Source organism: Streptomyces melanosporofaciens, assembly GCF_900105695.1.
Classification (GTDB): Bacteria; Actinomycetota; Actinomycetes; order Streptomycetales; family Streptomycetaceae; genus Streptomyces; species Streptomyces antimycoticus.
In genome coordinates this window covers 5,944,966-6,001,850 of sequence record NZ_FNST01000002.1, presented here as the reverse complement: position 1 = coordinate 6,001,850, position 56,885 = coordinate 5,944,966, and the positions used below count along the sequence as shown (strand labels likewise).

Genomic DNA, 56,885 nt, shown 5'->3' with positions numbered 1-56,885 from the left:
CCGCGCGCCGCGGCGGCCCAGCCACGCCTGTCCAGCCAGTGCCGGTGGGCGCGCAGCCCCTCGTACGGGTCGGCGTGGCCCGGCGAGACGAGGACGGCGGGGGTGCGGTACCAGCCGTCCACCTCGGTGTGCCCTTCGTAGTCAAGTCCGAGGTGGAAGCCGCCATCGGACGGCACGTAGTGCATCTGGGTGAAGGTCAGGTCCGCCACCGGGGCGCCGGCCGACACGGTCCACCAGGACAGCGTGCCACGGGCGCGCGCCGGGTCGGTGGCGTCGGGGAAGCGGTCCTGCGTGAGTGCCAGGCAGAGCGGCGCGGGCGTGAAGAACCAGTGTCCCCGCCCGGGGCGGGCATCCCCCACCACGCCGATGACCGCGCTCTCCCCCGCGCCGCGCAGCAGGCGTGCGGGCGCGCCGGGATTGGGGCTGAACAGGGTGTGCCACGCGTGGCCGCTGGGACGCAGCCCTCCCCCACGGCCACCGAACGCGGCACGTACGGCGAGAGGCAGCACATCGCGCAGCGCGCCCCGGCCCCGCACCTCCCATGTCAGCTCGGGTCCCTCATCGGTACACAGCACCCGGGTGAACGCTTCCTGCCAGACGGTGCTGCGGCGCGGCAGCACCAGTGCCGGGCGGCCGTCCTCGGTGTGCCATTCGGCGGGTCCGGCGTCCAGCGTCTCGTCCACGGCGTCGGTACGGTCGAGCACACCGGCCAGTTGCAGCTCGACCGGGTGGCCGCCGTCGGACGCGTGCAGCAGCGCCGTCAGCCCGTCGGCCGCCACGGTCATCCGCCAGCGGGCGGCACGGACCTCGCTGGTGCCGTCCCGGTGGTGTGCGACCTCGGGACGGACGGCCGCGGTCCGGTGACCCGTCGTACTGGTCATCGCACACTCACCAGCGCCTCCGCCTGCTGTCCGAGAGCCACCTGACCCACCGTCATGTCAACTGCGAGGCGCTGCCTGCGGACAGGCTGTTCATCAGGGGGTATCCGTATGCCGAACGTCTCCGTCACCGTCTCGCCGGCGCCCACCTTCACCTCGCGCACCGCGGGCTCGGCGCTCCAGCCCGGCGGCAGCACGGGGAGGAGACGGACGACTTCCGCCCGAGGCAGCGGATTTCCCGCCTCCACGGTCACTCGCAGCGTGTCGCCCGGCGCCAGGACGGAGCGGTAGGGCGAGAGACGGGCGCTGAATCCCTCCGCACCGGCGTCGAAGCCCGACGGCAGGATCTCCCGGTGCAGCCGTGCCAGGCGGTCGCCCTCGACCGCCAGCATGTCCAGGTAGGCGTCGGTGACCTCGTAGGGCGGCCAGTGGCCGCTGATCATGACGTCCGGTCTCAACCTCCGGTACAGCTCGGCGCTCCGTGCGAAGTCGTCGATGCGAAAGCGGTTGCGGTACTGGTAGTTGAGGATCTCCGGCTCGCCGCGCGCCGGGTCCCACGCGGTGTTCTGCTGATCGCCGGTCGCCACGACGCGGCGTCCGTCGACAGCGAAGGAGTACGCGGCGGCGTAGAGGGTGTGCCCGGGGAGGTCGTGGACGCCGATCTCGTACTCACGCCAGCGGAACGTGCCTTCCCCGGGCAGTACACGGTCCACCGGGATGGGCTCGTACCACAGGCAGGGCAGGTCCCAGCGGACGGGCGCGGCCAGGACGTCGGCGATGTGACCGGGCGACCACACCTCGGTGCCGTGCACCTCGCGCAGCAGGTTGAACCCGGCGACGTGATCGTCGTGGTAGTGCGTGGGCAGCGCCACCTCGACCCGGTCCACACCGTGCAGACGGCGCAGCGCCTCGATCGAGGCGAGCAGGGGGCGCCGCGCGGAGCGGTCGTGCCCGCCGGGGAGCCCGGTGGTGAGGTCGTAGCCGAAGTCCAGCAGGAGCGCCACGCCCTGTTCGGAGATCAGGGCGTAGGACTGGGCCACGCTCGTGGTGTTGCGCAGCAGATGAGGCGTGACGTGCTGCCAGGGCCGCTCCAGCATCGCGTCCGGATCCCACGGGGTGCGCCGCCGGGAGTCGAGCAGCTCGCGCAGCAAGGGCGTGAGACGGGCCACGGCAGCCTCCGGGTCGGCGACCGGCTCTCCGTGCGAGGGCAGGAGGATGTCGGGCCGCTCCCGCAGCAGCAGGCGGCAGGACAGGACCGTCGCGGCGACCCCCTCGAGCCCGGCGTTCGGGTGGAATCCCGTGTAGGCCCACTGGGTGGCGGCCAGGGACCAGACCCGTCCCTCGCCATGGATCAGGTCACCGGTGAACGCGAGCCTTTGGCCGTGGAGTTCGACGAGATAGCCGACCGAGCCGGGAGTGTGCCCCGGAAGCGGCAGCGTGCACACGTCGAAGGCGCCGAAACGCCGGGTGCGGTACTCCGGCACGGTTCCAGTGACGGGGACCTGCCACAGCAAGGAGAACCGGTCCTGCCGGACGTCGTAGTCGTTGTCCAGGGGACGGGTACGCCAGTGCTCGTCGACGTCGTCGATCAGATGGCGTTCGACGGGCGGTACCCAGATGCGGATGCCCCGGGCCGCCGCCCGTGACAGGCCCTGTACCTGATCGCGGTGGTGGTGGGTCACCAGGATGTCGGTAATCCGGTCCACCCCGAGTTCGGACAGGTGGTCCAGCGCCTCCCCGGAGCCGAAGTCGATCAGCACCCCCTCGTCCGCGCACCGCAGGAGGTAGACGTGACAGGTGTCTGCCCAGCGGTAGACGTCTTGACCGACCTGGATCCAGCGCACGTCTGTGACTCCCTTTCACCCACGGCAGATCGCGGCATTATGGGAACGATGCCATGTGGGAACGATGCCAGCGCGGGTCGGCATCGTCAACGGCCCGCGCGGAAAAGGGGCGCCGTGGGCCGTGGCGCTCGGGTGGGTCGCGAGAAGGCGCTGCGATCGCAATGGGGACACCGTGGACGCCCGGTGGCAGTGATGCCCCCGGGACACCCACGGTCATCAAGAGACGAGGAAGGAGCTGTCCGCTGCCATGCCGCAGCCGCCAACCCGTCCTGGCCGAACACGACGCCGCTTGTCGAACAGCGGCCATGTCCTTGCGTCTGGGCGGGTACGTACCGGGGGCCGCGGCTGACGGCTAGTCCGTGAAGCGTTCCCCCCGCTCCGCCTTCTCCACCAGCAGCGCGGTCGGGGCGAACCGCTCCCCGTACGCCGCCTCCAGCTCCCGGGCACGGGCTACGAAACCGGCCACGCCGCCCTCGTAGCCGTTGATGTACTGCAGCACTCCGCCCGTCCAGCCGGGGAAGCCGATACCGAGGATGGAGCCGATGTTGGCGTCGGCCACGGAGGTCAGCACGCCCTCCTCCAGCAGCCGCACCGTGTCGATGGCCTCGCAGAAGAGCATCCGCTCCATCATGTCCTCGATGGGGATGCGGTTGCCCTCACCACCGGAACCACCGGGCCCACCGGAACCGCCAGACCCACCGGACCCACCGGACCCACCGGCACCCCCGGACCCACCCCGCCCGAAGTGCTCCCGCAGCCCCGGCCACAGCCGGATCCGCTTGCCGGTCGACTCGTCGTAGTCGTAGAAGCCCGCGCCGCCGCCGCGGCCGGGGCGCCCGAACTCCTCCACCATCCGGTCGATCACCGCGTCGGCCGGATGCGGCCGCCACGCGCCGCCCGCCTCCTCGGTCGCCCGGCGCGTCTCCTCGCGGATCTTGCGCGGCAGGGTCAGGGTCAGCTCGTCCATCAGGGAGAGCACCTTGGCCGGATATCCGGCCTGGGCCGCGGCCTGTTCCACGGAGGCCGGGTCGACGCCCTCCCCCACCATCGCCACGCCCTCGTTGAGGAAGTGGCCGATGACGCGGGAGGTGAAGAAGCCGCGGGAGTCATTGACCACGATCGGGGTCTTGTTGATCTGCCGCACCAGATCGAAGGCGCGGGCCAGCGCCTTGTCGCCGGTGCGCTCGCCCTTGATGATCTCGACCAGCGGCATCTTGTCGACGGGCGAGAAGAAGTGCAGTCCGATGAAGTCGTCGGCGCGCTGCACCCCCTCGGCGAGCAGGGTGATGGGGAGGGTGGAGGTGTTGGAGCACAGCAGCGAGTCCGGGGCGACGACGCCCTCGATCTCCTGGAACACCTTGTGCTTGAGCGCCGGGTCCTCGAAGACCGCCTCGATGACCGCGTCACACCCCTCGAGGTCGCTCAGATCGCCGGTCGGGGTGATCCGGGCCAGCAGCTCGTCCCGCTTGGCCTCGGTGGTCCGGCCCTTGGTGAGCGCCTTGGCCAGCAGTCCCTCGGCATACGCCTTGCCCTTGGCGGCGGCCTCCACGGACACGTCCTTGAGGACGACCTCGATGCCCGCCTTGGCGCATGCGTACGCGATGCCCGCGCCCATCATCCCGGCGCCCAGCACCGCGACCTTACGGACCTGACCGGGCTCGATCCCCTGGGGCCGGTTGGCCCCGGAGTTGACCGCCTGCAGATCGAAGAAGAACGCCTGGATCATGTTCTTGGCGGTCTGGCCGACGACCAGCTCGGTGAAGTACCGGGCCTCGATGGTCTGCGCGGTCTCGAAGTCCACCTGGGACCCCTCGACGGCGGCGGCCAGGATATTGCGCTGCGCCGGATAGGGCGCGCCGCCCAGCTGCTTGCGCAGATTGGCGGGGAAGGCGGGCAGATTGACGGCGAACTTCGGCTGCGCCGGGGTGCCGCCCGGGATCCGGTAGTCCTTGTCCTCCCAGGGCTGTGCCGACTCGGGGTGGGCGTCGATGAAGGCTCGCGCCTGGGCCAGCATCTCCTCAGGGGTGGCCACGACCTCGTGCACCAGCCCCGCCTCCTGGGCGCGCCGGGGGCTGTACCGGGCCCCCTGGAGCAGCCACTTGAGCAGCGCGTCGGTGACGCCGAGCAGCCGTACGGTACGGACGACGCCTCCGCTGCCCGGGAGCAGGCCCAGGGTGACCTCGGGGAAGCCGATGCGGGAGCCGGGGGCGTCGAGGGCGATGCGGTGGTGGCAGGAGAGCGCGATCTCCAGCCCGCCGCCGAGCGCCGCGCCGTTGATCGCGGCGACCACGGGCTTGCCGAGGGTCTCGATCCGGCGCAGCCCACGCTTGATGCGGAGGTTCTTCTCGTAGATCTCCTGGGCCTGGTCGGGCCCGACCCGAAGGAGGTCGTTGAGGTCGCCGCCGGCGAAGAAGGTCTTCTTGGCGGAGGTGACGATGATGCCGCGAATGGTGTCCCGCTCGGCCTCGACCCGGTCGGCGATCGCGTCGAGGGAGTCGATGAACGCGGCGTTCATGGTGTTGGCGGACTGGCCGGGGTCGTCGAGCACCAGGGTGACGACGCCCGCGTCGTCCTGCTCCCAGCGGATGGTCGAGGCGGTGGTGGGGTGGCTCATCTGAGGTCTCCAGGGCGAAGGGGAAGGGCGCGGCGAGGGGGCGGGAAGGAGGGGGAACGGCGGCGTGCCGGGAGCCGCTCGGCTCTACGGGGGCGTCCGGCGGATCTCAGGACCCCGGGGCCCGGGGCGCGGAGCCCCGCACGCGGCTGAGCCGCATATCGTCAGGTGTCGGGAAGGGGCGGGAGGGGAGCAGCCCGCCACGGGCGTCACGATCCGTCGGTCACCCCCTAGAGCCGCTCGACCACCGTCGCGATGCCCATCCCGCCTCCCACGCACAGCGTCACCAGCCCGAACCGCCCGTCGCGCCGCTCCAGCTCGTCGATCACCGTGCCGAGGATCATCGCGCCGGTCGCGCCCAGCGGATGGCCCATCGCGATCGCGCCGCCGTTGACGTTGACCTTGTCCAGGCTCAGCCCCATGTCGTCCACGAAGCGCAGCACCACCGCCGCGAACGCCTCGTTGATCTCGACCAGATCGATGTCGTCGATGGTCAGCCCGGCCTTGGTGAGCGCCTTACGGGTGGCGGGAGCCGGACCGGTGAGCATGATGGTGGGGTCGGCGCCGGAGACGGCGGCGGAGACGATCCGGGCGCGCGGGGTCAGCCCGAAGCGCTCGCCGACCTCGCGGTTGCCGATGGCGACCAGGGCGGCGCCGTCCACCATGCCCGAGGAGTTGCCGGCGTGGTGCACATGGTCGATCGCCTCGATCCAGTGGTACTTCTGCAGCGCCACCGCGTCGAAGCCGCCCGCCTCACCGATGGTGGCGAACGACGGCTTCAGGCCCGCCAGGGTCTCGGCGGTGGTGCCGGGGCGGATGTGCTCGTCCCGGTCGAGGACGGTCAGCCCGCTGCGGTCGCGGACCGGGACCACGGAGCGGTCGAAGTACCCCTCCTTCCAGGCCCGCGCGGCCCGCTCCTGGGAGAGCGCGGCGAAGCTGTCCACGTCATGGCGGCTGTAGCCGCCGGTGGTGGCGATGAGGTCGGCCCCGATGCCCTGCGGTACGAAACCGGTCTCGTAGTTGGTCATCGGGTCGGCGAACCAGGCGCCGCCGTCGGAGCCCATCTTCACCCGCGACATCGACTCGACACCGCCCGCGAGCACCAGGTCCTCCCAGCCGGAACGGATCTTGGCCGCGGCCAGGTTGACGGCCTCCAGGCCCGAGGCACAGAAGCGGTTCTCCTGGACGCCCGCGACCGTGTCCGGGAGCCCGGCCGCGATGGCCGCGATCTTGGCGATGTCCGAGCCCTGGTCGCCGAGCGGGCTGACGACGCCGAGGACCACGTCGTCGATGGCCGCCGGGTCCAGCTCCGGGAACCGCCGCCGCATCTCATGGATCAAGCCGACCACCAGGTCGACGGGCTTGGTGCCGTGCAGGGCACCGTCGGCCTTACCGCGCCCGCGCGGGGTGCGGATGGCGTCGTACACATACGCTTCGGTGCTCACGTCAGCGGCCTTTCAGGGGAGGGGTCGGGCGGGGACGGCTCAGGGGGCCGCCGGGAAGCGGACGGGGGTTCATGACACTCATGACGTTCCTGACGGGTTTCCCTCGACGAGTGAGGTGACTCCCCAGTCGCGGGCCACCTCGGCGGTGTCCGCCCCGGGCCGGACGGGCGCGCGGCGCACCGCGCCCGGGGTGGCGGAGAAGCGCGGGGCGGGCGCGGGCTGGGTGATCCCGCCGTGGTCGACGAAGGTGGAACGGGCGGCGAGGTGCGGATGGGCCGGGGCCTCCCGCAGCGACAGCACGGGGGCGACGCAGGCGTCCGAGGCGCTGAAGACGGCGGTCCACTCCTCGCGGCCGCGCTGCTTGAAGCGGTCCGCGATGGCGGCGCGCAGCGCGGCCCAGCTGTCGAAGTCGTCGCGGGCCGGGGCCTGGTCGGCGATGCCCAGCAGCTCGATGAACTCCGCGTAGAACTTCCGCTCCAGGGGCCCGACCGCCATATAGCCGCCATCGGCGGTCTCATAGGTGCCGTAGAAGGGGCAGCCGCCGTCGAGGAGATTGGTGCCGCGCTGGTCGCGCCAGCCCCCGGCGGCCATCATGCCGTGGATGGCGGAGGTCAGATGCGCGGTGCCGTCGACGATCGCGGCGTCCACGACCTGGCCGGGGCCGCCCGCGCGGGCGTGCTGCAGGGCGGCCAGGACGCCGATGACGAGATAGAGCGAGCCGCCCGCGTAGTCCCCCAGGAGGTTGGCGGGGGCGATGGGCGGGCCGTCCGCGGCGCCGATCATGCTGAGGGCGCCGGTAACGGCGATATAGCCGATGTCATGGCCTGCGGTCCGGGCGAGCGGGCCCTCCTGCCCCCAGCCGGTCATACGGCCGTAGACCAGCCGGGGGTTACGCGCCAGGCAGTCCTCCGGGCCGAGGCCCAGCTTCTCGGTGACCCCCGGGCGGTAGCCCTCGATGAGGATGTCGGCGCGCTCCACGAGATCGAGCACGGCGGCCACGCTCCCCTCGGCCTTCAGGTCGAGGAGCACCGAGCGCTTGTTGCGGTTGGCGAGGTCGTAGTCCGGATCGATCCGCAGGCCGGCGCCTCCGGGCCGGTCGACGCGGACGACATCGGCGCCGAGGTCGGCGAGGACCATGGCGGCGAACGGGCCCGGCCCGATCCCGGCGAGCTCCACCACCCGCACCCCGGCCAGCGGACCGGCCGCCGTCGCCCCGTCCTCCGCCGCCACCGTCATGCCGTCCCCCAATCGTGTGACACCACTGCTGTAACACCGCCGATGCTAAGAACGCGTCCCGCATTCCACAAGCCCTCTCCTGGGCCTGTGGACAACCAAGCCCCTTGCCCGGCAAGCGGGTTTGGTCCCTGCGGCAGCACGGCGGGCCGGGTGTGGCGCCGACCGGCCTTGCGGGTCAGGTCTTCTCCATGTCCGGCCCCGTCATCGACAGCGGCTGTTCGGGCACGAGATGGTCCTCGTCGCCCGCCGGATCGGTGAGCCGGCCCAGCCGGCGCGGCAGATCGGAGCCGACGAGCACGATCACCACCAGCGTCAGCCCGAAGGTGAGCACCGCCAGCGCCCGCCCGAGGGACATGCCCTCGGCCAGATGGGCGCCGAGCACCGGCGCCACCGCGCCGCCGAGCGCCCCGGTGTTGTAGACGAAGCCGAGCGAGGCCGCCCGCGTCTGAGTGGGGAAGTGACCCGCGATGTACTTCGGCAGGATGCCGGAGATCCCCTGGCTCAGCGCGAGCAGGAAGAACAGCAGCACGCCGAGCCCGACCAGGGTGTCCTGCACCGCGAACACCGGGAAGACGAAGGCCAGCGAGGCGAGCAGGGTGTAGACGTAGGCACGCCGGGTGCCGAGCCAGTCGCCCGCGAACCCCGCCAGCCAGCAGCCGGCCATCGTCCCGAACCCGGCGTAGAACATCACATCGGTGACCTCGGACGGGGTGTACCCGAGCTGCTCCTTCAGATAGGTGGGCAGCAGCGCCTGGATCGGCCAGCTGTAGAGGAAGGCGCAGAAGACCGTGCAGGTCAGGGCCACATACAGCGGCCAGCGGCGCCGACCGCCGAGCTGGGCCGCGAAGGCGATCAGGCATCCCGCCGCCAGGAGCGACAGCGGCCGGCGCCAGCCCGCGCCCAGCGGGGTGAAGACCAGGAACAGCGCGACGCTCGCGGCCACGGCCAGCGCCGTGTTGACGCTCGCGCGGGAGCGTCCGGCGAACAGCGGCCCGAAGGGGTTCGGCCGCGCCTTCGCCGTCGCCACCTCCTCGTGCCAGTCCCCGGCCTCCGGAAGCGCGCGCCGCACCCACAGCGCGACCAGCACCGGCAGCACGCCGATCCAGAACATCCAGCGCCAGCCCCAGTGGGGCACCACCCACTTGTAGAGCTCGGAGGCGAGGATGGTGCCGCCCGAGTAGCCCGAGATGAGGAAGCCGGAGGCGCGGTTGCGCAGCCGCGCGGGCCAGCTCTCCAGGACATAGGTGGCGCTGGCGCTGTACTCACCAGCCATGCCCATGCCAATCACTAGGCGAGCCGTGAACATGCTGATGTAGTTCCAGGCGAACCCACAGGCGAAAGTGCCGAGCGAGTAGAGCAGAATGCTGACGATCATGGCGGCCTTACGGCCGTAGCGGTCCCCCAGCGCCCCCAGCACCGCCCCGCCGAGCCAGCGGGTGATGAAGGCGCCCGAGACCAAACTCGCCGCCGACGCCGTGCTCAGATCGAATTCGTCGGCTATCTCGGTCAGGACGAGCGTGATCAGTACGAAGTCGAAACCATCGAGCAGATACCCGATCCAGGCGGCGAACATGGACTTCCACTGACCCCGCGAGACCTCTCGGTACCAGGGCACCGTGGTGGCTTCGGTCACGGCAACAGCCCTCCCTCCTCCAGGAGTTGACGTACGGTCTTGACGGCCGCCTCGCCCAGCGGCACCTGGGGCGCGGCGGTGTCCGCGCACTCGATCACGCCCAGCAGCCGCAGCGCGGCCTTGAAACCGCCCAGCCCCGCCGAACTGCCGCCCATCAGCGCCGGGTCCCCGGCGTCGGTGATGGCGAAGAGGGCGGCCAGCCGGTCCTGTTCGGCGGCCGCCTGCTCCCACCGCCCCGCCCGCGCGTGCTCGTACAGCCGGACGAACCCGGCCGGGTCGACGTTGGCCAGCCCCGGGACAACGCCATGGGCTCCCGCCAGCAGGGCGCCGTCCACCGACAGTTCGGAGCCGGTGAGCACGGTGAAGGAGTCGTTGAGGCCGCGACGGCGGACCTCGACGAGGACCCGCCGCAGCGCCCCGTCGTCCCCGCTGCTGTCCTTGATCCCCGCCAGGGTGGCGTCGGCGGCCAGCGGAAGCAGGATCGAGGGCGTCAGCTTGGAGTGGACGGAGACCGGGATGTCGTACGCGAACAGCGGCACGTCCACACCGTCGCGCAGCCGCCGGAAGTGGTCGGCGATCTCCAGGGGATGGGTGCGGGTGTAGAAGGGCGCGGTGGCCACGACGGCGTCCGCGCCGAGCTCGGCCGCCGTACGGGCGTGATCGAGGACCCGCGCGGTCGTCATGTCGATCGCCCCCGCGAGGACGGGCACCCGGCCGTCCACGGTCTCGATGACCGTCTTAAGGGCCGTGACGCGGCTTCGGTCGCTCAGATAGGCGGCCTCGCCGCTGGAGCCGAGCGCGAACAGCGCGCTCACCCCCGCGTCGATCAGCCGCTCGGCGAGCGCGGCGAGGGAAGAGGTATCGACCTCGCCCGCGGGCGTGAGCGGGGTGCACAGGGGCGGAACGACACCGGTAAGGGGAGCCGGAAGACTCATCGACACCCAGCCTTCTGGATAGCGGGACAATTAGGACGTGGGACGTCCTATGTTCGGGGCCGAATCTGACGGAGTGCCATCGCGCTGTCAAGTACATTCCCCCCTCAGCGCCTCGTCCGAATCCCGCCAGCGCTCCGGCAGCCCACCGGCCAATCTGGAATACATGAGCGAGAACTACGAGATGCGGGCCATCGCGCCCGAGGTGCTGAAGCAGTTGCGGATCACGGACGACGCGGGAAACCCGCCGCGCGTGGTGGTGGAGGACGAGGAGGGCGGCAACCCGATGCGCTGCTGCCTGGGCCGGAGTCGGCCGCACGAGACCGTCCTGCTCGTCTCCTACGCCCCGCTGCACCGCTGGGCACAGGAGACGGGAGCCACGCCCGGCCCGTACGACGAGGTCGGCCCGGTCTTCATCCACCCCGAGGAGTGCGACGGCTGGACCGGCCCCGGGATCGCGGAAGGCATCCGGGGCGAGCGGCGGGTGCTGCGGGCGTACTCCGCCGAGGGCAGCATCCTCGGCGGCCGGCTGCTGAACGGCGGCGAACCGACGATCGAGGAGGGGCTGGCCGAGCTGTACGCGGACCCGCGGGTGGCGGCGGTGCATGTGCGCGCCGTCGAGTTCGGCTGCTTCCTGGCCGAGACGCGACGGGTCTGAGGCATCCGGCACCCCGAGGGCCAGGCGACGCCGGGGGGTACAGGGGTTCGCCCGGCGCCTCGCTCGGAGTACCGCGTGCACCGCCGCCACGTTCGGACGTCGGGCTCACCACACCGCGTTCAGAGCGTGGCGGCTTTCAGGGCCCGGCGGCACAGCGCGTCCGCGCGCCGTGTCGTCTCGGGCTGCCGGAAGCCGCGGGCCAGATGCAGGGTGTACGCGCAGGCGTCCGCGATGGTCACCCGGTGGCCGACGGAGACGAAGAGCGGCTTCACACCGTCGCGGGTGCGCAGCGCCCGGCCGACCTCCTCGTCCCCGTCGAGCAGCGGGGACCAGTCGCCGCGGCGCGGCCCCGGGTCGGCGTGGCGGAAGCCGAAGGGGCTCTTGGCGACGCCGATAGTGGGCAGCCCGGTCAGCACCCCGAGATGGCTGGCCAGCCCGAACCGGCGGGGGTGGGCGAGGCCGTAGCCGTCGCACACCACCAGGTCGGGGCGGCGGCCGAGCCGCCGGTCGAGGTCGCCGAGCGCGTCGAGGACGGCCGGGATCTCACGGAACGCCAGCAGCCCGGGGACGTACGGGAAGGTGACCCGGCCGACCGCGGTCGCCTCCGCGACGACGGCGAGGCCACGGGCGTCCAGGGCCACGGCGGCGGCCGCGACCAGGTCGCGCTCGTCGTCGTACGCCACGTCCACCCCGACGAGCGCGCCGGTGCCGGTGCCCGGCTCGGGCAGCTCCCCGCCGACGACCACGGACGCCCGCGTCCGCTCCTGGACGGCGATGGCCTCGGCCTCGGTCGTGGGCCAGTCGCGGGGCAGTTCATATCGTGGATCGACGGCGCTGGTCATCGTGTGGCTCACGTTACTAGCCTGCACATCATGTTCGTACTGGAGATCACCTACACCGCCTCGGCCGACCGCGTCGAGGCCGCCCTCCCCGAACACCTCGTCTGGGTGGACGACCACTTCGCGAACGGCACCTTCCTCGCCTCCGGCCCCAAGAACCCCCGCGACGGCGGGGTCATCCTGGCGCTCGGCGACGACCGGGCCAGGATCGAGGAGATGGTGGCGAGTGACCCCTTCGTGGTCGCGGGCGTCGGCGACTACACCATCACCGAGTTTCTGGCCACGCGTACGGCCCCCGCGCTCGCCGATTACCGCCAGCAGCGGCCGTAAGGAGCCCGTTTCGGCTTATGCCTTGAGGGAGGCTATGAACGCGGCCCACGATCCGGCGGGGAACAGGAGGGCGGGGCCGTCGGGGTCCTTGGAGTCACGGACCGGGACGAGGCCCGGAAGGTTGTCGGCGATCTCGACGCATTCGCCGCCGTCACCATTGCTGTAACTGCTCTTGCGCCACGCGGCAGTGCTCAGGTCCGGGGTTGTGGGCATGAGTTCAGTCCATCTTGAGGCTTGCAACGAAAGTGGCCCAGGATCGGGCGGCGAATATGAGGGCGGGACCATCGGGGCACTTGGAGTCACGGACCGGGACGAGGCCCGGAAGGTTGTCGGCGACCTCGACGCAATCGCCGCCGTCGCCGTTGCTGTAGCTGCTCTTGCGCCAGACCGCTGCACTTATGTCCTTGGTCGTGGGCATGGGGTGTAGTCCTCCATCGCGGCTTGGATCATTGCCTCGGAGTCACGAGGCGAGAGGGCCATGGCCCTGAGCAGATCGTAGTTCTCCCGACGTAATGCGACTCCCACTTGGTCTTCGACGAGGATTCCTGATCGGCTGCCCTCTTCGTAGGCAACCGGGGGTTCGCCGGGCACGGTGTAGAGCTTCAGCACACCGCCCAGCATCTCCGGGTGCTCGCCCACCGCGAAGGGAAGCACCTGAATGGTCACGTGCGACCCGGTCCCGTGCTTGAGCAGGGACGCCAATTGATCGCGCGTGACGTCCGGTCCGCCGATGGGACGGTGCAGCACGGCCTCGTCCAGGATGAACCAGCAGCGCGGCGGCTTGGGTTCGATCAGCCGGGCTTGCCGGTCGATGCGCGCTTTAACCATGGCCTCGATCTCCGCGTTCGGCGCGTGCGGATGGACACTGCGCATCAACGCCTCCGCATACTGCGGTGTCTGGAGCAGTCCGGGAGCGCCCATGCTCACGTACTGCTCGATAACGGCAGCGCGCTTCTCGATCTCGATCATTCGCCGGTACTTCCCCGGAAACGGCTCGTTCTTCGCCAGCGCATACACCCGCGCGAACATCCCATCCGTGCCGAAGCACGCGTCCAGCTTCGCCGGTAGGTCGTCGTACGGAAGCGATTCGGCCCCCTCGATGCGCGCTAAGTGCGACTTGCTGTAGTTCAGCACCTCGGACAGCCGCCGCAGCGACATGTCCGCCTTCTCGCGATGGCGGCGGATCTCCGCGCCGAACAGGTCGCGCGCGGAGCGGTCGGGGAAGAGTTCGCGTGGCTGGAACGTCATTGGTCCATCCCTCCTGGTCCCCCTGTCCGGCTGGGACCGCTGGCTTGTTTTGAGCTTACGCTCCGGAGGGCAACACACTTGACACGTTCCGTAATTGAGCCCCGGCGACCGCACGCGCTACGGGGTGTCCGGCGGACCACGCGGCAGAGCCGCATGTCTATGCTGCGGGGCGGGGCGAAGTCGCGGTCCGGGGCCTGGGGCGGAGCCCCAGTTGCGGGAAGGGGCGGGGAGGGGAGCAGCCCGCCGCAGGCGCCAAGACCCGGCGGGCACCCCCCAGCGGGCCTAACGGGAGACGCAGAGCCGGACCACCAGCGAGACGCAGCCCCGGGAGTCGCCGGAGCCGGACTCGGAGCCGTGGTCGTTCGGCCCGGCCGTGGGCCGCTGCGTCGGCTCGTCGGTGGGCTGCTGCGTCGGCTCATCCGTGGGCTGCCCGCTCGGGGTGCCCTCCGGGCCCTCGGTCCCGCCGTCCGTGGGCTTCCCGGTCGGTTCGTCCGTCGGCTGGTGCGACGGGCTGCCCGAAGGGGAGGACGAACCGGAGGAAGAGGGCGAGCCGGGCGAAGACGGCCGGGACGAGGGCGAAGCGGAAGAAGAGGACGACGGCGCCTTCCGCGAGGGCGAGACGGCGCTGGACGGCACATCCGCCGGGGAGTGCCCCGTGGGCACGCCCGACGTGGACGGCCGGTTCCGGGACGCCTCCCCCGGAGCCCCCGTCCGCGACCCGTCCGAGTGCCGCGAGGCCCCGGACGTGGCGGACGTACCCGAAGCCGACGAGGAGCCGGACGAAGCGGAAGAGTCAGACGGATCAGAGGAGTCGGACGTGTCCGATATGGACGGCGCCGACGCCCCGGCCGGTTGCTGGGCCTCCGCCGAGCCGCCGTCCGTCAGCGCGAGCCCCGTCATGACCGCCGCACCCGCGACCAGCAGCACCCCGCCCGCGGCCGCCGCGACCGCCACCGGCCCCGCCTGGCGCACCTGCCCGCGGACGAGGTGGCGCATGGAGCGTCGGGAGGAGACCAGCGGGCCGTTCGACGGGGCCGCGTGCGCACCGCCGGCCGCCAGGGTGCCCACTCCGGCCGCCCCTACGGCACCCACCGCGGCCGCGGCCGCCAGGGGCGCCAGGAAGCGCGCCATGCCCCGGTCGTACAGCGCCAGCAGCGCCGGGCCGATCAGCGCGGGCAGCCGGTCGTCGGCCGCCACGAGCTGCTCCATCCGGCCCCGGCAGTCCCGGCAGCCGTCGATGTGCACGGCGATCCGCTCGGCCTGATGCGGGGAGTCCGTGCCCTGCACATGGCCGGGCAGCCGCTCCCAGTGCTCACCGCACGCGGCGCTCGCCGGATAGCCGGGCTGGGCGCGCAGGAACTCCTGGCGCACACTCCCCCGGACGCGCTCCACCAGGGCCGCCGCGCCGTCCGCGTTCACCCCGGCCCGCCACGCCACCTCCTCCGGCGGCAGCCCGTCCACTTCGGCGAGCCAGAGCACCTTCACCCAGCGCTGCGGCAGCTCATGGAGGACCTGCACGAGCGGTTCGAGGTACGACGCCTGCTGTTCCGGGCCCCAGCCCCCCGCCCCGGCCGAGAGCCCCCTCACGGCGCTCGTCAGCTCGGCGGGGACGGCGTCGGCACCGAGCGGGTGCCCGGCGCGCAGTCGGCGCCACACGCTGTAGTGCGCCTCGGCCACCAGGTCCCCGGCAACCCAGGGGTTACCGGTAAGAGTTCGGGCATATCCGCACAGACGCGAATATTCGGCTTCGTAGATACGGGTGTAGGCGGCCGCGTCGAGCGGTGCGTGACCTTCGGTCATGGTGGAACAACCCCTGGGGTGGGTGCCTCGTCACTGCCGCGGTTCTGTAACAGCTCCGCACGGCGCCCCGAGACCTTGCATGGTTTGGCAAGCCTAAATGCCCTATGTCCCCTCGAAAAAACACTCGTGACGCACGTCACGTCGAAAGCGGGTGCACTGCCCTGATCGCCCAAACGTCTTAACCCTCGAAAGGGCGACGCGCCCCGCACCTATCGCAAGGGAGCCGACGTGACCACTGTCATCGATCAAGCCGTCCAGGCACAGCTCATCGCGTCGACGCCCGAGTCACGCGCGATTCCGGCGTGCCTGCGCTATGAGCGGGACGACCCGTTCGCCGTCCGTGTCTCCTTCCCGCCCTCCGCGTCCCTCGACGGCTCCGCGGTGGAGTGGACGTTCGGGCGGGAGCTGCTCTCGGCCGGGCTGCGCGGCCCGGCGGGGAGCGGGGATGTGCAGATGTGGCCGTGCGGACCGCGGCGGACGGTCCTGGAGTTCCATGCCCCCGAGGGCATGGCCATGGTCCAGTTCGACACCGCGGATCTCCGCAGATTCCTCGGCCGCTCGTTCGCCATCGTCCCCGAGGGCAGCGAGGCCGGGGAGCTCGACCTGGACCAGGGGCTGGCGTCGCTGCTGAGAGACGCCTGAGCCGGTACGGACACCTGTCCTGTCAGCCCGCCCGTACGGACGAGTGAGCCTGTCCGTACGGACACCCGTGACACCGCCCGTACGGACACCTGGAGCCCGCCCGTACGGACACCTGTGAGCCCGCCGCCCTTACGGACAACCCGCGAGCCCGTACGGCGGACACCCGTCAGCGCGTACAGGGCCTTGAGCCCGCCCTTACGGTGAGGGGGTCAGGTGGCGGTCGCGGTCGTGGTCGCCGCCAGCATGGCCGTGGCGACGGCGGCGGCGAGCGCCGTCCGCACCTGGGCGATCACCTTCTCCAGCACCGGCCCCATGCCCCCGCAGCGCTCCCCCAGTTCGAGGATCCGGTGCTTGCGGACCTTGGCATCCGTGGCCGTGACCACGGCCCTCAGCTCGCCCGCCGCCGCCAGGGTGACCAACGCCGCGTCCCGTTCGGACACTTCGGCCACCGGCTCCTCGCCGTGCAGCACGCGCACCGCGTCATCCCGCATTCCGGCCACCTGATCGGGCCGTTCCAGCGTGTACTCCTTGGCCGGGAACAGCCCCAGCACCCGCCTCCCCTTCGCCCGCACATACCCGGCCGCCACCATCTGGTCGCGGACCGCGTGCTCGGTCAGCCGTGGCTGGTGTCCCACCCAGATCTGCCAGCTGCGCGGCCGCGATTCGCCGATCAGCTCCAGCAGCCCGTCGAGCGCCCGGTCTCCCGTGGCGGCGTCGGCCACCGGGCATGGGCTGCCGTCGGTGTCGGTGAGCATGCCCCGCTGAACGAGCTCGGTAAGGGCGGCGGCGCGGACGAGGAGGGCGGTGTGAGAGCCGGTGGGCAGGCCGGTCTCGGGATCGTAGGAGAGCAGGTAGAGGGAGGCGGCGAGGGAGAGCGAGCCGTTCGGCATGGGAACCTCCGACGGTCGGGCGTCCGGTGGGGCGGCGTACCTCGACCATATCGGCCACGTGCCCCCATGATCGACCCTCCGCCACGAGGTTCCGGCGGGGCCGGGCATGTCGTCTTCCCTGGGGCTCGGCCGCCCCGGGCCCGTCGCCTTCGTCCGGGCTACGGCAGGCCCGGCCCTGGGTCCCGGGCTGCTACGGGGCCCATCGCTTCCGTACGGGATGTGGCAGGCCATGGGTCCCGGCCGTCCCGGGGCCCGTTGCCCCCGTACGGACACGGCAGGGCCCGGATCCCGGCCGTCCCAGGGCCGTTGCCCCCCGTACGGGACGTGGCAGGGGCCCGGGCACGCGGAGATGGCGGCCACGCGTACCCCCGTGTGTACGCGTAACCGCCACCGGTCCCATTCCCCCGTCGGCCTCGCTCGGGCCTGTCACCCCCGTTGGCCCGTCGGGCCCATGTGACCCCCTGTCGGCCCTCCTGGAGCCGAGTCCTTCGTCGGCCCTCTCGGGCCGCCTCCTGCGTCGGCCCCCTCGGCCGTCCCACTCCCCGTCAGCCGCCTCAGGCTGCGTCCCCCGTCGGCCCTCGTCTGGCCGGGTCCCCCGTCGGCCCCCTTTGGCGGGTAACCCCCGTCGCCCTCAGGCCGCGTCGCCCCCGTTCGCTCCCTCGGGCCGTCACCCCCGTCAGCCCGCCGGCCCCTCGGCCCCCGCGCCGCCCCCGTCAGGTCCCATCAGGACCCGTCACCGTCCAGGACCCGTCAGGACCCGTCAGGACCCGCTCACGGGTGGTACAGCTTCACCACCGCGGTCGTGGTGGTCCGCTTGAAGTCGGCGACCGGCGCCTGGTCGAAGCCGCCCATCTCGCCCCACGACACGACGGTGACGGTCCGGCCGTCGCGCCCCACCCCGAAGAGGTGGATGCCGGGCTCCGAGTCCGGGTACGAGGTGTGGACGCCGTAGACATGGGCGCCGTCCTCGGCCGTCAGCGCGCCGTAGTCCCGCCCTGAGGCGGTGCCCTCCGGATAGTCGCGCACCCAGTCCGCGGCGCAGTTCCGGATCTTCTTCTCGGCCGCGGCGGCGAGCTTGCGGGCCGCCTCCACCGTGCCGGTCCTGACCACGATCTGGGTGGCGCTGGTGTCGTATTCGGTCCAGAACGTGCGATGGGTCGCCCCGGCCGACGGCAGGGTCTTCTCCACGCAGAACGGAGGGGTCTCGGGCAGGCCCCGAGTGACATCACTCGCGTACCAATCCGAACTCGGATGCGGCGGGAGTTCCCTCGGCACCAGGTGGCCGGGGGTGCCCTGGGGTACGGCCGCCTGCGCCTCCGCCCGGGCCGATGGTGCCTGGGCCTGGGCCGGCCCGGTCCCGGCCACGGCCACGACGGCGGCCGCGGCCACGACGCCGAGCGCGGCGCCGCGGAATGAGTGCGTGGGCTTGTGCATGAGGTGTTTCCCCGTCTCTTCCCGAACTCAGGATTTCTTCATGTCTGCCGTCGTACCGGCAGGTCGCGGCGGCAGGACAAGCGTGTGCGCCACCTGGCCGTGGCCGCTACGACCGGCGGGGCATGCGGGACGCTGGAATGCCTGCACGTACGCTGACTTGGGGCTATGACAACACCCTGGAACGCGCCCGTGGAACGCCCACGGGACGAAGGTCGCGGGCCGGGGACGATATGGGGGGTGGTGGGCGTGGGGAACGCCAAAGAGGTTGACGACTTCGCCGAGAGACTGCGGGCGCTGAAGGAGCGCTCGGGCCGCAGCTACGGCTCGCTGGCCACACGACTGCACGTCAGCACGTCCACGCTGCACCGCTACTGCAACGGCGACGCGGTCCCGGCGGAGTACGCCTCCGTCGAGCGCTTCGCCCGGCTGTGCGGCGCCACCCCGGAGGAACTGCTCGCCCTCCACCGCCGCTGGATCCTCGCGGACGCCTCCAGACACCGCGCACGCGAGGCCGACCGCCGGGCCGCGGACGGCACCGCGCCCGAACCCCAGGCGGACGCGCGGCGCGGTGACGGTGAGCCGCGCCTGTCAGCCGACGCACGAGAAGGCGACGACGACCCGTCGGACACCTCTGGGACCGCCGCCGCCACGCCCGGCGCCCGCCCGGGCGCCGACCGCCACCGGGGGCACGTGGCCGCCTCCGTCCCGGGCCCGGTGACAGACACTCCCCGGGGCGCGGCGGCTCCGACCGGCCCGGCCGGAGACGGCACCGGGCCGGAAGCGGGTGGGCGCTCCCGCGACGCTCAGCCGTACGCGGCAGCCGATGCGCGCCAAGACACCGCCGATGAACGGCAGAGCACCGCCGATGAACGACAGAGCACCGCCACCCCGGCCGACGCTTCGAGGACTACGCCGACGTCCGGCGTCCCGGCCGCACACCGTGGCGGGGCCGCGCACCAGGACGGAGACCCGAGGCACCCGCACCAACGCGGCGACACCGGGGACACCGCGGACACCACCGAGCGCGGCGACAGTGCCCTGGCGCCGTCCGCGGCCCCCGGGCAGGCCCAGCCCCACGCCGCGCCCTCGGACAAGACCGTGCCCAGGGGCAACACCAGATCCGTCGCCACCGCGCGGAGGCGGTTGCGGGCCGTGTCGGGGAGCGACGACGGCACCGCCGTCGTGTCACGGGCGCGGCGGCCGTGGGCGTTATTGGCCGGGGCCGCCGCCGTCGTCGTGCTCGCCGTCACCGCGGTCGAGGTACGGCCGCCCGGCGACGGCGACCGTAAGGACGCGGCGGCCTCACCACCCTCCGCCGCCCCCTCGTCCACGCCGCACGCCGGGCCGACCGCCCGCGGACATCTGGACCGTCAGAAGACGGACGGTGACGACGCGTCCGGCGCACCGCGCAACGACGACAGGGACGGTAAGGGCGAGCGCGGCAAGGGGCAGAGAGCCAATGGGGGCGCCTCCGGCTCTCCCGCGCCCGGCTCCTCCAAGGACCCGGACGGCGGCGGCTCCACCCAGGTCCCGCTCACCCTCTCCACCCGTTCCCATGTCTGGGAGAACGGCTGCGGCCACCGCTATCTCATCGACCGGTCCCCGTCCCAGGTCGCCCCGCCGCCCACCGAGCAGGACGCCCCGACCTGGGCCGCCGCCCATGGCGCGGTGCACGGCGGGACCACCAATGTCGAGGTCACGGTGCAGGGCCGCGCCTCGTCGGCCGTTGTCCTCCAGGCCCTGCACGTACGGGTCGTGGGCCGCCGCACCCCGCTCGCGTGGTCGTCGTTCGCCATGGACAACGGCTGCGGGGGCTCCCTCACCCCGCGCGCCTTCTCGGTGAATCTGGACGCCGCCCGTCCGCTGGCCCGCCCCACCGAGGGCAACGACGCGGGCAAGCCGATCCCCGCCGTCCACTTCCCCTACCGCGTCTCGGCCTCCGACCCGGAGGTGCTGCTCGTCAACGCCCGGACGGCCGGTTGCGACTGCAGCTGGTACCTGGAGCTGGACTGGTCGAGCGGCGGCCGCTCGGGGACACTGCGGATCGACGACCACGGCTCGCCGTTCCGTACCAGCAGCATCAAGGGACGCCCCCAATACGCCTACGACTACACCGACGGCTCCTGGCACACGAGCGAGTGAGCACTGGCAGCGCCGCCGCCCCACCCACTGGCTCCACCGGCGACGCCATGTCACTCCACCGTCGTCGTCAGCCGCAGCGCCGCGTCCCGGACATCCGCGTGCGGATGTCCGCGCAGCGAGCGCACCCGCTCCCGCCAGGGCTCCGCCCATTCCGTACGCGCCCCGCCCACCTCGGTGAGGGTCGCGGCGAACAGCCCGGAGGCGTGGCCTCCGTCCTCGTCGAGCTGTCCCGCGGCGCGCAGCAGACCGGCGTCGGAGCCCGGCCGCAGCGCGGTGTTCAGCCGTCGGCGCAGGGCGTCGGCGGTATGGACGGCGAGCGCGGGGCGGGTGGTGTGCAGCCGGGCGAGCCGGGCCAGCCCGGCGGACAGCGGGCCGGGGCGGGCGTCCAGGTCGAGGGCGTTCACCAGCACATGCGCGGCCTCCTGGACGAACGTCTCGTATCCGGCGAGGAGTTCACCGGCGGCCCGCGCGGTGCGCCGGGTCACCCGGGGCCGCATCCGGGCCCGGGTGGCGAGCCCGTCGACGAGATGCCGGATGCGGCGCCGGGCGGGGCGGTCCCGGTCCGGTTCGGCGTCGGGGCCGCCGGGCCGGGCGTCGGCGGTGACGAGCGCGGCGAGCGCCCAGGCCAGCGGGTTGTCGCCGGGCGACCCGTCGGGGGCCGCGGCCATCAGGTCCAGCAGGGCGTCGGCGGCGGGCCGCCAGCTCGCCCGGTTGCCCAGGTCGGTGACGGCCGCGACCAGCACGGCCGCCGCGTCCGGGGCCCACGGTGACCACCCGGCCAGCGCCCCGTATCCGGCCGCCGCCACCTCGGGGTCGTCGGTGTCGCAGACGACGCGTATGAGCTGGGCGTAGCGGCCGCGGTGCGCCTCGGGGAGGTCCAGCGGGCGGGTGCGCAGCACGGCGTGGCGCAGTTCGCGCCGTCCGCTCGCGGCGGCGGTCAGCAGCTCCCAGGAGCGTTCGGCGTCGAGCGGCCCGGTGGCGAAGGCGACGCAGGCGGCCTGCACATCGGGGTGCTGGCCGGGCAGTGCGAAGGCGTCGGCGAGCAGCGCGGCGGCGTCGGTCACCGGGAGCAGGGTGGCGGCGAGCCGGACGGCCTCCTTACGGCTGGTGACCTTCGCCGGCACGGGCGGTACGGCCGTGGCGACTCCGTCCGGCGCGAGCACCCCGCGCACCAGCCGCCCCAGCCGTGACGGCTCGGCGTATCGGGCCGCTCTGGTGGCCGCGTACACCGCCACCCGGGCCCGGTCGCCGCCCGCGTGGGCGAGCAGGGCGGGCAGGGCGTCCGCGGGGCGGTCGGTCCGGGCGAGGGCGGCGAGCGCGGCCTCGGCCAGGACCACATCCGAGGCATCGGCCAGGACCACATCCGGGGCGTCGGCCCAAATCCGGACGGTGGCCGCGCCGGTGCCGGGGATCAGCGCGGCGTCGGCGACGGCGGCCGCCCGCTGCTGCGGCCGCAGGGAGGTGTCGGCGGCGGCGCGGTCCAGGAGGCGGGCTGCTGCGGCCTGTTGGCGGGGCAGCCAGCGGCCGGTGTCCCGGCCGGTGGGCGGGGTCCAGTGGGTGCCGGACGTCAGAAAGCGGCCGTACGGCGGGGTGTCGTCGAGGACGAGGTCGAGCAGATCGGTGCGACGGCGGGTCAGCACGGCCAGGACGGGCGGCAGCACGGCCGCCGAGGGCTCGTGGGTCAGCAGCTCGGCCACGCGGTCGTCCCGCTCCGCCGGTGGCTCCAGCCACAGCCCGATGGCGGTGCGGACCGTCGCATCGCTGCCGAACGAGATGGCCTGCCACAGGAGTTCCTGCAGCTCAGGGAGGGCGTGAGCGCGTCGGCCGAGGGATCGGGCGAGGGCGAAGGTCAGCTCGTGGTCGACCCGTTCGGCGCCCGCCTCCAGCCAGGGCCGCAGCGCCTCGAACACCGCCTGCTCCTGGCCGCGCCGCAACTGGTGGTCGAGGCGGCCCAGATCTGCGGCGCCGACGCTGCCCGCGAGCCGGGTGAGGGTGCGCAGCGCCCAGCCCAGGAGCTGCCGCCGCCCGGTGACGGCGTGTTCGCGCAGCAGCGCCACGGCGAGGTGGCGCAGCGCCTGGCGGGTGGCGGAGGACGAGTCGCGGACGGAGATCGCCTCGGCGGCGATGCGGTCCAGGTGCTCGGCGGCGTCGTCGGTGAACAGCGCGGGATGGGTGCGGGTGAGCGCGCCGAGCGCGGCGGAGCGGACCGGGTCCTGTTCGTTGCGCAGCCGCTCCAGCAGCTGCAGCAGGTCGGTGAGGGCATCCGGGTCGCCGGAACGGGCGACGCACTGGATCAGCAGCGGATAGGCCAGGGCGCGCTCCTCGGCCGAGGAGCGGCGCACGGCGGCCAGCAGCTCCTCGCGCGCCTCCTCGACCGGCAGATGGGCCACCGACTCCAGCACGGTGGTCCAGGACGCGCCGCGCTCGCGCGCCTGGGCGGCCATCCGGCGGGCCTCGGCCTGGCGGCGGGGGCGCGGCAGGACTTCGAGTACGGCGGGTTCGACGACGGCGTGGGCGGGGTCGCCTCCGTCGGTGGCCGCGTCGTAGAACGCGGCGCGGCGGGCGGGCGGCAGCGCGGCCAGCAGCCGGGCGAGGGCGTCGGCGTCGTGCCGCAGGGCCCGGCCCAGTTCGGCGAGCTCGGGCGGGTCGGCGCGGACGATGCGGCGCAGCACGGCCCGGTCCAGCCGGCGCCGGGTGCCGCTGTGCTCGGGGGCGAGCAGCAGCCGCAGCGTGGCGCCGGGCTCGGCGGCCACCAGCGCGGACAGCCGGGCCCGTACGGAGGCGGGCAGCGGGCCGTGGCAGTGGTCCTCCAGCAGTTCCAGCACCCGCTGCGGCTCTACGGGCGCGGCGAGCGCGACACAGGGCGAGTAACGGGTCCACCAGTCGGTGCGCAGCGGTGCGGGCAGCGCGGTGAGTTGGCGCGCCGCCTCGTCCAGGACGGCGACCGGATGGCGGGAGACGAGGGGCCGCCAGGCGCGGACGGCGTGGAACAGCCCGGGCAGCAGCCGCGCCACGGTCTCCGCGCCGCATCCGGGGAGCAGGCGGGCGGCCTCGCCGTCGCCCCAGCGCTCCCGGTACGGCTCGATCAGCCGGTCCGCGAGCGCGGTGCGCCGCCCGGCCACGACGGTGCGCGCCAGTTCGCGCCGTACGGTGGCGGGCGCGTCCTCGAAGGCCGCCTCCAGCGCGTCGTCCGCGATGGCGCCGGGTCCGCCGCGGCGGGCGGTGTCGAGGGCGCGGTGCCGCACTACGGGGTCCGGGTCCGCGAGCCGCGCCGCGAGATGGCCGGTCCGGCCACCGGCGGCCGCGGCCACGGCCGCCAGCCGCCGCTCGTACGTCCCGCGCCGCTCCAGCTCCTCGATCAGCGCACCCAACCGCCCCTCGGCACTGGCCGCCCTCGCCCGCCCGGCCAGCTCCCGCATCCGCCGCGGAAAGGGCAACGGATCGAGGACGGCGAGCAGCTCGTCGGCGAGGGCTCCGGGGGATTCGGGGCCGCGGTGGGCTTCCGGGCCACGGTGGGCTTCGGAGCCCACCTGGGCTTCGGGACCACGGTGGGGCTCGGGGCCGAGGTGGGCTTCGGGCCCACGGTCGGCTTCGGGGCCGCGGTGGGCTTCGGACGCGTTGACCATGCCAGGGATTGTGCCGCTCACACGTCCGATCACACGTCTCGCCGAAAAATGGTTTCCCGGAGCACCCGTCACGCCGGCCCCCGCGCCCGGCCGCGGTCGCTCGCGTCTCGCCCGCGCGTGCTGCAGTCCGGGCCGCGATGCACACGGCCTCTGCGACCCGCAGCCCGGCGCAGACCCCGGGCGCGCCCCGGTCGACCTCGCCGGGACCACCGGAACCACCCGGACCACCCGAACCACCCGAACCACCCAGACCACCCAGACCACCCAGACCACCCAGACCACCCAGACCACCGGAACCACCGAGGCACCCGCTCACCTCCCCGCCGCGCCCCCGGGCCTCCCCCACGCCGTGCGAGCGTGACCCGTGCCACTTACGCTCAGTGTGTGGGCCGGCCGGGTGCGTCGACGGATCCACCTCGGGACCGGCCACTTCGTCCGAGCCCGGAGGAGCCCATGCCGGAGCTGTTCATCGGCGGCCACTGGACGACCGCCCTCGACGGACACAGCCGCGAGATCCGCTGTCCGGCGGACGGCTCGCTGGTCGCCGTGGTCGACGAGGCGGGGCCGGGCGACGCCGCCGCCGCGGTGGCGGCCGCCCGGGACGCCTTCGACCGCGGATCGTGGCCGGGCACCCCGGCCGCCGACCGGGGCGGGCTGCTGCTGCGGGTGGCCGATCTGTTGGAGCGCGAGAAGACGACACTCGCCCGCGCCGAGTCCCTGGATACCGGGAAACGGATGGTCGAGAGCGAGTACGACCTCGACGACATCGCGAACTGCTTCCGCTACTTCGGCAACCTCGCCTCCTCTGCCGGCGCCGGCCGCGTGGTGGAGGTGGGCAGCCCGGAGATCGACAGCAGGGTGGTGCACGAACCGGTCGGGGTCTGTGTGCTGATCACGCCGTGGAACTACCCACTGCTGCAGACGGCTTGGAAGGTGGCGCCCGCGCTGGCCGCCGGGAACACCTTCGTCCTCAAGCCCAGCGAGCTGACCCCGCACACCGCGATCCATCTGATGCGGCTGCTGACGGAGGCCGGGCTGCCCGGTGGCGCCGGCAATCTGATCCTGGGTTCGGGGGCCACCGCGGGCGCGCCGCTGGTCACGGACGAACGGGTGGACATGGTGTCCTTCACCGGCGGGGTGGCCACCGGGCGCTGGATCATGTCGGCCGTCGCGCCGACCGTGAAGAAGCTGGCCCTGGAGCTGGGCGGCAAGAACCCCAATATCGTCTTCACCGACTGCGATTTCGACACCGCGGTCGACTACGCGCTCACGGCGGTGTTCCTGCACTCCGGGCAGGTCTGTTCGGCCGGTGCCCGGCTGCTGGTCCAGGAGCAGTTGCATGACGCGTTCGTCGACGAGATCGTCCACCGCGCCCGGAACATCCGGCTGGGCGGGCCGTTCGACGAGAACGCCCGCACCGGGCCGCTGATCTCCGCCGGGCACCGCCAGAAGATCATCGACTATGTGGCGGCGGGGATCGACGAGGGCGCGGTGCTGCGCTGCGGCGGGGCCCCGCCCGACGATCCGGACCTGGAGAAGGGCTACTACTTCCTGCCGACCGTCCTGGACGACTGCACCCCGGACATGTCCGTGGTGCAGGAGGAGTCCTTCGGCCCGGTGCTCACCGTGGAGCGGTTCCGGGACGAGGACGAGGCGGTGGCGCTCGGCAATGACACGGTGTACGGCCTGGCGGGCGGGGTGTGGACGCAGGACGCGGAGAAGGCGCAGCGGGTGGCGTCCCGACTGCGGGCCGGGACCGTATGGATCAACGACTTCCATCCGTATGTCCCACAGGCCGAGTGGGGCGGGATGAAACAGTCCGGTATCGGCCGTGAGCTGGGCCCGTCGGGGCTGCACGAGTACCAGGAGCTCAAGCACGTCTGGCGCAACACCGCGCCCCGTCCGCAGCGGTGGTTCGAATGACGGCGAGCGAGTCGGCAGGACCGCCGTCGAAGCCCAAGCCGGAGGGTTCGCACGACGACGACTCGCTCGCCGAACTCGGCTACCGCCCGGAGCTCAAGCGCACCCTGGGCAACTTCCACACGTTCGCCGCCGGGATCAGCTACATCTCCATCCTGACCGGCACCTTCCAGCTCTTCTACTTCGGTGTCGCGCACGGCGGCCCGGCGTACTGGTGGTCATGGCCGATGGTGTTCAGCGGGCAGCTGATGGTGGCGCTGAGCTTCGCCGAGCTGGCCGGCCGCTATCCGGTGGCCGGTTCGGTCTACAACTGGTCCAAGCTGCTGGGCGGTCCGCATGTGGGCTGGCTGGGCGGCTGGATGATGACGACGGCCTCGATGGTGTCGCTGGCGGCCGTGGCGCTCGCGTATCAGGTGACGCTGCCGCAGATCTCCTCGCTGTTCCAGTTCATCGGCGACGGCTCCACCGGGACCGAGCGCGCGGCCAACGCGGTGCTGCTCGGCAGTGTGCTGATCCTGTTCACCATGATGGTCAACGGCTTCGGGGTGAAGCTGATGGCCCGTATCAACTCCGCGGGCGTGGCCATCGAGCTGATCGCCACGGTCGTGCTGATCCTGCTGCTGGCCGCGAACATCGCCCGCGGCCCGTCCGTGGCGCTGGACACCTTCGGCCATGGCCAGGGTCAATCGCTGGGCTATCTGGGCGCGTTCCTCACCGCCTCGCTCGCCTCGGCGTATGTGATGTACGGCTTCGACACGGCGTCCTCGCTGGGCGAGGAGTCCGTGGACCCGGGCCGTAACGCGCCGCGCGCCATCCTGCGGGCACTGGTGGCGTCGTTCGCCCTCGGCGGGCTCATCCTGCTCTTCGCGCTCATGGCGGTGCCCGATCCGCGCGACAAACGGCTGGCGGCGGACGGTCTGCAGTTCGTGGTGCTCTCCGCGCTCGGCCACGGCGTGGGCCTGATGGTGCTGTGGTGCGTGGTCATCGCGATCACCGTATGCGCGCTGGCCGTGCACACCGCCGCCATCCGGCTGATGTTCGCCATGGCCCGGGACAACAACCTGCCCGGCGGCTCCCGGCTGGCCCGGGTCCATCCGCGGTTCCAGACCCCGCTGTTGCCGGCGGTCCTGATCGGGCTGGTGGCCATCGCGATCCTGGTCCTCAACATCAACCAGCCGCAGATCTTCTCCGTGGTCACCAGCATCGCGATCATCATGATCTATTTCGCGTATCTGATGGTCACCCTGCCCATGCTGGTACGGCGGCTGAGGGGCCAATGGCGCCCGGCCGAGGGCCGCTTCTCGCTGGGGCGGCTGGGGCTGCCGGTCAATGTGCTGGCCGTGCTGTGGGGCACCGCGATGACCGTCAACCTCGCCTGGCCCCGGGCCCAGGTCTACAACGCCACCGGACCGCAGCACTGGTATCTGCGCTGGGGGGCGGTCCTGTTCGTCGGCCTGGTCGCACTGGGCGGCTTCACCTACTACTGGTTCGTCCAGCGGACCCGTACGGGTGTGATCGCCGAACACGCGGCCGCCACCACCCCGTGAGGAGAGGCCCGTGGACCAGTTCGACTACGTGGTGGTCGGCGGCGGTACGGCCGGATCGGTGGTCGCGTCGCGGCTGTCCGAGGACCCCTCGGTGAGCGTCTGCCTGCTGGAGGCGGGCCCGTCCGACGTCGGGGACGACAACATCCTGCGGCTGAACCGCTGGATGGGGCTGCTGGGCTCCGGCTACGACTGGGACTACCCGGTCGAACCGCAGGAGAAGGGCAACAGCTTTCTGCGCCACGCCCGCGCCAAGGTGCTCGGCGGCTGCTCCTCGCACAACTCCTGCATCGCCTTCTGGGCCCCCGCCGAGGATCTCGACGAATGGGCCGCCATGGGCCTGGACGGCTGGTCGGCCGCCGACTGCTTCCCGCTCTACCGGCGCCTGGAGGACAACGACGCGCCCGGCGACCACCACGGCCGCGGCGGCCCGGTCCGGATCCGCACCGTGCCGCCCGAGGACCCGTGCGGCCGGGCGGCGCTGGCGGCCTGCGAGGAGGCGGGCATCCCGATCGCCCCGTTCAACACCGGGACGACGGTGGTGTGCGGCGCCAACTGGTTCCAGATCAACGCCCGCGAGGACGGCACCCGCTGCTCCGCCTCGGTCGCCTATCTCCACCCCGTCATGGACTCCCGGCCCCATCTGGACGTGCGCACCGGACTGCAGGCCAAGCGGCTGGTCCTGGACGAGAACCTGCGCTGTACCGGCGTCGAGTACCTCTCCCCCGATCTGATCCACACCCTGCGGGTGCACGCCCGGCGCGAGGTCATCGTCTCCTGCGGCGCCATCGACACCCCGAAGCTGCTGATGCTCTCCGGTATCGGCCCCGCCGCACATCTGCGGGAGACGGGGGTGGAGGTGCTCGTGGACTCCCCCGGGGTCGGTGGCAACCTTCAGGACCACCCCGAGGGCGTCATCATGTGGAACGCCGAGCAACCCATGATCAACACCTCCACCCAGTGGTGGGAGATCGGCATCTTCGCCGCCACCGAGCCCGATCTGGACCGCCCGGACCTGATGTTCCACTACGGCGCGACGCCCTTCGACCTGAACACCTACCGGCGTGGCTACCCCACCTCGGAGAACGCCTTCTGCCTCACCCCGAACGTCACCCGCGCCCGCTCCCGGGGCACCGTACGGCTGGCCACCCGCGACTTCCGCGACAAGGCGCGCGTCGACCCCCGCTACTTCACCGACCCCTACGACATCGACATGATGACCCGCGGTCTGCTGCTCGCCCGCAAGATCGCCGCCCGGCCCGCGCTGGCCCTGTGGGCGGGCGCCGAACTGGCCCCCGGGCCCGATGTGCACAGCAGCGACGAGCTGGCCGCCTACATCCGCGAGACCCACAACACCGTCTACCACCCGGCGTGCACCGTGCCGATGGGCGCACCCGACGACCCGGACGCCCCGCTCGATCCGCGGCTGAGGGTCAAGGGTGTGACGGGGCTGCGGGTCGCGGACGGCTCGGTGATGCCGTATCTCACCGCCGTCAATCCGTGCATCACGACGATGATGATCGGCGAGAAGTGCGCGGACATGATCAAGCGAGGGCATCCCTGACCAGCGGTGTTCTGTTCGGGTAGGGGCAGGTCGCAGCCTGCGGGCGTGCGATGGGGCCGTCGTCGGGGGCGGGCGGCGGGGCGGGGCGGGTCAGGCCACCGGGTTCTCCAGCAGGGTGACCCGGTTGCCATCAGGGTCCTCCAGGGCTGCGATCCGGGTGCGCTGACCGCCGGTCCGCACCGGTCCCGCGGTCAGGCCATGCTCAGCGAGCTCGGCCAGGGCCCGGTCCAGATCAGGCACCTCCAGATTGAGCAGCGTCGAACCGGCGTGCTCCGCATCTTCGAAAACCTGAAGCCAACCGCCCTCAGTGAGATGCCAGTCGGCCAGCGACGGCATGGGCCGGGTGTCCGCCGGGCGCCCCAGCAGCCGTTCGTACCAAGCCACCGCGATGTCGATGTCCCGTACGGGAGCGACCATCAGGACCCGCGCGACGTGCATGGGGATCACCTGCTTCCAGAGTGCGATGTCCGTGCTTCCTCCTCTACAGACGGCAGACGAACCCGGAACTCATCGCAACACGTTCTCCATCACGCTCCGAGGGGGCGGTGCGGGAGCTCCGTCGCGCTGCGGAATCTCCCCGGCCGCGGGATCCCCCGGCTACGAGGATCTCTCCCGGCTACGGGCGCCACTGCGGGCCCGTGCCGGCCCCCTCGGCACGACCGCCTCGATCTTCGCCCGGATCTCCCGCATCACCTCGACGATCCGCTCCTCCCGCCCCTCCGTCAGCCGGGCCGTCGGCACGGAGCAGCTGATCGCGTCCACCGCCGGAACGTCGTACCGCAGGGCGAAGCCGAAGCCCACGATGCCCAGGACCCCCTCCTCCCGGTCGACCGCGTGGCCCCGCTCCCGTACCCGCGCCAGATCGGCGACGAGCGCGGCGCGGGTGCGGTGGGTGTTGGGCGTCATCGGCGCCAACTCCTCACCCCACAGCGGGAGTTCGCCGTCGATCCGCTCGGCGAGCAGCGCCTTCCCCAGCGCCCCCACATGCGCCGGGAGCCGCCGCCCGACACGGCTGAACGGGCGCAGGTACTCATGCGACTCACGCGTGGCGAGATAGACGACATCGCCGCCGTCCAGCCGGGCGAGGTGAATGGTCTCGCCCAGCGCGTCGGACGCCTCGTCCAGATACGGCCGCGCCGCCCGCACCCGTGGATCGCTGTCCAGATAGCTGGTGCCGGTGAGCAGCGCGCGGATGCCGATCCCGTACAGCGAGCCGGTGACGTCGGTACGCACCCAGCCGCGGTCGATCAGGGTCTTGAGGAGGGCGTACATACTGCTGCGCGGGACGCCGAGCTCCTCGGCGAGCTCACGCAGCCTGGCCGGCTGGTCGCCGCGCGCGGCGAGCAGCTCCAGCAGTTCCACGGTGCGGCCTGCGGACTTCACCTCGCGCACCCCACCGGTTTCCGCCATGGCGCACATCGTAACCGTGGCCGCACACCTTGACGTTGAACCGATTCAACGCTTCCATCGTGAGGCGACCAAGCCTGGGAGCGCTCCCAGGTCACCCCCCGCACCCTCCCCCGAGAGGACCCCCATGCCCTCGATTGCGCACGTCTTACGCAGACTTTTACTGATTGTCATGACCGCGTCGCTTTGTGCGGTGGGGCTGAGCATCGGCGCCACCGCACGGGCAGCGGCCCTGGGGAACGGCTCGGTGACCGACCCCAACATCGTCTACACCGGCCGCTGGGACCTCGGATCCGCCACCGCCGCCGTCCCCAACTGGACCGGTGGCTACCTCCAGACGGCGTTCACCGGTACCACGGTGAAGATCAAGGCCCGGGAGGCGGTGAACTTCTACGCCAGCGTCGACGGGGGCCCGGACGTCTTCTACGCGGGCGTCAGGGGCACCGTCAATCTCACCCCGACCCCACTCCCCCAGGGCAATCACATCCTCCGTGTCTCCTACCGCTCCGGTGACACCGTCTTCCAGGGCCTGGTCCTCGACTCGGGCGCGGGCACGGTGGCCCCCCGCGTCCCATCCGGGCTCATCGAGTTCGTGGGCGACTCCATCACCGCGGGCGCCCTCACCGACCGGCTCGCGCTGGACTCGTACGGCTGGAAGACCGGCGAACGGCTCGGCATGCGGCACACCCAGATCGCCCGCTCCGGCTACTGCCTGGTCGGCAAGGGCGGCTGCGTGGGCCTCGCCGCCCAGTTCTTCAAGACGGCCTCCACCGGCGACCAGAACTGGGACTTCTCCCGCTACCAGGCGAGCGCGGTGGTCATCAACCTGGGCACCAACGACATCGGGCACGGCGTCACCGGCGCCGAGTTCCAGTCGGCGTACACCGCCCTCCTGCGCGACATCCGCGCGAAATACCCGAACGCCGCCCTCTTCGCCGTCCAGACCCTCAAGAAGCGCTATGTGGCGGAGACCAAGGCGGCCGTGAGCGCGCGCAACGGCGCGGGGGACGCGAAGGTGTCCTACGTCGACACCAGCGGCTGGCTCACCGACGGCACGGACTACGAGGACGGCAACGGCCACCCCAACGAGGCGGGCCACACCAAGTTCGCGAACCGCCTGGCCCCGGTCATCGCCGCGAAACTGGGCTCCGCACCCCTCAAGGCCGCCGCGCCCGGACGGCCGGGCGACCCCCACATCACCTTCAGCGGCCGCTGGGACACCAAGACCTCCGCCACCGCCTACACCCCCTACTGGGCGGGCGCCTACTTCCGCACCGGCTTCACCGGCCGCACGGTCAAGCTCGAACAGCGGGGCGCGATCGACCTGTGGGCCGCCATCGACGGCGGCCCGGCGACGTTCTACGACGAGGCCAAGGGCACGGTGAACCTCACCCCCACCCCGCTCGCCGCCGGAAACCACACACTTCAGGTCAACTACCAGGTGATAGCGGGCAGTTATCACGGTGACGCGGTCTTCCAGGGCCTGACCCTCGACAGCGGCGCCACCACCTTCACCCCGCCCACCCCGAAGAAGCTGATCGAATTCGTCGGCGACTCCATCACCGTCGGCACCACCACCTCGCAGAACGCCCGCACCGCCTACGGCTGGCTCATCGGCGAACGGCTCGGCGCCGACCACACCCAGATCGCCCAGGGCGGCGCCGCCCTCGTCGACACCGCCGACGACCGGATGAGCCTGGAGCAGCAGTTCACCAAGCTCAACCCGAACGCCGCCACGCCCGACTGGGACTTCTCCCGCTACCAGGCGCAGGCCGTCGTCATCAACCTCGGCACCAACGACGTGGGGCGCGGGGTGAGCTCGGCGCAGTTCCAGGCCTCGTACACCAGCCTCCTCCGTAAGGTCCGCACCGCCTACCCGAACGCCTGGATCTTCGCCCTGCGCACCTTCAGCGGCCGCTTCGGCACCGAGACCAAGGCCGCCGTGACCGCCTCCGGCGACGCGAGGTCGTCCTACATCGACACCACCGGCTGGCTCGCCCCCGACGATCTCTCGGACTCGGTCCACCCCAACGACAAGGGCCACCGCACCATCACCGACCGCCTGGCGCCGGTCATCTCTGCCAAGCTCCAGGCATGACCACGCCCCATTGCGTCGACCATGACCTCATCCAGGCCGCGACCCGGGTGGCGGCCGCGCGCAGCCGCGGCGACAACCACACCGTGGCGGCGGCGGCCCGCGACCGGGACGGGCGCGTCATCACCGCGATGAACGCGTACCACTTCACCGGCGGCCCCTGCGCCGAGCTCGTCGTCATCGGCGCGGCGGCCGCCCAGGGCGCGTACGACCTGGTGACCATGGTCGCCGTGGGCGACCGCGGCCGCGGGGTGATCCCTCCCTGCGGCCGCTGTCGCCAGGTGATGCTCGACTACTTCCCGGACCTGTGCGTCATCGTCGGCGCGGGCGGGCGCCCGCGCGCCGTGCCCGTCGCCGAGCTGCTCCCCGAGAGCTACCGCTGGCAGGACCACCAGGAGGACGACGGCCGGCAGGAGGACGACGGCCGGACCACCACGCCGTGACCGCGTCCCGCGTCTACCGCACGTGAGCCGCCACGACCCACGGTGACCAGCCGCTTGTCTCGTTTGGACGCCGGAGGGGGCGGTACTCGGGAGCCATGGTTCGATGGGGATACACGATGATGACCGAGCAGGCCGGACCACGTCAGCTCGTCGACGACGTGGTCCGGGCCGAGCAGGTCGGGTTCGACTTCTCGGTGACCTCCGACCACTACTTCCCGTGGCTGGACTCGCAGGGGCACGCCCCGTACGCCTGGAGCGTGCTTGGCGCCGCCGCGCAGGCCACGTCCTCGATCCCGCTGACGACGTATGTCACCTGCCCCACCGTGCGCTATCACCCGGCGGTGGTCGCGCAGAAGGCGGCGACGCTCCAGTTGCTGTCCGAGGGGCGGTTCCGGCTGGGGCTCGGGTCCGGTGAGAACCTGAACGAGCACGTGATCGGGCAGGGCTGGCCGTCGGCCGATGTGCGGCACGAGATGCTGGAAGAGGCGATCGAGATCATCCGGGCGCTGTTCGGCGGTGGCTATGTCACCCACCACGGCACCCACTACGACGTCGATTCGGCCAAGCTGTGGGATCTGCCGGACCAGCCGCCGCCCATCGGAGTGGCCGTCTCCGGGCCGCAGTCGTGCCGGCTGGCCGGGCGGCTGGCCGACATCCTGATCGCCACGGAGCCCAAGCCCGAGCTGGTGGGGGACTTCGAGCGCAACGGCGGTGGCGGGAAGCCCCGGATCGGCCAGATCCCGGTCTGTTACGACCCCGACCGGGACGCGGCGATCGCGCGCGCCCATGACCAGTTCCGCTGGTTCGGGAGCGGCTGGAAGGTCAACTCGGAGCTGCCGGGGCCCGCCTCCTTCGCGGGCGCGACCCAGTTCGTCCGGCCCGACGACGTGGCCGCCTCCATTCCGTGCGGCGATGACGTCGAGGAGTTCACGGAGCTGATCCGGCCGTTCGTCGACGCGGGCTTCACGGATGTCGCCCTCGTCCAGATCGGCGGTGACCACCAGCGGCCGTTCCTGGACTGGGCCGAGAAGCGGCTGCTGCCCGCGCTCAGGGAGCTGTAGGGGTCCCCGCGCGCCGTATGAAGAGCTGATGCAGATCGCGTACGGCGCGCGGGACGGAGCCCGAGCGGCGACGCTGGATCACCAGCAGCACCTCGGTGTCCTCGCCGTCCGCGAGCGGCCGGTGGGTGATCGCGCCACCGCGCTCCAGGGGGTCGCCGATGACGCTGAAGTCGGGGAGCACGGTGACGCCGAGCCCCTCGGCCACCATCAGCTTGCCCATCTCGGCGCCGTCGGTGGAGTACGAGAAGGACGGGGTGCGCCCGGCCAGCAGCCGGTGGATGAAGCGGTGCATGAGATAGCCGGAGCGCATCACGATCAGCGGCTCGCGCCCGTCCACCAGATCCGCCGCGCGCACCGTCGGGCGGGCGGCCAGCGGGCTGTCGGGGCGCAGGCAGACCACCGGGCGGCCGCGCAGCAACTCGGTGGTCTCGAGGTCCGGCGGGACGTCGTCCCCCCGGAGGTAGTTGACCAGGCCCAGGTCGACGCTGCCCTCCAGCAGCGCCCGGTGGATCTCGGTCTGCTGCGCGCCCACCACCTCGACCTGGGTCACCGGGTGACTGGCGCGGAACTCCCGGACGGCCGGGATCAGCAGCGGGACCGTCGCGGTGTTGACCGTGCCCAGCCGGATCATCCGGCTGACCCGGTGCTGGTCACCGGCGGCGTCGCGCAGCCGGTCCACGGCCTCGATGACGGTGGCGATATGCGGCAGCAACTCCCGTCCCTCCGCGCTGATCGTGGCGCCGGAGCGCTTGCGCTCCAGCAGATCCACGCCGAGTTCGCGTTCGAGATTGCGCACGGTCTCACTCAGCGCCGGCTGGGACAGATGCAGTTCCTCGGCGGCGCGGCGGAGGGAGCCGAGGCGGGTGACGGCGGCGATGTATTCGAGCTGTTCAATTCGCACACGGCGCACGATGCCCGCCCGGTGTGCCCGCTTCAAGGGGATCCCTATCACGGTCTCATGAATACCGACTCACTCCCCGGCCCGCGTCCCGGGTAATCTCGAAGCGGGCGCCGCGGAATTCCGTGGCCCGGCCCATGCGTCCGGGATATGGAATGGAGCCCGGGCCTTCTTGACCGGCAGGACTTCCCCCTGGTTGGATCGGTGACATGAAGCGACAGGACCTCACGCGGCGACGCCACGTCGACCTCGCGCGTGTCTCCAGCGCGTCCTGTTGCTGTCGGGCTTGACCTGACGTCGGGTCCGAGCGAGCCCTGAGGGATCGCCTCCGCTTCGCTCCCCGCCGCCTCCCATGATCGGGAAAGGCTTTTAGCCGCCGCCACCGAGGAAATGCGGCCGCGCTGTCCCGCCTTTGCGCCCATTCGCGCTGCCCGGTCTTTCCGCGCCCCGCCCCGGATGAATTCCGCTCGGCGCCGGGGCGCCGATTCGCCATGCCCGTATTCGCTCCACCGGGAGTTCCCCATGCCCGCAGAACCCCTCCGTTTCGCCTATTGGGTGCCCAATGTCAGCGGCGGACTGGTCACCAGCACCATCGAGCAGCGCACCGACTGGGGCTACGACTACAACCGCGATCTGGCCGTGGTCGCCGAGAACAACGGCTTCGACTACGCCCTCAGCCAGGTCCGCTACATGGCCAGTTATGGCGCCGAGTACCAGCACGAGTCGACCAGTTTCAGCCTCGCGCTGCTGCTGGCCACTCAGCGGCTGAAGGTCATCGCCGCCGTCCACCCCGGCCTGTGGCACCCGGGCGTCCTGGCCAAGCTGGGTGCCACCGCCGATCAGCTCTCCGACGGGCGGTTCGCGGTGAACGTCGTCAGCGGCTGGTTCAAGGGTGAGTTCACCGCGCTGGGCGAGCCCTGGCTGGAGCACGACGAGCGCTACCGCCGCTCCGAGGAGTTCATCCGGGCGCTGCGCGCGATCTGGACCGAGGACCACGCCGAACTGGCCGGGGACTTCTACCGGATCCGGGACTTCTCCCTCAAGCCCAAGCCGCTGAGCAGCCCCGGGCGCCCGCATCCGGAGATCTTCCAGGGCGGCAACTCCACCGCCGCCCGCGCCATGGCGGGCCGGGTCTCCGACTGGTACTTCAGCAACGGCAAGGACTTCGACGGCGTCACCGAGCAGATCGGCGACGTCCGCGCCGCGGCCGCCACCGTCGGCCGCCCGGCGCCCGGCTTCGCCCTCAACGCCTTCCTCATCGCCCGCGACACCGAGGCCGAGGCCCGCGAGACCCTGCGCGAGATCGTCGCCAAGGCCGACACCGAGGCCGTGGACGGCTTCCGCGGCGCCGTCCAGCAGGCGGGCCGGTCCACCGCCGACGGCAAGGGCATGTGGCAGGACTCCTCCTTCGAGGACCTGGTCCAGTACAACGACGGCTTCCGTACGGGGCTGATCGGCACCCCCGAACAGATCGCCGAGCGCATCGTCGCCTACAAGCGGCTCGGCGTGGACCTCTTCCTCCTGGGCTTCCTCCACTACCTGGAGGAGGTCGAGTACTTCGGCAAGCGGGTGCTGCCGCTGGTCCGCGAGCTGGAGGCGGAGCTGCCGGAGCCCGTGCCCGCGCTCAGCTGACCGCCACCGTTCCCACCGGCTCCCACCCCACCGCCTCGACCGCATCACGAAGGGTTGCTCATGGCCACCGTCCTGTCCCTCTCCGGCTCCCCCTCCGCCACCTCCCGCACCGCCCGGCTGCTGCGCCATCTGGACGCCCGGCTGACCGCCCAGGGCCATCACGTGGTGCCGCTCGATGTCCGCACCCTCCCCGCCGCCGCGCTGCTCGGCGCGGACTTCTCGCACCCGGCCATCGTCCGGGCCAAGGCGCTGGTCGAGCAGGCGGACGGGCTCGTCGTGGGAACACCGGTCTACAAGGCCGCCTACTCCGGGCTGCTGAAGTCCCTGCTGGATCTGCTGCCGCAGTACGCGCTCGCGGGCAAGACCGTGCTGCCGCTGGCCACCGGTGGCACCACCGCCCATGTGCTGGCCATCGACTACGCGCTGCGGCCGGTGCTGTCCTCGATGGGCGCGGCCCATATCGTCCAGGGCTGGTTCACCCTGGACAAGGACATCACGGTGGCCCCGGACGGCGGAGTGAGCGTGGCGGCGGGGGCCGCCGAAGCGCTGGAGCAGGTCGTCGACCAGTTCTCGGCGGCGCTCGGCCACACCACCGTCCTGGCCGCGGCGAGCTGACCGTGTCGTCCCTGCCCGAGCCCGCCCATGTCATCGCCGATGACACCGAGGCGCTGAAGGTGGCCGCGGCGCTGGCCGAGGAGTTCCGTACCGGCGCCGCCGAGCGCGATGCCCGGCGCAGGCTGCCGCGTGCCGAACTGGACCGGCTGTCCGCGTCCGGTCTGCCGGCGATCACCGTCCCGGCGGAGTACGGCGGCGCGGACGTGTCCGCCGTGACCCTCGCCGAGGTGTTCCGGCTGCTCGCCACCGCCGACGCAAGCCTCGCCCAGATTCCGCAGAGCCACTTCGCGTATCTCCATGTGCTGCGCCGTCAGGGCACCGAGGCGCAGCAGGCGTTCTTCTTCGGCGAGGTGCTGGCGGGGAAGCGGTTCGGCAACGCCCAGTCGGAGGCGGGCACCCGGCACCTCCAGGACATCCGCACCCGCCTCGCCCCGGCCGCCGACGGCTCGTACACCCTGACCGGTGTCAAGCACTACTCCACCGGTGCGCTGTTCGCCGACTGGATCCCGGTGCTGGCCCGGGCGGAGGACGACGACCTGCACGTGGCGTACGTGCCGCGGGACGCGCCCGGTCTGACCGTCGTGGACGACTGGGACGGCATGGGCCAGCGGACGACCGCGAGCGGCACCGTCCGGCTGGAGGCCGTGCCCGTCCCGGCCGACCGGGTCGTACCGCACCATCTCACCTTCCGCGGACCCCAACTGCACGGTTCCAGTGCGCAGTTGCTGCACGCGGCCATCGACGCCGGGATCGCCTCGGGGGCGCTGGCGGAGGCGGTGACCTTCGTCCGCACCAAGAGTCGCCCCTGGTTCGAGAGCGGCTTGGAGACCGCCGCCGAGGATCCGCTGCTCATCCAGCGCTTCGGCGAACTGGCCCTCCAGGTCCGGGGCGCCGAGGCCCTGCTCTCCGCCGCCGCCCGGGCCGTGGACACCGCCCGTGGCCACCTCGACGAGGACACCGCCGCCGAGGCGTCGATCGCGGTGGCCGCGGCGAAGGTGGCCGCGGCCAACGCGGCGGTGGAGACGGGCAGTTCACTGTTCGAGGTCTCCGGCACCCGCTCGGCCCTGGACGCCCTGGGCCTGCACCGCCACTGGCGGGACGCCCGTACCCACACCCTGCACGACCCGGCCCGCTGGAAGGTCCAGCACATCGGCCGCTATGTGCTGAACGGCACGAAACCACCCCGCCACGGCCTCCTCTAGCCCCGTAGCCCCCGCCCCACCCCCGCTCACCCCCGAACGGAGCCGCACCATGTCCCTCACCTTCCACTGGTTCCTGCCCACCAACGGCGACAGCCGCCATGTCGTCGGCGGCGGCCATGGCACCCCCGTCACCTCGGCCGGAGGGGACCGCCCGCCGTCCGTCGGCTATCTCTCCCAGATCGCCCGCGCCGCCGAACACCTCGGCTTCGAAGGCGCCCTCACCCCGACCGGCGCCTGGTGCGAGGACGCCTGGCTGACCACCGCGATGGTCAGCCAGCACACCGAACGGCTGAAGTTCCTGGTGGCCTTCCGGCCCGGCTTCCTCTCCCCCACCTTCGCCGCCCAGATGGCCTCCACCTACCAGCGGCAGACCGGCGGCCGGCTGATGCTCAACGTGGTCACCGGCGGCGAGAGCCAGGAGCAGCGCGGCTACGGCGACTTCCTCGACAAGGACGCCCGCTACGCCCGCACCGGCGAGTTCCTGGGGATCGTCCGCGACCTGTGGGACGGCAAGACCGTCGATGCCACCGGTGAACACCTCCATGTCGAGGGCGCCAAGCTGGCCCGGCTCCCCGACCCGCTCCCGCAGGTGTACTTCGGCGGCTCCTCCCCCGCCGCGGGTCAGGTCGCCGCCCGCCATTCCGATGTCTACCTCACCTGGGGCGAACCCCCCGCCGAGGTCGCCCGGAAGATTGCCTGGATCCGCTCCCTCGCCGCCGAACAGGGCCGTACGATCCGCTTCGGCATCCGGCTGCACGTCATCACCCGCGACACCGCCGAACAGGCGTGGGCCGAGGCACGTCGACTGCTCGACGGCTTCGACCCGGAGACCGTGCGTTCCATCCAGGCCGGCCTCGGCCGCAGCGAGTCCGAGGGCCAGCAGCGCATGCTCGCCCTGCACGGCGGCAGCCTGGACAACCTCGAGATCTACCCCAATCTCTGGGCCGGTGTGGGCCTGGTCCGCGGCGGCGCGGGCACGGCCCTGGTGGGCAGCCACGCCGAGGTCGCCGAGCGGATCGGCGAATACCACCGCCTCGGCATCGACGAGTTCATCCTGTCCGGCTATCCGCATCTGGAGGAGGCGTACTGGTTCGGCGAGGGCGTCCTGCCCCTGCTGCGCAAGCAGGGCCTGTGGTCCCATCCCTTCCAGCCCGTCGCTCCCGAACAGCCCACCGCCCAGGTCCCCTTCGCGGCGGCGGGCAGCTCCTGATGGCCCGGTGACGTCGGTCGCGCCCGCGATGAGTCCGCGGGCGCGCCGTCGGCTCAGCCGTGTGCGGCGAACCGCACGAAGAGAGCCCAACCGTCATGCCCAACGGCGAGACCGGGGCGGGTCGTGTCCTTGGAGTCCCGTACGTGGACGGCCTCTTCGGTGACGGCGACTTCCACGCAGTCGTCGTTCTGGGCGCTGCTGTAGCTGGACTTGAACCAATCGCGTTCAGGTGTGCTCATAGCGCTCCTCGCATCCGCTCCAACAGGCCCCTGGAGTCCTTTGGAGAGAGGGCCTGCGAGCGCAGTCTGGCATAGCGCATCTCGATCCTGCACACCTCTTTCGGGTCAGCGATCAGGCGGCCGTTCTGTTGCCCCTCGGAGTACGCGAAGCGCCGCCTCTCCGGGGTCTCCACTAGCCGAACGGGCCCAGCAAGGCACGCGTGCTGTTCACAGTTCGCCGGCATGATCTGAAGTGTCACGTTGCGCAAGGAGGCGAGCTCAAAAATGAGGTCCAACAGTTCACGAGTCACCTCGACTCCGCCAAGGCGGCGCATGAAGACCGCTTCCTCAACGATGAAGTCGAACGTGGTGTTGGGCCTTTCGTAGAGCAAGCGCTGCCGCTCCACACGTGCGGTGACCAGTTCCTCCAGTTCACGGTCGGTCAGTGGGGGGATGTCATTCTCGTAGAGGGCCCGCACATACCCCTCCGACTGCAACAACCCCGGCACCAGCCGACACTCATACGTGCACAGGCTCACCGCCACCCGCTCCAGCCGCGCCCACCGCCGGAACCACGCCGCGAGCCCCGGTTCACCACGCGCAAGGAATCGGGCCGCCCTCCGCAGCGCGCCCGTGTTGCCCAGGACCTCCTCCGCCCGCTCCACGAACGACTCGTCCGGCATGCGCCGCCCCAGCTCCACCGACGCCACGGTGTGCTTCGAGAATCGGACCAGCTCCCCGAACTGAGCCCGAGTGAGGCCCGCATGTTCGCGGAGGGCCTGGACCACGGCCCCGAAGGTCCGCAGACTGTCGGAGGGGTCGGGCTCCCGTTCCCCGTCACCGTCCCCGGCCACACAGGTGTTGTCGGTCGTCATACGCGGACACCTCCAGGTGCGTACGTGCGAGGGCCCCCGCGCTCGACTCACCCAGGGTGACGGATCAACGGGTGTACCGTCCACCGAACGCGCATGTACGCTGACGCTGCGTACGCGGCGCGGTGCTGGCCAAGGTCGACGATCACCCGCCACCGTGGCCCCATGAACGCAAGCACGCCCCAACTCCCCGCCACGAACTGGACCTTTACCCAACGCCTGTCCTCCACGCGGCGCGGAGCCCGGCTGGCCCGGCTGCTCGCCGTGGAGCAGCTGCGCGCCTGGCCGGTGTCACCCGACGTCGCCGATCGCGCCGTGGCGATCACCGCCGAGCTGAGTGCCAACGCGGCGCTGCACGGGCGCGTACCGGGCCGCGACTTCCGGCTCGGCCTCGTCCTCGACGGCGCCACCGAAACCCTCCGCATCGAGGTCACCGACACACGGGGCGAGCGGCAGCCCACCCTCCAGCCGACCACTCCTCCCCCGGACCGTGAAACCGGGCGCGGCCTGCTGCTGGTGGACGCGCTCGCCGACCGCTGGGGCACCGAGCCACACCATCCGGTGGGCAAGACGGTGTGGGCGGAGCTGGACTCCCGCCCCGGCTGACCCGCGGGTCGCGGGCACGGCGCACCCCTGCTCTTCGGCAGGGGTGCACTCATCGCCTGCTATGGCGGTGACGGCTCAGTCCGGCAGTCCCCACGGCTTGGCGTCGCCGACGGCCGGGACATCGCGCGGGGCCGGGTCCGGGCGGTGGCCCCGGGGGGTGATGAGGGCCGTCGCGTCGCGGGCGAGGGGGATCTCGATGCGGCCGGGGCCGGTGGTGCGGTAGCGGAGGGGGCGGCCCCGGTGGTCGCGGACGTCGATCGGGCCCGGGATGCCGTGGTGCAGGACGAGCGGGGCACCGGCCTCGCTGTGGACGCGTATCCAGCGGGTGCGCCCGCCCGAGCGGTCGGCGTCCACGAGGAAGGCGCCCTGGGTGCGCAGCGAGTGGACCGAGAGGTCGGGCCAGCGGCGGGAGACGGAGGGGAAGACCCGCAGGACGCCGTTGTGGCTCTGGACGGCCATCTCGAGGATCGACTGGGCCGCGGTCAGGGGACTTTCGGTGGCGAGGTTGCCGCCCTCGACGTACATGGTGTTCGGGGTGATCCAGGCGTTCTTGATCAGGTTGCCGTCCGTGAGGAAGGTGAGGAAGTCGAGGGCCTCCTCGGGCCGTTCCATGCGCGAGGCCATGGAGGAGGCGACGGCGTAGCTGTAACCGGCCCACAGGCTGCGGTCCTTGACCCAGTGGTCGAAGGTGGTCCGCATGATGTCCCGGTCGGCCGGGCGGTCCCAGTCCAGCTCGTGCAGCGGGTAGAGCCAGAGCATATGGGAGAAGTGACGGTGGGACTCGGTGAGCGGCTTCTCGGCGCCGATCATGATGCCGGTGGCATCGCGAGGGTAGGCCACGAGGCGGTCGAGGATCTCCCGCCAGCGCCGGGCGCGGGGGTGGTCGGTGCGGAGGATGCGCAGACAGTCCAGGAGGGTGGCGCAGCCCCAGCGGAGCAGGGAGAGGTCGTAGGTGCAGTCCTCGGCGTCCGCCCACTCCGGTGAGCGGGTCAGCGGCAGATGCAGCTTGCCGTCGCCGCCCTCGTGGAGGAAGTGGTCGTAGAAGTTCACCGCCTTGGCGAGGATCGGGTAGAGGACGTCGCGCACGATGCGGATGTCCATGGTGTGGCGGTAGCTGAGCCAGACGTTGTGCATGGCCCAGATGAGATTGCCGTTGTTGTCGGTCTTGGTGGCGGTGCCGGGGATGCCGACGGTCTTGTCGCCGGGGCGCAACAGCCAGTCGGAGGGGTGGGCGAGAGCGTAGGTGTCGCCGTCGCGGTACTCCGGCGGGACGGACAGCGGCAGATTCTTCTCGAACTCCTTGAAGGTGGACGTGACGGAGTCGAGTTCGAGGTGATTGGAGCCCTGGACCAGCCAGGTGGCGATCTGGACGTTGAGATTCCACCAGACCGCGGTCCAGCTCCCGCCGGTCTCCGGGTACCACGGCCCCCATTCGGACATCGAGGGCCCGTCGGCGCGGGTGGCGCAGGCGACCTTGTAGAGCTGGATCCAGTAGAAGCTCTGCAGCCGCTTGTCGGGTACGGAGACCAGGCTGTGCCGGTAGAAGCGGTGCCACCAGGCGCGGTGGGAGCGCACCAGGTCGCCGGGGTCGGTGGCCAGGGTCCGGGCCACCTCGCCGACGGCCAGTCGGGTGGTGTGCGACAGGTCCTCGGGGTGGCGGTAGACGATATGGGCGGCCAGCAGCCTGCCGGTGCCCACGCGCCGTTCCCGCCAGGCGGTGGTCCATCCGCCGCCCGCGATCAGCGGCTGTTCGACGTAGTGGGTGGCGCCCGCGGAGCCGGTGCGGGGGTCGGGGTTGCCCGTGTAGTCGGCGGGCTTGTCCTTGGTCCGAGGGGAGGCCGCGGGCATCCAGGTGAACGACCAGGCCGCGGCCTCCTCACCGGCGCTGGGCCGGGTGGAGATCAGCAGCGCGCTACGGGCGTTGTGCACCAGCATCGTGAAGCGGACGCTGCCCCGGGTGGTGGTGATGGTGCCGCGCAGCTCGGCGTCCCAGATGTCCAGGGTCCAGTCGACACCGGTCACCTCTCCGGCGAGGGTGAGGTCGAAGTGGCCGATGGGCAGGCGGGAGAAGCCGTAGGGGGCGCGCCACTGGGGGCGCTGGTCCTGCACCTGGGTGTGGCTGAGCATGACCTTCACGGAATTGGGCGTCGCACCCTTGTACACCACCGCGCCGAGCAGGCCGTTGGCCAGGAAGGGGCCGTCCTTCCAGTCGCCGGGCATCCGCCGCCACCGCGGGGCGGCGGCCCTGACCATCCGTTCGGGCAGGGCCGCCGCTCCGCCGGACACCTGGGGAGCGGCCCAGGCGGTGCCGGATCCGGCCGACCAGCCGCCGGCGCCGACCGCGGCGGCCGTGCCGATCACACCTCTGCGAGAGATCCCGTTCCCTGTTGGCGCGGTCACGTATGTGCCTCCCCTATCCGGTGGTGAACTACCGGCATGGTGCAGGGCACATGAGCACCTGGGAATACCTCCGACGTATAGAAATTCGGCGGGTTACGTCTTCGCAGGTGAGGCGGGCTCAGCTCCTCACATTGAGCCGTCGAGGGCCAGAGTGAGCCGATGTCTCGCCATCGGCGGTCGCGGTCACAGCTCGGCGAGCTCCGCCCGCAGCCGTACCGTCTCCGCCGGATCCCAGCCGTCGTGCGGCACCGACGACAGCAGGAGCCGGGTGTACGGATCCGCCGGGGTGTCCAGCACCCGGGCCGTCGGGCCCGTCTCGACCGCGCGGCCGCGCCGCATCACCAGTGTGTCGTCCGTGATGTGCCGTACGACGGCCAGGTCATGGCTGACGAAGACCAGGGCCACGCCGGTCTCCCGGCGGATGTCGGCGAGCAGCCGGAGGATCTGCGCCTGGATGGAGACGTCCAGCGCCGCCACCGCCTCGTCCAGGACCAGCACCTCCGGTTCCACGGCGAGCGCGCGGGCGATGGCCAGCCGCTGGCGCTGCCCGCCGGACAGACCCCGCGGGCGGGCGTCGCCCTCCCGCTTGCCCAGGCCCACCTGGTCGAGCAGTTCGGCGATCCGGTCGGTGGCGGCCTGCCCCTCGTGCCGGCCGTGCAGCCGCAGGGCGGTGCGCAGACACTGCCGCGCGGTCAGGCGCGGGTCGAGCGATACATACGGGTCCTGGAAGACGATCTGGATCTCGCGGGCGCGGCCCAGCCGGGCCGCCCTGCGCGCGCCCGGGCCGAGCGGCATGCGGCCGCCGCGTCGCCCGGGCGTGCGCCCCCGCCCGTTCACCGTGATCGTCCCCGCGTCGGGGCGCACCAGGTCCACCAGGATCCGGGCCACCGTGGTCTTGCCGGAACCGGACTCCCCGACGATGCCCAGCGAGCCGCCGGCCGGCACGGAGAACGAGACATCGTCCACGGCCGTCGTCCGGCCACCGCCCGGGAGCGCATAGCTCTTGCGCAGCCCCTGTACGACGAGTGCGGGCTCGGTCATGCGCTGCTCCTCGATACGAGTTCCAGTCGGCGGCAGGCCGCGGAGCCGCCGTCCTGCGGTCCGTCGCCGTCGCCGTCACCGCCGCCGAACGGAACTGCCACCGGCGCCCAGCTCTCGCACTCCGCCTCGGCCCGTGCGCAGCGCGGGACGAAGGGGCAGCCGGTGAAGGCGTCGGACAGGGACGGCGGGCGGCCGGGGATGGGGCGCGGTTCGCGGTCGTCGTCCAGGGTGGGCGAGCACTCCAGCAGGCCGCGGGTGTAGGGATGCCTGGGATCGGCGAAGAGCCCGTGGGCGGGCTGGTGTTCCACCACGCGGCCCGCGTACATCACGTACACGCGGTCGCAGTAGGCCGCCGCGAGGGGCAGATCGTGGGTGATGAAGAGCGTGCCCAGGCCGCTGCCGTCCCGCCGCCGCTCCTCCTGGATGCCCCGCAGCAGGGCCAGGACCTCCGCCTGGGTGGTCGCGTCCAGCGCGCTCGTCGCCTCGTCGGCGAGGAGGAGGTCGGGGCCGGTGGACAGGGCGGCGGCGATCACGACCCGCTGCAGCATGCCGCCGGACAGCTCATGCGGCCGCTGGCGCATCCGGCGCTCCGGGTCGGGCAGGCCCACCGAGGCCAGCAGCTCTACCGCCTTCGCCACCGCGGCGCGGCGGGAGAGGCCCAGGACCCGGGTGAGCGGATCGGTGAGGAAGTCGCCGATCCGGCGGACCGGGTTCATCGCCGAGCGCGGGTCCTGGAAGATCATGGAGACGGTGTGGGAGCGGTGCCGGCGCAGCCGGGCCGGGTCCATGGAGAGCACGTCCTCGCCGTCCACCCGTACGGAGCCGGAGGTCCGCGCCCCGTCGGGCAGCATCCGCAGCACCGCCCGGGCCGTCGTGGACTTGCCGGAGCCGGACTCGCCGACCAGGCCGACCACTTCACCCCTGCCGACCCTCAGCGACACCTCGGCGAGCATCGGCCGGGCGGCGGCGCCTTCCGGCAGCCGGATGGTGAGATCCTCGATGTCCAGCAGCATGGCCGCCTACCTCCCCTTGCCCAGCCGGTCCGAGACCCAGACCCCGACGATGTTGAAGGCCACCACGACGGCGGCGATGGCCGCGCCCGGTACGAGGGCCGGCAGCAGCGCCTCCTGCACCACGGCGTCCTGCCCCTCCTGCACCATCAGCCCCCAGTCGATCGAGGGCGATCCGGCGCCGAAGCCCAGATAGCTGAGGGTGGCCAGGCTCATCAGCCCCTCGCCGAAGAGCACCACGAGATAGCCGACGAGGGCACCGGCCAGATTGGGCACGAGGTGGCGTACGCAGATCCGGGTCCCGCTCATGCCCTGGACCCGGTAGGCGTCGATATACGGCTGGGACCGCTCGGCGAGGGCGAGGCTGCGGGTGTAGCGCGCGATGGTCGGCGCGTAGGCGAGCCCCAGGGCGACGATCGACGTGGTGAGGCCGTCGCCGAAGACCGCGATCACCAGGACGACGAAGAGCAGGCCCGGGAAGGCGTACATCACATCGGTCACCCGCGAGAGCAGGGTGTCCACCCAGCCGCCGCGCCACGCCGCGACCGTGCCGATGGTGACGCCGAGCAGCGCGGCCAGCGCGAGCAGGGCCAGGGGCGCCAGCAGGCTGGACCGGGCGCCGTACAGGACCCGGGAGAGCAGGTCCTGTCCCGAGGCGTCGGTGCCCAGCGGATGGTCGGAGGTGGTCCCCGCGAGCGAGGCGGACAGGTCGACCGCGTCGGGCGCGTGCGGGGCGATCAGGGGAGCGCATACCGCCGCCACCACGACCAGGGCGAGGAAGCCGCCCGCGAGCATCACCTGTATCGGCCGTCGGGTCCGTACCCGCACCGGGATCAAGGCCCCGGCAGTCACCGTCGTCATGCGGTCTTTCCTTCCGGCTTGCGTCCCGGTGTGCCGCCCGGCGCGACCCGGGGGTCGATCAGCGGATGGACCAGGTCGACCAGGGTGGTCACCACGACATAGCCGATGACCATCAGCAGCAGCACCGCCTGGGTGACCGGGAAGTCGTGGGTGGTGATGGCGCTCACCAGCAGTGAGCCGACGCCGCTGAGGCCGAAGGCGGTCTCGACCACCACCGTTCCGGCGAGCATGCCCGCCATGACCAGGCCGCACATGGTGACGATGGGGCCGAGCGCGTTGCGCAGCACATGGCGGACGACGATCTGGCGCTCCGTCTGTCCGGAGGCGCGGGCGGCCTCCACGTGGTCGGAGGCGTATGCCTCGGCCATCGCCTGCCGGGTGACCCGGCTGATCACGGCGAGCGCGCTGAGGGCCAGCGTGAACGCGGGCAGCGTCAGATGGTGCAGCCGTCCGGTGAGCCCCTCGCCCTGGCCGGTCACCGGGAACCAGCCAAGACGCACCCCGAACAGGGAGACCAGCGCGATGGCCGCGACGAAGGCGGGGACGGAGGCGGCGAGTGTGGTGCCGCCGACGACCGCCGAGTCCACCCAGCCGCGGCGCAGCGCGGCCAGCACCCCGGAGCCGACGCCCAGCACCACGAAGAACACCGTGGCGTAGGCGACGAGTTCCAGGGTGGTCGGCAGCCGGGCGCCGATCAGGTCGGCCACGTGGTCGCGGTACTGGAACGACCGGCCCAGGTCGCCCTGGAGGCCGTCCCACAGCCACCGGCCGTACTGGACGACGAGCGGATCGTCGAGGTGGTGCTCCGCGCGGACCGCCGCGAGCTTCTCCGGGGTGAGTTCCTGTCTGCTGCCGGAGAGAAGGACGGCGGGGTCCCCGGGGGCCGCGTAGACGGCGGCGAAGATGACGAACGAGGCGGCGAGCAGCGTGGCGAGCAGGCCGGCGATCCGCCGCGGCAGTCCGCGGATCATGGTGTCAGCCCTTCTTCGTGCCGAGGTCGGCGGCCCACGGGTAGTACATCGACACCATGGACGCCGGGGGGCCGGTGTACTTGTCGCCGAGCACCATCACCGAGGGCACCTGCACCAGCGGGATCCACACCGCGTCGTCGGCGAACTTGGCCTGCGCGTCGATGACGAGCTTCGCGCGCTCGCGGTCGTCGATGGTCTGCTGGGCCTTGCCGACGAGGGCGTCATAGCCCTTGTCCGAGTAGCCGAGCCAGTTGTTGGCGTTGCCGGTGATGCCGTTGTCGTAGAAGCCCGCCGGGTCGGCCTTGGAAATGTACCAGTCGACCGGGATCAGGTCGAAGCCGTCCCGGGACTTCGGGTCGGAGAAGAACTCGTCGTAGCGGCTGGAGGCGATCGTCTTGACGGTCACCTTCAGCCCGATCTTCTGGGCCGCGCCGCGCACCGCGTTGGTGATGACCGTCTGGCTCTCGCTGCCGTCGCTGGAGACGACGATCGGCTCGCCGGGCGCACCGGCCCGCTCGACCAGCTTCTTCGCCCGCGCGATGTCGCCCGACGACGGCGAGGCGGTGTAGGCGCCGTTGTGCTCCAGGTCCTTCTGCGCCTTCTGGAAGGCGGCCTTCTCATAGCCCCACGCCCCGGGGCCCACGGGGGTGGCCCAGGGCTCGGCGAGGCCGTTGAAGCCGGACTTGGCGATGCCCTTACGGTCCATGGCCAGCGACAGCGCCTTGCGCAGCCGGGCGTCCTTCAGCGCACCGCTCTTGGTGGGGCTGAGCGACCAGGCGGTGGTGCTCTGTCCGTAGTAGGCGCGGATGCCCTTCTTCTCGGACAGGACGGCGGCGGGGCCGGTGGCCGTCAGATAGGCGCCGTCGGCGGCACCCGTGGAGATGGAGTTGACCAGTGCGCTGCCGGAGGCCCAGCGGAAGACGACCTCCTTCGTCAGCGGGCGGACGCTCCCGTCCCAGTAGTCCGCGTAGCGCTCGATGGTGAGGGCGGAGCCGGAGTCCCAGCTCTTCAGCTTGTACGGTCCGGTGCAGGCGTCGGGGTGGCCGGGGGTGCCGAAGTCGTCGCCCTGCTTCTCCACCGCCTTGCGCTCCATGATGATCCCGGCGTCACCGGCCAGGGCCTTGGTGAACAGGGCGCTCGGCTTCTTGAAGGTGATGGTGACCTCGGACGGACCGGTCTTGGCGATCGTGTCGACGTCCTCGTACTCGTCCGACTCGTTCATCTCCGGCCGGGCGTGCCGCTTGAGGCTCCACACCACGTCGTCGGCGGTCATCTTGGCGCCGTCGTGGAAGGTGACGTCGTCGCGGAGGGTGAGGACGAGCTTCTTGTCGCCGGTGTACTCGGCCTTCTTCGCCAGCCGCGGTGTGGTGGTCATGTCGGGCCGGAGCAGGAGCAGCCGCTCGCAGATGTTGGCCATCACGGTGCGGGTGCTGCTGCCGCCCTGGGCGTCCATGTCCAGGGAGGCGGGTTCCTGTTCCACGAGCCAGTTCACCGTGGTGGCCGCGCCGGTGGCCTTGGGCGTGGTGTCGGTGAGCTTGAGCTTGGCGGGATTCACGGTCGCGCCGCCGGACCCGGAGGCCGCGCCGGAGCACCCGGCGGTGAACAGCAGGGCTCCCGCGAGGCCGACTGCGGTGGTACAGAGCTTGGTTCTCATGGCAGGCTCTCTGGTCGTTCGGACGTGAAGACGCGTCAGTTGGGGGCGTGCGGACCGTCGTAGAGGTTCCAGGGCAGGTGCTGGTATTCGTGGTCGCAGGGGGTGCCCGGGGTCACGTGGTAGTCGCCGGTGGTCAGGTCCACGCAGGAGGACAGCAGCGTCGCCCACCACTTGACCTCGGGCTGCCGGGTGTCGGGGTGGGTGCACAGCCCCTCGGGGTGGCCGAGGTGGTCGGACATGGCCTGGTGGATCAGCTTGCGCGACTCGTCCGGCGCGGTGGCCTCGCGGAGCCGGCGCAGACCGGCCTCGGCCCGGGGCACCCGGATCAGCGAGTCGGAGGACTCGGGGCGGTAGCGGGCGGCGAGTTGGACGGGGACGGTGGTCTGGTAGTGGTTGCCGTGGACGAGCAGCCCCTCGGTGGGATACATCCAGCCGTGTGCGCCCGGCGTGGTCTCCAGGTCGAGGGCGAAGCCTTCGCGGCAGGTCAGCAGGGCGTTGCTGGCGATGTGGCCACGGGTGCGGCACAGCACGTCGACCGCCCCGCTGATCGACTCGCTGTCCAGGACACGGCGGCGGATCACGGTCTGGGGCAGCCCGATGGCGTCGTCGAAACGGCCGCCGAGACCATTGGCGTTGAGGGCGACGCCCGCGGAGTTGGCGCCCTGGCGGCCGATCTGCCCGGCCTCCACCTGCATGATCACGGTGGGGTGCGGGGGCTGGACGATCCGGAGCATCATGACGGTGTCCGCGACGCCCGCCCGCCAGTCCCAGTTCTGGCCGCAGTAGACGTGGCCGTCACCGCTCGCCTCCCCCAGCACGGCGAAGGACGTACAGCCGTCGGTCACCTCCCGGTCGTCGGTGACGTCCGCCGGGGCCTCCGCCCGGGCGCGCATCCGGGCGAAGGTCTGGTCGTAGATGATCTCGCCGCGGGCGTTCAGCGCGAGCACGTCCAGGAGCCCGACCCCCGCCCCGTCGGCGATCCCGCCCATCTCCTCGACGAGTTCGGGCGCGTAGGCGCGCACCGGCTTCAGCCAGCGCTCGGCGCGCGCGGTGACCTGGTCCCAGGTCAGCCCCGACGATTCGCCGAACGCCTGCTCGTAGTAGCCGAGCGCCGCTCCGATTCTTCCGCGCGCCGCCTCGCCGTACTGGCGGCCGCGCTCGGCCGGCGGGCCGGAGATCTCGACGATGGGGAGGGTGGCGGCTGTCATGGCACTCCTGTGTTCTGAGGCCCGGACCCACGAGGGGCTGTAATGTTGGTTTCAGAAATCCGCGTTCTTGGAACGATGAGCCCAGATAGTAATGTCCGTCACAGGGAAGTCAATAGCTGTAATGAGCGAACCGAAAAACGTTACCGGGGCGACACGGCTGGCCTCCGCGGTCCGGGACATGTGGGGTGAGCTGTCCGCTTCCGAGCGGGTGGTGGCCCAGTACCTGGTGAGCGCCCCGCCGGAGAATCTGCTCTTCGCGAGCGCACAGGAGCTGGGCGCGGCCAGCGGCACCAGCAACGCCACCGTCGTCCGCGCCCTGCAGCGCCTCGGCTACGCGGGGCTGCCCGCGCTCAAGCGGGAGCTGGCCGCCGGCTTCACCTCCGCGACCGCCCCCGAGGAGCGGCTCAAGCAGCGCATCGCCCACGTCGGCCGTCACGATCTGGACCAGGTCAAGGACCGGGTCTTCGACGAGGCCGCGGAGCGTCTGGACCAGTGCCGCCGCCTGCTGGAGACGGATGTGCTCAAGCAAGCGGTGCAAATGCTGGCGGACGCGCCCGAGGTGGTCGCCTACGGCGTCGGCGCCTCGGAACTCGCCGCCCGGCATCTGGTGCTGAAGCTGCGCCGAGCCGGCCGCCGGGCGCGCTTCGTCGGCGCCACCGGCTTCACCATGGCCGACGAACTGCTGGGGCTCGGCCGCGGAGACGCGGTGGTGATCCTCCATCCCGGCCGCCGGCTGCGGGAGTTCACCGTGCTCATCGACCGGGCGCGGGCCGTCGGCGCGGGCGTCGTGCTGGTCACCGACGTCCCCACGGGCCCGCTGGCCACCCACGCCGATGTGGTGATCAGCGCCCCGCACACGCCCACCGGCATCACCGCCGAATCGCTGGCGGGCATCGTCGTCATGGACACCCTCGTCCTGGCCCTCGCCTCACTGGACGAACCCCGGGCCGTCGAAGCATCCCATCAACTCACCGTGCTGCGCGGTCAGTTGATCGACCGGGCCGAGCCCCGGCCACGCAAGAGCTGACCACGGGCCGGACCCCGCGGCCCTCGAGGATCAAAGGACGCCATGCACCGCGAACCGCCGCCCGTCTGGCCGGACGGGGCCCGCTGCGCCGTCATGCTCAGCTTCGACGTGGACGGCCCCACCCTGTGGCTCGACGACCGCTCCACCGGGCGATGCGACGACGCGCGGGCCTTCTCCATCGGCGCGTACGGCCCCTGGAGGGGCGCCCCGCGCCTGCTGGATCTGCTGGAGGACCGCGGGCTGCCCGCCACCTTCTTCGTCCCGGGCAAGATCGTCGAACAGTGGCCCGCCCTGGTGAAGGACATCGCCGCCTCCGGCCATGAGCTCGGCCATCACGGCTGGCTGCACGAGACCTTCTTCGACCACCCCCGCGCGGCCCAGCGCGACATCATCGAGCGCAGCCAGGACCGGCTGGAACGCACGGCCGGGGTACGGGCGGTGGGGTTCCGCAGCCCCAGCGGCGACATCGCCGCCGACACCCCGTCACTCCTGGAGGAGCTGGGCTTCTCCTACTCCAGCTCCATGCGCGGCGACGACCGGCCCTACCGCTGGGAGATCGACGGCCGCACCACGGACCTGATCGAGATCCCCGCCCACTGGGAGCTGGACGACTACCAGCAGTTCGTCTACAACGAATCCTCACCCGAGCCACCCGGCCTGGACCGCATCGCCGGCACCCTCGCCACCTTCGACAACTGGCGCCGCGAGTTCGACGGCTACCACCGCTGGGGCCTGTGCTACGTCCTGATGCTGCACCCCCAGGTCATCGGCAAACCCCAGCGGGTACGCGCCCTGGAGCGCCTGCTGGACCACATCGGGCGCACCGGCGACGTGTGGTTCGCCACGGGCGCCCAGATCGCCGACTGGTGGCGGTCGCAGGCGCAGCCCCCGAGGAGCGTGGCATGACGAGGACGGACCCGCCCACCCACGGCAGCGGCGGTACCGTCGGGACTGGCAGCACCGGAGTCCGGCGGCGGCAACCGCGCCCGCGGTGGCCGGAGGGCGCCCGCTGCGCGGTGGCGCTGACCTTCACCCTGGACGCCGAACTGTTCTGGCTCCGGCTGCACCCGTCCGCCCGACACCGGCCCAAGACCCTCGGTCTGTGCTGGATACCGGCCCTCGACCCGCAGTCCATCGGCAAGCCGGGGCGGGCGCTGCTGCTCGAGGAACTGCTGGACCACATCCGCGGACACGACGACGTGTGGTTCGCCACGGGAGCACAGGTGGCCGAGCACTGGCGACGGACGGCGAGTCCGGGGCCGGGGTCGGAACCGGACGCCCACCCGCAGCGGGTGCGGGCCACCTGGCACTCCTCCCCGCCGCCGCCGACGGGGCCATGACGCTGCGGAGGAGGGCGGGCACGGCCGCGTGCGCGGGTGGCCGCCGACAGCATCGCGTCAAGACTGCCCGTCCCCGCGTCAGCGTCGCGTCAGGGACCGGCTCCCTCCGCCGGGCGCGGGACTTACCGTCCTGTCCGGGCCCCGGTCCGCTGTCCGGTCCGGAGCCTTCCCCGCTCCCCCTGGAGGCACGTCATGACCAACCGTCTGTACGGAGACGACCCCGAGCCCGACGAACCCGTCCCGGCCGGACGCGTCCTGTACGTCCCCGTCCGGCCGGGGCCCGCCGGCCGCGCCGTGCGCATCTTCCGTACCCCCCATGGCGGCCGTACCGCTGTCGGCTTCTCCACCCGGCGGCAACTGACCGCCGTCCTCGGCACCCGGCAGCCGTGGATCCGGCTCGGCGAACCGGCGCTGCGCGCCCTCACCGAGCCGCTCGGCGCCACCTCGCTCACCGTGGACCCGCGGCTCGCGGTCCGCGAGGTCGCACCGCCGGCGCCGGAGCGCCGCGACGGCACCCCGCCCACATGGCGCCCGCAGTCCGCCGGCGCCCTGCGGGTGGCAGGGGCCGCGGCCCTCGTCGGGATCCTCGGCGTGTGGCTCGGTTGAGGGAGGACACCATGGTCACGCCACTGATCGCCGGCACCGAGCCCCGCCCGCCCCACACGCCGCCCCTCGACGACGCGCTGTCCGTCTGGCCCCCCTCGACCACCGCACTCGCCCACGGGGACCTGGCCGTCGGCGGAGTGTCGCTCACCGAGGTCGCGGACCGCTTCGGCACCCCCGTGTACCTCCTCGACGAGGGCGAGGTCCGGGCCCGCTGCCGCGCCTACCACGACGCCTTCCCGGAGGCGGCCGTCCTCTACGCCGCCAAGGCGTTCCTGTGCCGCGCCATGGCGCACTGGGTGGAGGAGGAGGGCATGGGCCTGGACGTGTGCTCGGCCGGCGAGCTGGAGCTCGCGGTCACCACCGGTTTCCCGCCCGAGCACATCGTGCTGCACGGCAACGCCAAGAGCCCGTACGACCTTCAGGCCGCCCTGCGCTTCGGGGTCGGGCGCATCGTCATCGACAGTCCCTCGGAGATCGCCCGGCTGGCCGTCGCGGTGCCCGAGGGCAGCCGCCAGAGGGTGATGGTCCGGGTCGCCCCGGGCATCGCCGCGGGCGGCCACGCCAAGGTTCGTACCGGCACCGACGACCAGAAGTTCGGCCTGTCGCTGGCCGATGGCTCGGCGCACCACGCCATCGCCCGGATCCTCGACCAGCCACATCTGGATCTGGTCGGCCTCCACTGCCATCTGGGTTCCCAGATCACCTCCGCCAAGCCCTATCTGGCGGCCGTACGGCGCATGGTCGGCCTGCTGGCCCGGGTCCGGGACCAGCACGGGATCACCCTGCCCGAGCTGGATCTGGGCGGCGGGTACGGCATCGCCTACCGCCCCGGCGAGCCCGCCCTGGACATCGCCGCGCTCGGGCCCCGGGTGCGCGCCGAACTGGCCGACAGCTGCGCGGCGGCCGGGCTGCCCGTGCCCCGGCTGATCATCGAACCGGGCCGCGCCGTCGTGGGACCGGCCGGGATCGCGCTGTACCGGGTCCTGGCCGTCAAGCGCACCGGGCATCGCACCTTCGTCGCGGTGGACGGCGGGATGAGCGACAACCCCCGCCCGGCGCTGTACGGAGTGCGCTACGCGCCCCGGCTCGTGGGCCGCGCCACCAGGGCCCCGCTCGCCACCGCCACCGTGGCCGGACGCCACTGCGAGGCCGGCGACGTGCTGGCGGGCGAGGCGGAGCTGCCCGGCGACATCCGCCCCGGCGACCTGCTCGCGGTGCCGGTGGCGGGCGCGTACCACCTGTCCATGGCCTCCGGTTACAACCTGGTCGGCCGCCCGCCGGTGGTCGCCGTCGCCGACGGGAGGGCTCGGCTGCTGGTACGGCGCGAGTCGCTGGACGACATCCGCAGCCGCGACGTCGGTCTGTAGCCGCCGAAGGTCAGCGACGACGGCCTCGGCCCGCATATCTCCCCGGCGTACGCCTATGAACAGGTGAACCGGGTCGCCGAGACCCGCGGTCCGCGACCGTGCACGCGCTCGTCACCGCCCATGTCGAGGAGCGCGTCCTCGGCTTCCTGGGCGAGCGGCGGGTGAACGTCGTCCAGCTCAACGCCGCACTGGCCGACCGCCGATGAGGCGCTTGCGCCTGGCGAGCAGGAGGTCGAGGTCGACGGTGATCGCCATCAGACCACCTCGGCCAGCTCGCTCTGCAGATCCGTCGCCTTGCGCAGCAGGCTGCGCATAATGACCATGATCATCGCGAACGACACCCCCATGACGACGGCCACGACGGCGCCGCCCAGGGCGCCGATGACCTCCATGCCGTCGTCGGGAGAGGGGATGTCGGTCAGCGCCAGATGCCCGGTGACCCCGACCGCCAGCAGCGTGGCCACGACCGAGGACCCGATGATGGCATCGACCCATCGGAAGGCCATCGGCGTGAAGATCGCACCGCGCCGGACCATGGCGAGCAGCATCCACACCGCGACGAGCGCGACTTGCACACACGCGACGCCGACGATCGCCACCGTCACATAGGGCGCGGCGAACGGGGCGTAGGGCGGGAAGCGGTCGACCTCGTCGGCCGCCGTCGTCGGTATCACGACGATCTGGCCGAAGAGTCCGGCCAGGATCGCTGCGACGAGGCCGGCCCGGAGTGCGACGATGAAGAGTCGGTGCATGTATCGAATATCGATTGATTTCGATCGACAGTCAATCGAAGCCCGGCTTGGAGTAGGCCGAATTCGGCGGCCTACCGCGTGAGTTCCATGCGCAGGACCTTGGCGCTGCGCGCCCGGCCGTCCGGAGGCAGTGCGGTGGTCCCGCCGTCGGTGATGAGGTACGCGACGCGTCCGTACTCGCCGGGACCGCGGCCCCAGACGATGCTCGACGCTGATCACCGCCACGGTGCCCGGCTACATCCTCCGACTCGCCACGCTCGGCCCCGGCGCGGTCGACGGCCTGCCCGCCACCGCCCGGGCGCTGTGGCCGACACCCGAATCCCCAGCGGCTGCCGAGGGATCGCCGCGGTCCTGACCCGGCCCTGACCCGGAACCTCGTTCAGTAGACTGGACCAGCCAGTCCAGTCGAGAGGGGACGTCATGCACAAGGAGCTGACGGCAAAGGGGAAGGCCACCCGGGACCGGATCATCGAGGGCGCGGCCGCGGTGCTGCGCGAGAAGGACGTGTCGATCGCCACCCTCGACGACGTCATGGCGCGCACCCGCACCAGCAAGAGCCAGTTGTTCCACTACTTCCCCACCGGGAAGGACGAGCTGCTGCTGGCGGTCGCGCGCTACGAGGCCGACCAGGTCCTGGAGGACCAGCAGCCGTACCTCGGGTGCCTGGACTCCTGGGAGGCGTGGCAGCGGTGGCGCGATGTGGTGGTCGAGCGCTACGAGGAGCAGGGCGAGGAGTGTTCGCTGGGCTCGCTGGTCCTCCACCTGGGCCGCTCCACGCCGGGCGCCCGGGATGTGGTGGTCGCGTTGATGCGTCAGTGGCAGGCGAGCCTGGCCACCGGCATCCGGGCCCTGCAGACGGCCGGGCACCTGCCCGCCGATCTGGACGTCGAGCGCCGCGCGGCCGCTCTGCTGGCGGGCATTCAGGGCGGCGTGGCGATTCTCCAGTCGACCGGCCGGGCCGACCATCTGCGGGCCGCGCTCGATCAGGGCATCGGGGATCTGCGGCGCGCCGCGGCCTGATCGGGGCAGTGGCGTACGGGCAGGTCACCCCTGGCACCGACGGCGGCGAATGGACTTGCAAGTCCATTTTTTTCTTCGCACAGTGGCATGGCCCCCGGACGGATCCGGGCGGTGCCCGCGCGTCCGACCTGACCGAGATCGAGGTCGCGTCCC

Annotated in this window: 48 protein-coding genes and 2 pseudogenes (1 of these 50 running past the window's edge); 22 read left to right on the top strand and 28 right to left on the bottom strand. The window is 72.0% G+C overall.

The features are described from left to right. The 7 genes from BLV72_RS28860 to BLV72_RS28830 all read right to left on the bottom strand — a co-directional run. A protein-coding gene (locus BLV72_RS28860; RefSeq protein WP_093465898.1) for an alpha-amylase family protein crosses the window boundary here: on the bottom strand, window positions 1–881 show its beginning. Its footprint begins 994 nt before the window's first position; 881 of the gene's 1,875 nt are visible here — the first part of the coding sequence; its start codon is at window positions 879–881; its stop codon lies beyond the left edge, outside the window. Next, a complete protein-coding gene (locus BLV72_RS28855) occupies window positions 878–2,722 on the bottom strand; it encodes an MBL fold metallo-hydrolase (RefSeq protein WP_244321052.1) in 1,845 nt (614 codons plus the stop codon). The genes BLV72_RS28860 and BLV72_RS28855 overlap by 4 nt, the downstream gene beginning before the upstream one ends. 352 nt (window positions 2,723–3,074) lie before the next feature. Beyond that, entirely contained in the window at window positions 3,075–5,336 is a 2,262-nt protein-coding gene (locus BLV72_RS28850; RefSeq protein ID WP_093465896.1) for a 3-hydroxyacyl-CoA dehydrogenase NAD-binding domain-containing protein, read from the bottom strand. Between the two features lie 227 nt (window positions 5,337–5,563). Further along, window positions 5,564–6,778, bottom strand: coding sequence for an acetyl-CoA C-acetyltransferase (locus BLV72_RS28845; RefSeq protein ID WP_093465894.1), 1,215 nt, complete (start codon window positions 6,776–6,778; stop codon window positions 5,564–5,566). A 78-nt stretch (window positions 6,779–6,856) separates the two neighbouring features. Then, the gene (locus BLV72_RS28840; protein ID WP_208905765.1) at window positions 6,857–8,014 is read right to left on the bottom strand and encodes a CaiB/BaiF CoA transferase family protein; all 1,158 of its coding nucleotides are present in this window, start codon (window positions 8,012–8,014) and stop codon (window positions 6,857–6,859) included. A gap of 175 nt (window positions 8,015–8,189) precedes the next feature. Then, on the bottom strand, window positions 8,190–9,647 hold the full coding sequence (locus BLV72_RS28835) for a sialate:H+ symport family MFS transporter (protein ID WP_093465892.1): 1,458 nt from the start codon (window positions 9,645–9,647) through the stop codon (window positions 8,190–8,192). After that, entirely contained in the window at window positions 9,644–10,582 is a 939-nt protein-coding gene (locus tag BLV72_RS28830) for a dihydrodipicolinate synthase family protein (protein ID WP_093465890.1), read from the bottom strand. Before BLV72_RS28830 ends, BLV72_RS28835 begins: the two co-directional genes overlap by 4 nt. Window positions 10,583–10,745: 163 nt before the next feature. Between BLV72_RS28830 and BLV72_RS28825 the strand changes: the two genes are divergently transcribed. Continuing rightward, complete coding sequence (locus BLV72_RS28825; RefSeq protein ID WP_093465888.1) at window positions 10,746–11,237, top strand: DUF1203 domain-containing protein; 492 nt, start codon at window positions 10,746–10,748, stop codon at window positions 11,235–11,237. A gap of 119 nt (window positions 11,238–11,356) precedes the next feature. Here BLV72_RS28825 and BLV72_RS28820 read toward each other — a convergent pair whose 3' ends face one another. Next, window positions 11,357–12,079, bottom strand: coding sequence for an endonuclease V (locus tag BLV72_RS28820; RefSeq protein WP_093465887.1), 723 nt, complete (start codon window positions 12,077–12,079; stop codon window positions 11,357–11,359). Window positions 12,080–12,109: 30 nt separating this feature from the next. Between BLV72_RS28820 and BLV72_RS28815 the strand changes: the two genes are divergently transcribed. Further along, the gene (locus BLV72_RS28815; RefSeq protein WP_093465885.1) at window positions 12,110–12,406 is read left to right on the top strand and encodes a YciI family protein; all 297 of its coding nucleotides are present in this window, start codon (window positions 12,110–12,112) and stop codon (window positions 12,404–12,406) included. Window positions 12,407–12,421: 15 nt separating this feature from the next. On the opposite strand, the gene BLV72_RS28810 is transcribed toward BLV72_RS28815, so the two are convergent. The 4 genes from BLV72_RS28810 to BLV72_RS28795 all read right to left on the bottom strand — a co-directional run bounded on the left by BLV72_RS28810 (window position 12,422) and on the right by BLV72_RS28795 (window position 15,454). Continuing rightward, entirely contained in the window at window positions 12,422–12,619 is a 198-nt protein-coding gene (locus BLV72_RS28810; RefSeq protein ID WP_093465883.1) for a DUF397 domain-containing protein, read from the bottom strand. A gap of 4 nt (window positions 12,620–12,623) precedes the next feature. Beyond that, window positions 12,624–12,824, bottom strand: a complete 201-nt coding sequence (locus BLV72_RS28805; RefSeq protein WP_093465881.1) for a DUF397 domain-containing protein — start codon at window positions 12,822–12,824, stop codon at window positions 12,624–12,626. Further along, window positions 12,803–13,654 carry a helix-turn-helix domain-containing protein gene (locus BLV72_RS28800; protein WP_093465879.1) on the bottom strand — a complete coding sequence of 284 codons (852 nt, stop codon included), beginning with the start codon at window positions 13,652–13,654 and terminating at the stop codon, window positions 12,803–12,805. The genes BLV72_RS28805 and BLV72_RS28800 overlap by 22 nt, the downstream gene beginning before the upstream one ends. 282 nt (window positions 13,655–13,936) lie before the next feature. Beyond that, the gene (locus tag BLV72_RS28795) at window positions 13,937–15,454 is read right to left on the bottom strand and encodes a hypothetical protein (RefSeq protein ID WP_093465877.1); all 1,518 of its coding nucleotides are present in this window, start codon (window positions 15,452–15,454) and stop codon (window positions 13,937–13,939) included. 228 nt (window positions 15,455–15,682) lie between these two features. Between BLV72_RS28795 and ssgD the strand changes: the two genes are divergently transcribed. Then, window positions 15,683–16,096, top strand: coding sequence for a spore wall synthesis regulator SsgD (gene ssgD, locus BLV72_RS28790; RefSeq protein WP_093465876.1), 414 nt, complete (start codon window positions 15,683–15,685; stop codon window positions 16,094–16,096). Between the two features lie 209 nt (window positions 16,097–16,305). Here the strand turns inward: ssgD and BLV72_RS28785 are convergent, their stop codons facing one another. Together BLV72_RS28785 and BLV72_RS48065 are read right to left on the bottom strand one after the other, a co-directional pair. Beyond that, the gene (locus tag BLV72_RS28785) at window positions 16,306–16,986 is read right to left on the bottom strand and encodes a GOLPH3/VPS74 family protein (protein ID WP_093465874.1); all 681 of its coding nucleotides are present in this window, start codon (window positions 16,984–16,986) and stop codon (window positions 16,306–16,308) included. Window positions 16,987–17,757: 771 nt separating this feature from the next. Continuing rightward, window positions 17,758–18,420: a hypothetical protein gene (locus tag BLV72_RS48065; RefSeq protein ID WP_093465872.1), complete on the bottom strand. Its 663-nt coding sequence runs from the start codon at window positions 18,418–18,420 to the stop codon at window positions 17,758–17,760. Window positions 18,421–18,666: 246 nt separating this feature from the next. Between BLV72_RS48065 and BLV72_RS50200 the strand changes: the two genes are divergently transcribed. Further along, window positions 18,667–20,562: a helix-turn-helix domain-containing protein gene (locus tag BLV72_RS50200; RefSeq protein ID WP_244321050.1), complete on the top strand. Its 1,896-nt coding sequence runs from the start codon at window positions 18,667–18,669 to the stop codon at window positions 20,560–20,562. A gap of 50 nt (window positions 20,563–20,612) precedes the next feature. Here BLV72_RS50200 and BLV72_RS28765 read toward each other — a convergent pair whose 3' ends face one another. Then, window positions 20,613–24,188: a hypothetical protein gene (locus BLV72_RS28765; protein WP_244321048.1), complete on the bottom strand. Its 3,576-nt coding sequence runs from the start codon at window positions 24,186–24,188 to the stop codon at window positions 20,613–20,615. 453 nt (window positions 24,189–24,641) lie between these two features. Here BLV72_RS28765 and BLV72_RS28760 point away from each other — a divergent pair, with 453 nt between their 5' ends. From BLV72_RS28760 to BLV72_RS28750, 3 genes are read left to right on the top strand one after another with little or no spacing between them, the layout of a single operon-like run. Further along, on the top strand, window positions 24,642–26,111 hold the full coding sequence (locus tag BLV72_RS28760) for an aldehyde dehydrogenase family protein (RefSeq protein WP_093465870.1): 1,470 nt from the start codon (window positions 24,642–24,644) through the stop codon (window positions 26,109–26,111). Continuing rightward, window positions 26,108–27,655 carry an APC family permease gene (locus BLV72_RS28755; RefSeq protein ID WP_093465868.1) on the top strand — a complete coding sequence of 516 codons (1,548 nt, stop codon included), beginning with the start codon at window positions 26,108–26,110 and terminating at the stop codon, window positions 27,653–27,655. Before BLV72_RS28760 ends, BLV72_RS28755 begins: the two co-directional genes overlap by 4 nt. Before the next feature lie 10 nt (window positions 27,656–27,665). Beyond that, complete coding sequence (locus tag BLV72_RS28750; RefSeq protein ID WP_093465866.1) at window positions 27,666–29,216, top strand: GMC family oxidoreductase; 1,551 nt, start codon at window positions 27,666–27,668, stop codon at window positions 29,214–29,216. A gap of 90 nt (window positions 29,217–29,306) precedes the next feature. On the opposite strand, the gene BLV72_RS28745 is transcribed toward BLV72_RS28750, so the two are convergent. Then, window positions 29,307–29,654 carry a VOC family protein gene (locus BLV72_RS28745; protein WP_093470599.1) on the bottom strand — a complete coding sequence of 116 codons (348 nt, stop codon included), beginning with the start codon at window positions 29,652–29,654 and terminating at the stop codon, window positions 29,307–29,309. 178 nt (window positions 29,655–29,832) lie between these two features. After that, window positions 29,833–30,626, bottom strand: a pseudogene (locus tag BLV72_RS28740) (IclR family transcriptional regulator). Between the two features lie 169 nt (window positions 30,627–30,795). Here BLV72_RS28740 and BLV72_RS28735 point away from each other — a divergent pair. The 3 genes from BLV72_RS28735 to BLV72_RS28725 all read left to right on the top strand — a co-directional run bounded on the left by BLV72_RS28735 (window position 30,796) and on the right by BLV72_RS28725 (window position 34,222). Then, window positions 30,796–32,721 (top strand): GDSL-type esterase/lipase family protein, encoded by a 1,926-nt coding sequence (locus tag BLV72_RS28735; protein ID WP_244321046.1) that lies wholly within the window; start codon window positions 30,796–30,798, stop codon window positions 32,719–32,721. Further along, a complete protein-coding gene (locus BLV72_RS28730; RefSeq protein WP_093465860.1) occupies window positions 32,718–33,161 on the top strand; it encodes a cytidine deaminase family protein in 444 nt (147 codons plus the stop codon). Before BLV72_RS28735 ends, BLV72_RS28730 begins: the two co-directional genes overlap by 4 nt. A gap of 95 nt (window positions 33,162–33,256) precedes the next feature. Then, window positions 33,257–34,222, top strand: coding sequence for an LLM class F420-dependent oxidoreductase (locus tag BLV72_RS28725; protein ID WP_093465859.1), 966 nt, complete (start codon window positions 33,257–33,259; stop codon window positions 34,220–34,222). Here the strand turns inward: BLV72_RS28725 and BLV72_RS28720 are convergent. Continuing rightward, complete coding sequence (locus BLV72_RS28720) at window positions 34,209–35,123, bottom strand: LysR family transcriptional regulator (protein WP_093470598.1); 915 nt, start codon at window positions 35,121–35,123, stop codon at window positions 34,209–34,211. The two genes, BLV72_RS28725 and BLV72_RS28720, sit on opposite strands and share 14 nt — an antisense overlap. Before the next feature lie 519 nt (window positions 35,124–35,642). Here BLV72_RS28720 and sfnG point away from each other — a divergent pair. From sfnG to BLV72_RS28700, 4 genes are read left to right on the top strand one after another with little or no spacing between them, the layout of a single operon-like run. Next, complete coding sequence (gene sfnG / locus BLV72_RS28715) at window positions 35,643–36,752, top strand: dimethylsulfone monooxygenase SfnG (protein WP_093465857.1); 1,110 nt, start codon at window positions 35,643–35,645, stop codon at window positions 36,750–36,752. A 60-nt stretch (window positions 36,753–36,812) separates the two neighbouring features. Further along, window positions 36,813–37,367, top strand: coding sequence for an NADPH-dependent FMN reductase (ssuE, locus tag BLV72_RS28710; protein ID WP_093465855.1), 555 nt, complete (start codon window positions 36,813–36,815; stop codon window positions 37,365–37,367). A gap of 2 nt (window positions 37,368–37,369) precedes the next feature. Continuing rightward, the gene (locus BLV72_RS28705) at window positions 37,370–38,569 is read left to right on the top strand and encodes an SfnB family sulfur acquisition oxidoreductase (RefSeq protein WP_093465853.1); all 1,200 of its coding nucleotides are present in this window, start codon (window positions 37,370–37,372) and stop codon (window positions 38,567–38,569) included. A gap of 49 nt (window positions 38,570–38,618) precedes the next feature. Beyond that, on the top strand, window positions 38,619–39,779 hold the full coding sequence (locus BLV72_RS28700) for an LLM class flavin-dependent oxidoreductase (RefSeq protein ID WP_093465851.1): 1,161 nt from the start codon (window positions 38,619–38,621) through the stop codon (window positions 39,777–39,779). A 53-nt stretch (window positions 39,780–39,832) separates the two neighbouring features. Here BLV72_RS28700 and BLV72_RS28695 read toward each other — a convergent pair whose 3' ends face one another. Together BLV72_RS28695 and BLV72_RS28690 are read right to left on the bottom strand one after the other, a co-directional pair. Next, entirely contained in the window at window positions 39,833–40,018 is a 186-nt protein-coding gene (locus tag BLV72_RS28695; RefSeq protein WP_093465849.1) for a DUF397 domain-containing protein, read from the bottom strand. After that, window positions 40,015–40,872 carry a helix-turn-helix domain-containing protein gene (locus BLV72_RS28690; RefSeq protein WP_093465847.1) on the bottom strand — a complete coding sequence of 286 codons (858 nt, stop codon included), beginning with the start codon at window positions 40,870–40,872 and terminating at the stop codon, window positions 40,015–40,017. The genes BLV72_RS28695 and BLV72_RS28690 overlap by 4 nt, the downstream gene beginning before the upstream one ends. 162 nt (window positions 40,873–41,034) lie before the next feature. On the opposite strand from BLV72_RS28690, the gene BLV72_RS28685 reads away from it, so the two are divergent. After that, window positions 41,035–41,475, top strand: a complete 441-nt coding sequence (locus BLV72_RS28685) for an ATP-binding protein (RefSeq protein ID WP_093465845.1) — start codon at window positions 41,035–41,037, stop codon at window positions 41,473–41,475. Window positions 41,476–41,550: 75 nt separating this feature from the next. On the opposite strand, the gene BLV72_RS28680 is transcribed toward BLV72_RS28685, so the two are convergent. From BLV72_RS28680 to BLV72_RS28650, 7 genes are all read right to left on the bottom strand, one after another. After that, window positions 41,551–43,875: a glycosyl hydrolase family 95 catalytic domain-containing protein gene (locus tag BLV72_RS28680; protein WP_093465843.1), complete on the bottom strand. Its 2,325-nt coding sequence runs from the start codon at window positions 43,873–43,875 to the stop codon at window positions 41,551–41,553. A 183-nt stretch (window positions 43,876–44,058) separates the two neighbouring features. Beyond that, a complete protein-coding gene (locus tag BLV72_RS28675; protein ID WP_093465841.1) occupies window positions 44,059–44,916 on the bottom strand; it encodes an ABC transporter ATP-binding protein in 858 nt (285 codons plus the stop codon). Further along, the gene (locus BLV72_RS28670; RefSeq protein WP_093465839.1) at window positions 44,913–45,929 is read right to left on the bottom strand and encodes an ABC transporter ATP-binding protein; all 1,017 of its coding nucleotides are present in this window, start codon (window positions 45,927–45,929) and stop codon (window positions 44,913–44,915) included. The genes BLV72_RS28675 and BLV72_RS28670 overlap by 4 nt, the downstream gene beginning before the upstream one ends. Window positions 45,930–45,935: 6 nt before the next feature. Further along, on the bottom strand, window positions 45,936–46,787 hold the full coding sequence (locus tag BLV72_RS28665; protein WP_093465837.1) for an ABC transporter permease: 852 nt from the start codon (window positions 46,785–46,787) through the stop codon (window positions 45,936–45,938). Beyond that, window positions 46,784–47,758 carry an ABC transporter permease gene (locus BLV72_RS28660; protein ID WP_093465835.1) on the bottom strand — a complete coding sequence of 325 codons (975 nt, stop codon included), beginning with the start codon at window positions 47,756–47,758 and terminating at the stop codon, window positions 46,784–46,786. Before BLV72_RS28660 ends, BLV72_RS28665 begins: the two co-directional genes overlap by 4 nt. Before the next feature lie 4 nt (window positions 47,759–47,762). Further along, window positions 47,763–49,412: an ABC transporter substrate-binding protein gene (locus BLV72_RS28655; protein WP_093465833.1), complete on the bottom strand. Its 1,650-nt coding sequence runs from the start codon at window positions 49,410–49,412 to the stop codon at window positions 47,763–47,765. Between the two features lie 35 nt (window positions 49,413–49,447). Continuing rightward, complete coding sequence (locus BLV72_RS28650) at window positions 49,448–50,620, bottom strand: C45 family autoproteolytic acyltransferase/hydrolase (RefSeq protein WP_093465831.1); 1,173 nt, start codon at window positions 50,618–50,620, stop codon at window positions 49,448–49,450. A gap of 121 nt (window positions 50,621–50,741) precedes the next feature. On the opposite strand from BLV72_RS28650, the gene BLV72_RS28645 reads away from it, so the two are divergent. The 6 genes and pseudogenes from BLV72_RS28645 to BLV72_RS28620 all read left to right on the top strand — a co-directional run bounded on the left by BLV72_RS28645 (window position 50,742) and on the right by BLV72_RS28620 (window position 55,166). Next, on the top strand, window positions 50,742–51,647 hold the full coding sequence (locus BLV72_RS28645; protein WP_093465829.1) for a MurR/RpiR family transcriptional regulator: 906 nt from the start codon (window positions 50,742–50,744) through the stop codon (window positions 51,645–51,647). 42 nt (window positions 51,648–51,689) lie between these two features. After that, window positions 51,690–52,553 carry a polysaccharide deacetylase family protein gene (locus tag BLV72_RS28640; protein ID WP_093465828.1) on the top strand — a complete coding sequence of 288 codons (864 nt, stop codon included), beginning with the start codon at window positions 51,690–51,692 and terminating at the stop codon, window positions 52,551–52,553. After that, window positions 52,550–52,987, top strand: a complete 438-nt coding sequence (locus BLV72_RS28635) for a hypothetical protein (RefSeq protein ID WP_093465827.1) — start codon at window positions 52,550–52,552, stop codon at window positions 52,985–52,987. The genes BLV72_RS28640 and BLV72_RS28635 overlap by 4 nt, the downstream gene beginning before the upstream one ends. Before the next feature lie 192 nt (window positions 52,988–53,179). Continuing rightward, the gene (locus tag BLV72_RS28630; protein ID WP_093465825.1) at window positions 53,180–53,593 is read left to right on the top strand and encodes an SAV_915 family protein; all 414 of its coding nucleotides are present in this window, start codon (window positions 53,180–53,182) and stop codon (window positions 53,591–53,593) included. Between the two features lie 11 nt (window positions 53,594–53,604). Beyond that, window positions 53,605–54,960: a diaminopimelate decarboxylase gene (gene lysA / locus BLV72_RS28625; protein WP_093465823.1), complete on the top strand. Its 1,356-nt coding sequence runs from the start codon at window positions 53,605–53,607 to the stop codon at window positions 54,958–54,960. A gap of 63 nt (window positions 54,961–55,023) precedes the next feature. Continuing rightward, window positions 55,024–55,166: pseudogene (locus BLV72_RS28620) on the top strand (potassium-transporting ATPase subunit C). A 48-nt stretch (window positions 55,167–55,214) separates the two neighbouring features. Here the strand turns inward: BLV72_RS28620 and BLV72_RS28615 are convergent. Next, window positions 55,215–55,712, bottom strand: coding sequence for a DUF2975 domain-containing protein (locus BLV72_RS28615; protein ID WP_093465821.1), 498 nt, complete (start codon window positions 55,710–55,712; stop codon window positions 55,215–55,217). A gap of 420 nt (window positions 55,713–56,132) precedes the next feature. On the opposite strand from BLV72_RS28615, the gene BLV72_RS28610 reads away from it, so the two are divergent. Then, the gene (locus BLV72_RS28610) at window positions 56,133–56,732 is read left to right on the top strand and encodes a TetR/AcrR family transcriptional regulator (protein ID WP_093465819.1); all 600 of its coding nucleotides are present in this window, start codon (window positions 56,133–56,135) and stop codon (window positions 56,730–56,732) included. Window positions 56,733–56,885 lie beyond the last annotated feature (153 nt).

Coding starts and splice junctions, on each gene's coding strand:
- BLV72_RS28760 (WP_093465870.1), top strand. CDS start 24,642: ATGCCGGAGCTGTTCATCGGCGGCCACTGGACGACCGCCCTCGACGGA.
- BLV72_RS28670 (WP_093465839.1), bottom strand. CDS start 45,929: ATGCTGCTGGACATCGAGGATCTCACCATCCGGCTGCCGGAAGGCGCC.
- BLV72_RS28805 (WP_093465881.1), bottom strand. CDS start 12,824: ATGCCCACGACCAAGGACATAAGTGCAGCGGTCTGGCGCAAGAGCAGC.
- BLV72_RS28695 (WP_093465849.1), bottom strand. CDS start 40,018: ATGAGCACACCTGAACGCGATTGGTTCAAGTCCAGCTACAGCAGCGCC.
- BLV72_RS28660 (WP_093465835.1), bottom strand. CDS start 47,758: ATGATCCGCGGACTGCCGCGGCGGATCGCCGGCCTGCTCGCCACGCTG.
- BLV72_RS28730 (WP_093465860.1), top strand. CDS start 32,718: ATGACCACGCCCCATTGCGTCGACCATGACCTCATCCAGGCCGCGACC.
- BLV72_RS28665 (WP_093465837.1), bottom strand. CDS start 46,787: ATGACGACGGTGACTGCCGGGGCCTTGATCCCGGTGCGGGTACGGACC.
- BLV72_RS28635 (WP_093465827.1), top strand. CDS start 52,550: ATGACGAGGACGGACCCGCCCACCCACGGCAGCGGCGGTACCGTCGGG.
- BLV72_RS28700 (WP_093465851.1), top strand. CDS start 38,619: ATGTCCCTCACCTTCCACTGGTTCCTGCCCACCAACGGCGACAGCCGC.
- sfnG (WP_093465857.1), top strand. CDS start 35,643: ATGCCCGCAGAACCCCTCCGTTTCGCCTATTGGGTGCCCAATGTCAGC.
- BLV72_RS28745 (WP_093470599.1), bottom strand. CDS start 29,654: ATGCACGTCGCGCGGGTCCTGATGGTCGCTCCCGTACGGGACATCGAC.
- BLV72_RS28755 (WP_093465868.1), top strand. CDS start 26,108: ATGACGGCGAGCGAGTCGGCAGGACCGCCGTCGAAGCCCAAGCCGGAG.
- BLV72_RS28825 (WP_093465888.1), top strand. CDS start 10,746: ATGAGCGAGAACTACGAGATGCGGGCCATCGCGCCCGAGGTGCTGAAG.
- BLV72_RS28640 (WP_093465828.1), top strand. CDS start 51,690: ATGCACCGCGAACCGCCGCCCGTCTGGCCGGACGGGGCCCGCTGCGCC.
- BLV72_RS28610 (WP_093465819.1), top strand. CDS start 56,133: ATGCACAAGGAGCTGACGGCAAAGGGGAAGGCCACCCGGGACCGGATC.
- BLV72_RS28655 (WP_093465833.1), bottom strand. CDS start 49,412: ATGAGAACCAAGCTCTGTACCACCGCAGTCGGCCTCGCGGGAGCCCTG.
- BLV72_RS28850 (WP_093465896.1), bottom strand. CDS start 5,336: ATGAGCCACCCCACCACCGCCTCGACCATCCGCTGGGAGCAGGACGAC.
- BLV72_RS28840 (WP_208905765.1), bottom strand. CDS start 8,014: ATGACGGTGGCGGCGGAGGACGGGGCGACGGCGGCCGGTCCGCTGGCC.
- BLV72_RS28815 (WP_093465885.1), top strand. CDS start 12,110: ATGTTCGTACTGGAGATCACCTACACCGCCTCGGCCGACCGCGTCGAG.
- BLV72_RS28725 (WP_093465859.1), top strand. CDS start 33,257: ATGGTTCGATGGGGATACACGATGATGACCGAGCAGGCCGGACCACGT.
- BLV72_RS28630 (WP_093465825.1), top strand. CDS start 53,180: ATGACCAACCGTCTGTACGGAGACGACCCCGAGCCCGACGAACCCGTC.
- BLV72_RS28735 (WP_244321046.1), top strand. CDS start 30,796: ATGACCGCGTCGCTTTGTGCGGTGGGGCTGAGCATCGGCGCCACCGCA.
- ssuE (WP_093465855.1), top strand. CDS start 36,813: ATGGCCACCGTCCTGTCCCTCTCCGGCTCCCCCTCCGCCACCTCCCGC.
- BLV72_RS28830 (WP_093465890.1), bottom strand. CDS start 10,582: ATGAGTCTTCCGGCTCCCCTTACCGGTGTCGTTCCGCCCCTGTGCACC.
- BLV72_RS28765 (WP_244321048.1), bottom strand. CDS start 24,188: ATGGTCAACGCGTCCGAAGCCCACCGCGGCCCCGAAGCCGACCGTGGG.
- BLV72_RS28645 (WP_093465829.1), top strand. CDS start 50,742: ATGAGCGAACCGAAAAACGTTACCGGGGCGACACGGCTGGCCTCCGCG.
- BLV72_RS28800 (WP_093465879.1), bottom strand. CDS start 13,654: ATGACGTTCCAGCCACGCGAACTCTTCCCCGACCGCTCCGCGCGCGAC.
- lysA (WP_093465823.1), top strand. CDS start 53,605: ATGGTCACGCCACTGATCGCCGGCACCGAGCCCCGCCCGCCCCACACG.
- BLV72_RS28690 (WP_093465847.1), bottom strand. CDS start 40,872: ATGACGACCGACAACACCTGTGTGGCCGGGGACGGTGACGGGGAACGG.
- BLV72_RS28615 (WP_093465821.1), bottom strand. CDS start 55,712: ATGCACCGACTCTTCATCGTCGCACTCCGGGCCGGCCTCGTCGCAGCG.
- BLV72_RS28685 (WP_093465845.1), top strand. CDS start 41,035: ATGAACGCAAGCACGCCCCAACTCCCCGCCACGAACTGGACCTTTACC.
- BLV72_RS28785 (WP_093465874.1), bottom strand. CDS start 16,986: ATGCCGAACGGCTCGCTCTCCCTCGCCGCCTCCCTCTACCTGCTCTCC.
- BLV72_RS28820 (WP_093465887.1), bottom strand. CDS start 12,079: ATGACCAGCGCCGTCGATCCACGATATGAACTGCCCCGCGACTGGCCC.
- BLV72_RS28795 (WP_093465877.1), bottom strand. CDS start 15,454: ATGACCGAAGGTCACGCACCGCTCGACGCGGCCGCCTACACCCGTATC.
- BLV72_RS28675 (WP_093465841.1), bottom strand. CDS start 44,916: ATGACCGAGCCCGCACTCGTCGTACAGGGGCTGCGCAAGAGCTATGCG.
- BLV72_RS28650 (WP_093465831.1), bottom strand. CDS start 50,620: ATGACAGCCGCCACCCTCCCCATCGTCGAGATCTCCGGCCCGCCGGCC.
- BLV72_RS28810 (WP_093465883.1), bottom strand. CDS start 12,619: ATGCCCACAACCCCGGACCTGAGCACTGCCGCGTGGCGCAAGAGCAGT.
- BLV72_RS48065 (WP_093465872.1), bottom strand. CDS start 18,420: ATGCACAAGCCCACGCACTCATTCCGCGGCGCCGCGCTCGGCGTCGTG.